The organism is Rhizobium sp. LARHSG275, from assembly GCF_052871115.1.
The window spans coordinates 1-57,671 of sequence record NZ_JBIXJN010000023.1 but is presented as its reverse complement, the minus strand read 5'-3'; the positions used below and the strand labels follow the sequence as shown (position 1 = coordinate 57,671).

The 57,671-nt window shown below is 61.7% G+C and carries 48 protein-coding genes and 2 pseudogenes (1 of these 50 running past the window's edge); 27 read left to right on the top strand and 23 right to left on the bottom strand.

The window, feature by feature from the left end; all coding sequences use genetic code 11:
- The 10 genes from ACIPSK_RS26875 to ACIPSK_RS26830 form a co-directional block, all read left to right on the top strand.
- A protein-coding gene (locus ACIPSK_RS26875) for a circularly permuted type 2 ATP-grasp protein (RefSeq protein ID WP_162116956.1) crosses the window boundary here: on the top strand, window positions 1-1,465 show its 3' portion. 953 nt of this gene lie to the left of the window's left edge; only the last 1,465 of its 2,418 coding nucleotides appear in the window; its start codon lies beyond the left edge, outside the window; the stop codon is at window positions 1,463-1,465.
- Window positions 1,462-2,349, top strand: a complete 888-nt coding sequence (locus tag ACIPSK_RS26870) for a transglutaminase family protein (protein ID WP_162116955.1) — start codon at window positions 1,462-1,464, stop codon at window positions 2,347-2,349. The genes ACIPSK_RS26875 and ACIPSK_RS26870 overlap by 4 nt, the downstream gene beginning before the upstream one ends.
- A gap of 117 nt (window positions 2,350-2,466) precedes the next feature.
- Window positions 2,467-3,687 (top strand): TadE/TadG family type IV pilus assembly protein, encoded by a 1,221-nt coding sequence (locus ACIPSK_RS26865; RefSeq protein WP_162116954.1) that lies wholly within the window; start codon window positions 2,467-2,469, stop codon window positions 3,685-3,687.
- A 275-nt stretch (window positions 3,688-3,962) separates the two neighbouring features.
- Window positions 3,963-6,425, top strand: coding sequence for a glycogen/starch/alpha-glucan phosphorylase (locus ACIPSK_RS26860; RefSeq protein WP_017967889.1), 2,463 nt, complete (start codon window positions 3,963-3,965; stop codon window positions 6,423-6,425).
- Window positions 6,422-8,629 (top strand): 1,4-alpha-glucan branching protein GlgB, encoded by a 2,208-nt coding sequence (gene glgB / locus ACIPSK_RS26855; protein WP_017967890.1) that lies wholly within the window; start codon window positions 6,422-6,424, stop codon window positions 8,627-8,629. The genes ACIPSK_RS26860 and glgB overlap by 4 nt, the downstream gene beginning before the upstream one ends.
- Window positions 8,630-8,648: 19 nt before the next feature.
- Complete coding sequence (gene glgC, locus ACIPSK_RS26850) at window positions 8,649-9,911, top strand: glucose-1-phosphate adenylyltransferase (RefSeq protein WP_017967891.1); 1,263 nt, start codon at window positions 8,649-8,651, stop codon at window positions 9,909-9,911.
- Between the two features lie 3 nt (window positions 9,912-9,914).
- Entirely contained in the window at window positions 9,915-11,357 is a 1,443-nt protein-coding gene (gene glgA, locus ACIPSK_RS26845) for a glycogen synthase GlgA (protein ID WP_162116953.1), read from the top strand.
- A 6-nt stretch (window positions 11,358-11,363) separates the two neighbouring features.
- Window positions 11,364-12,995 (top strand): alpha-D-glucose phosphate-specific phosphoglucomutase, encoded by a 1,632-nt coding sequence (locus ACIPSK_RS26840; protein ID WP_017967893.1) that lies wholly within the window; start codon window positions 11,364-11,366, stop codon window positions 12,993-12,995.
- Window positions 12,996-13,007: 12 nt separating this feature from the next.
- Window positions 13,008-14,987: a glycogen debranching protein GlgX gene (gene glgX, locus ACIPSK_RS26835; protein WP_162116952.1), complete on the top strand. Its 1,980-nt coding sequence runs from the start codon at window positions 13,008-13,010 to the stop codon at window positions 14,985-14,987.
- Window positions 14,988-15,077: 90 nt separating this feature from the next.
- Window positions 15,078-15,566, top strand: a complete 489-nt coding sequence (locus tag ACIPSK_RS26830; protein ID WP_162116951.1) for a MaoC family dehydratase — start codon at window positions 15,078-15,080, stop codon at window positions 15,564-15,566.
- Between the two features lie 15 nt (window positions 15,567-15,581).
- Here the strand turns inward: ACIPSK_RS26830 and ACIPSK_RS26825 are convergent, their stop codons facing one another.
- The 5 genes from ACIPSK_RS26825 to ACIPSK_RS26805 all read right to left on the bottom strand — a co-directional run bounded on the left by ACIPSK_RS26825 (window position 15,582) and on the right by ACIPSK_RS26805 (window position 21,260).
- Window positions 15,582-15,980 (bottom strand): VOC family protein, encoded by a 399-nt coding sequence (locus ACIPSK_RS26825; protein WP_162116950.1) that lies wholly within the window; start codon window positions 15,978-15,980, stop codon window positions 15,582-15,584.
- 44 nt (window positions 15,981-16,024) lie between these two features.
- Entirely contained in the window at window positions 16,025-16,573 is a 549-nt protein-coding gene (locus ACIPSK_RS26820) for a sarcosine oxidase subunit gamma (RefSeq protein WP_162116949.1), read from the bottom strand.
- Window positions 16,566-19,559 (bottom strand): sarcosine oxidase subunit alpha, encoded by a 2,994-nt coding sequence (locus tag ACIPSK_RS26815; protein ID WP_162116948.1) that lies wholly within the window; start codon window positions 19,557-19,559, stop codon window positions 16,566-16,568. Before ACIPSK_RS26815 ends, ACIPSK_RS26820 begins: the two co-directional genes overlap by 8 nt.
- A complete protein-coding gene (locus ACIPSK_RS26810) occupies window positions 19,556-19,897 on the bottom strand; it encodes a sarcosine oxidase subunit delta (protein ID WP_017967899.1) in 342 nt (113 codons plus the stop codon). Before ACIPSK_RS26810 ends, ACIPSK_RS26815 begins: the two co-directional genes overlap by 4 nt.
- Window positions 19,898-20,006: 109 nt before the next feature.
- The gene (locus ACIPSK_RS26805; protein WP_018072777.1) at window positions 20,007-21,260 is read right to left on the bottom strand and encodes a sarcosine oxidase subunit beta family protein; all 1,254 of its coding nucleotides are present in this window, start codon (window positions 21,258-21,260) and stop codon (window positions 20,007-20,009) included.
- 253 nt (window positions 21,261-21,513) lie between these two features.
- Here ACIPSK_RS26805 and ACIPSK_RS26800 point away from each other — a divergent pair, with 253 nt between their 5' ends.
- On the top strand, window positions 21,514-22,497 hold the full coding sequence (locus ACIPSK_RS26800) for a FecR family protein (RefSeq protein WP_017967901.1): 984 nt from the start codon (window positions 21,514-21,516) through the stop codon (window positions 22,495-22,497).
- Window positions 22,498-22,502: 5 nt separating this feature from the next.
- Here the strand turns inward: ACIPSK_RS26800 and ACIPSK_RS26795 are convergent, their stop codons facing one another.
- Window positions 22,503-24,674 (bottom strand): CHASE2 domain-containing protein, encoded by a 2,172-nt coding sequence (locus ACIPSK_RS26795; RefSeq protein ID WP_162116947.1) that lies wholly within the window; start codon window positions 24,672-24,674, stop codon window positions 22,503-22,505.
- A gap of 254 nt (window positions 24,675-24,928) precedes the next feature.
- Here ACIPSK_RS26795 and ACIPSK_RS26790 point away from each other — a divergent pair.
- The 5 genes and pseudogenes from ACIPSK_RS26790 to ACIPSK_RS26770 form a co-directional block, all read left to right on the top strand.
- Window positions 24,929-25,955, top strand: a pseudogene (locus ACIPSK_RS26790) (adenylate/guanylate cyclase domain-containing protein); the annotation flags it as partial.
- 177 nt (window positions 25,956-26,132) lie between these two features.
- Window positions 26,133-26,348, top strand: a complete 216-nt coding sequence (gene rpsU, locus ACIPSK_RS26785; RefSeq protein ID WP_003542939.1) for a 30S ribosomal protein S21 — start codon at window positions 26,133-26,135, stop codon at window positions 26,346-26,348.
- A 135-nt stretch (window positions 26,349-26,483) separates the two neighbouring features.
- The gene (locus tag ACIPSK_RS26780) at window positions 26,484-27,353 is read left to right on the top strand and encodes a tetratricopeptide repeat protein (RefSeq protein ID WP_162116946.1); all 870 of its coding nucleotides are present in this window, start codon (window positions 26,484-26,486) and stop codon (window positions 27,351-27,353) included.
- 448 nt (window positions 27,354-27,801) lie between these two features.
- Window positions 27,802-29,457, top strand: coding sequence for a sensor histidine kinase (locus ACIPSK_RS26775; RefSeq protein WP_162116945.1), 1,656 nt, complete (start codon window positions 27,802-27,804; stop codon window positions 29,455-29,457).
- A 62-nt stretch (window positions 29,458-29,519) separates the two neighbouring features.
- Window positions 29,520-30,002 (top strand): DUF992 domain-containing protein, encoded by a 483-nt coding sequence (locus ACIPSK_RS26770; protein ID WP_162116944.1) that lies wholly within the window; start codon window positions 29,520-29,522, stop codon window positions 30,000-30,002.
- A 66-nt stretch (window positions 30,003-30,068) separates the two neighbouring features.
- Here ACIPSK_RS26770 and ACIPSK_RS26765 read toward each other — a convergent pair whose 3' ends face one another.
- From ACIPSK_RS26765 to ACIPSK_RS26740, 6 genes are all read right to left on the bottom strand, one after another.
- Window positions 30,069-31,463, bottom strand: a complete 1,395-nt coding sequence (locus ACIPSK_RS26765) for an NAD(P)(+) transhydrogenase (Re/Si-specific) subunit beta (protein ID WP_017967907.1) — start codon at window positions 31,461-31,463, stop codon at window positions 30,069-30,071.
- A gap of 6 nt (window positions 31,464-31,469) precedes the next feature.
- Window positions 31,470-31,868 carry a proton-translocating transhydrogenase family protein gene (locus ACIPSK_RS26760; protein ID WP_017967908.1) on the bottom strand — a complete coding sequence of 133 codons (399 nt, stop codon included), beginning with the start codon at window positions 31,866-31,868 and terminating at the stop codon, window positions 31,470-31,472.
- Window positions 31,868-33,016, bottom strand: a complete 1,149-nt coding sequence (locus ACIPSK_RS26755; RefSeq protein WP_162116943.1) for a Re/Si-specific NAD(P)(+) transhydrogenase subunit alpha — start codon at window positions 33,014-33,016, stop codon at window positions 31,868-31,870. The genes ACIPSK_RS26760 and ACIPSK_RS26755 overlap by 1 nt, the downstream gene beginning before the upstream one ends.
- 155 nt (window positions 33,017-33,171) lie before the next feature.
- Window positions 33,172-33,396 (bottom strand): aa3-type cytochrome c oxidase subunit IV, encoded by a 225-nt coding sequence (locus ACIPSK_RS26750; RefSeq protein ID WP_003552834.1) that lies wholly within the window; start codon window positions 33,394-33,396, stop codon window positions 33,172-33,174.
- Window positions 33,397-33,619: 223 nt separating this feature from the next.
- Window positions 33,620-34,372 carry an N-acyl amino acid synthase FeeM domain-containing protein gene (locus tag ACIPSK_RS26745; RefSeq protein ID WP_017967911.1) on the bottom strand — a complete coding sequence of 251 codons (753 nt, stop codon included), beginning with the start codon at window positions 34,370-34,372 and terminating at the stop codon, window positions 33,620-33,622.
- A gap of 145 nt (window positions 34,373-34,517) precedes the next feature.
- Window positions 34,518-36,821: a putative bifunctional diguanylate cyclase/phosphodiesterase gene (locus ACIPSK_RS26740; RefSeq protein WP_162116942.1), complete on the bottom strand. Its 2,304-nt coding sequence runs from the start codon at window positions 36,819-36,821 to the stop codon at window positions 34,518-34,520.
- Between the two features lie 329 nt (window positions 36,822-37,150).
- Between ACIPSK_RS26740 and ACIPSK_RS26735 the strand changes: the two genes are divergently transcribed.
- On the top strand, window positions 37,151-37,690 hold the full coding sequence (locus ACIPSK_RS26735; protein WP_162116941.1) for a TRAP transporter small permease subunit: 540 nt from the start codon (window positions 37,151-37,153) through the stop codon (window positions 37,688-37,690).
- A 21-nt stretch (window positions 37,691-37,711) separates the two neighbouring features.
- Entirely contained in the window at window positions 37,712-39,205 is a 1,494-nt protein-coding gene (locus tag ACIPSK_RS26730; protein ID WP_162116940.1) for a TRAP transporter large permease, read from the top strand.
- A gap of 79 nt (window positions 39,206-39,284) precedes the next feature.
- Here the strand turns inward: ACIPSK_RS26730 and ACIPSK_RS26725 are convergent, their stop codons facing one another.
- Complete coding sequence (locus tag ACIPSK_RS26725) at window positions 39,285-40,391, bottom strand: TRAP transporter substrate-binding protein (protein ID WP_162116939.1); 1,107 nt, start codon at window positions 40,389-40,391, stop codon at window positions 39,285-39,287.
- Between the two features lie 293 nt (window positions 40,392-40,684).
- On the opposite strand from ACIPSK_RS26725, the gene ACIPSK_RS26720 reads away from it, so the two are divergent.
- A complete protein-coding gene (locus ACIPSK_RS26720; RefSeq protein ID WP_017967916.1) occupies window positions 40,685-41,464 on the top strand; it encodes a gamma-glutamyl-gamma-aminobutyrate hydrolase family protein in 780 nt (259 codons plus the stop codon).
- A gap of 64 nt (window positions 41,465-41,528) precedes the next feature.
- Here ACIPSK_RS26720 and ACIPSK_RS26715 read toward each other — a convergent pair whose 3' ends face one another.
- From ACIPSK_RS26715 to ACIPSK_RS26705, 3 genes are all read right to left on the bottom strand, one after another.
- The gene (locus tag ACIPSK_RS26715) at window positions 41,529-42,485 is read right to left on the bottom strand and encodes a 2-hydroxyacid dehydrogenase (protein ID WP_446533056.1); all 957 of its coding nucleotides are present in this window, start codon (window positions 42,483-42,485) and stop codon (window positions 41,529-41,531) included.
- A 28-nt stretch (window positions 42,486-42,513) separates the two neighbouring features.
- Window positions 42,514-43,536 (bottom strand): substrate-binding domain-containing protein, encoded by a 1,023-nt coding sequence (locus ACIPSK_RS26710; protein ID WP_162116936.1) that lies wholly within the window; start codon window positions 43,534-43,536, stop codon window positions 42,514-42,516.
- Window positions 43,537-43,652: 116 nt separating this feature from the next.
- Window positions 43,653-44,165, bottom strand: a complete 513-nt coding sequence (locus ACIPSK_RS26705; protein ID WP_017967919.1) for a MarR family winged helix-turn-helix transcriptional regulator — start codon at window positions 44,163-44,165, stop codon at window positions 43,653-43,655.
- 85 nt (window positions 44,166-44,250) lie between these two features.
- On the opposite strand from ACIPSK_RS26705, the gene ACIPSK_RS26700 reads away from it, so the two are divergent.
- The 5 genes from ACIPSK_RS26700 to cysE all read left to right on the top strand — a co-directional run bounded on the left by ACIPSK_RS26700 (window position 44,251) and on the right by cysE (window position 48,713).
- On the top strand, window positions 44,251-45,039 hold the full coding sequence (locus ACIPSK_RS26700; RefSeq protein ID WP_162116935.1) for a creatininase family protein: 789 nt from the start codon (window positions 44,251-44,253) through the stop codon (window positions 45,037-45,039).
- Window positions 45,040-45,186: 147 nt separating this feature from the next.
- Entirely contained in the window at window positions 45,187-46,296 is a 1,110-nt protein-coding gene (locus ACIPSK_RS26695) for a CobW family GTP-binding protein (protein ID WP_162116934.1), read from the top strand.
- The gene (locus ACIPSK_RS26690; RefSeq protein WP_018072749.1) at window positions 46,296-47,285 is read left to right on the top strand and encodes a WD40 repeat domain-containing protein; all 990 of its coding nucleotides are present in this window, start codon (window positions 46,296-46,298) and stop codon (window positions 47,283-47,285) included. Before ACIPSK_RS26695 ends, ACIPSK_RS26690 begins: the two co-directional genes overlap by 1 nt.
- Window positions 47,286-47,300: 15 nt before the next feature.
- Window positions 47,301-47,798: a GNAT family N-acetyltransferase gene (locus ACIPSK_RS26685; protein ID WP_162116933.1), complete on the top strand. Its 498-nt coding sequence runs from the start codon at window positions 47,301-47,303 to the stop codon at window positions 47,796-47,798.
- 96 nt (window positions 47,799-47,894) lie between these two features.
- Window positions 47,895-48,713 (top strand): serine O-acetyltransferase, encoded by an 819-nt coding sequence (gene cysE / locus ACIPSK_RS26680; RefSeq protein WP_162116932.1) that lies wholly within the window; start codon window positions 47,895-47,897, stop codon window positions 48,711-48,713.
- Window positions 48,714-48,747: 34 nt separating this feature from the next.
- Here cysE and ACIPSK_RS26675 read toward each other — a convergent pair.
- The 4 genes and pseudogenes from ACIPSK_RS26675 to odc2 form a co-directional block, all read right to left on the bottom strand.
- Window positions 48,748-49,102: pseudogene (locus ACIPSK_RS26675) on the bottom strand (GGDEF domain-containing protein); the annotation flags it as partial.
- Window positions 49,103-49,206: 104 nt separating this feature from the next.
- Entirely contained in the window at window positions 49,207-50,235 is a 1,029-nt protein-coding gene (locus ACIPSK_RS26670) for a serine hydrolase domain-containing protein (RefSeq protein ID WP_162117025.1), read from the bottom strand.
- 261 nt (window positions 50,236-50,496) lie between these two features.
- The gene (locus ACIPSK_RS26665) at window positions 50,497-51,087 is read right to left on the bottom strand and encodes a GNAT family N-acetyltransferase (protein ID WP_162116931.1); all 591 of its coding nucleotides are present in this window, start codon (window positions 51,085-51,087) and stop codon (window positions 50,497-50,499) included.
- 94 nt (window positions 51,088-51,181) lie between these two features.
- On the bottom strand, window positions 51,182-52,315 hold the full coding sequence (odc2, locus tag ACIPSK_RS26660; RefSeq protein ID WP_017967927.1) for an ornithine/lysine decarboxylase: 1,134 nt from the start codon (window positions 52,313-52,315) through the stop codon (window positions 51,182-51,184).
- Between the two features lie 528 nt (window positions 52,316-52,843).
- On the opposite strand from odc2, the gene ACIPSK_RS26655 reads away from it, so the two are divergent.
- From ACIPSK_RS26655 to ACIPSK_RS26645, 3 genes are all read left to right on the top strand, one after another.
- Window positions 52,844-53,737 carry a LysR family transcriptional regulator gene (locus ACIPSK_RS26655; protein WP_017967928.1) on the top strand — a complete coding sequence of 298 codons (894 nt, stop codon included), beginning with the start codon at window positions 52,844-52,846 and terminating at the stop codon, window positions 53,735-53,737.
- Window positions 53,738-53,876: 139 nt separating this feature from the next.
- On the top strand, window positions 53,877-54,518 hold the full coding sequence (locus tag ACIPSK_RS26650) for a DUF1007 family protein (protein ID WP_162116930.1): 642 nt from the start codon (window positions 53,877-53,879) through the stop codon (window positions 54,516-54,518).
- Window positions 54,512-55,588 (top strand): nickel/cobalt transporter, encoded by a 1,077-nt coding sequence (locus tag ACIPSK_RS26645; RefSeq protein WP_017967930.1) that lies wholly within the window; start codon window positions 54,512-54,514, stop codon window positions 55,586-55,588. Before ACIPSK_RS26650 ends, ACIPSK_RS26645 begins: the two co-directional genes overlap by 7 nt.
- A 59-nt stretch (window positions 55,589-55,647) precedes the next feature.
- Here ACIPSK_RS26645 and ACIPSK_RS26640 read toward each other — a convergent pair whose 3' ends face one another.
- The 3 genes from ACIPSK_RS26640 to ACIPSK_RS26630 all read right to left on the bottom strand — a co-directional run bounded on the left by ACIPSK_RS26640 (window position 55,648) and on the right by ACIPSK_RS26630 (window position 57,330).
- Entirely contained in the window at window positions 55,648-55,854 is a 207-nt protein-coding gene (locus ACIPSK_RS26640; protein ID WP_017967931.1) for a hypothetical protein, read from the bottom strand.
- Window positions 55,851-56,546, bottom strand: coding sequence for a GNAT family N-acetyltransferase (locus ACIPSK_RS26635; protein WP_162116929.1), 696 nt, complete (start codon window positions 56,544-56,546; stop codon window positions 55,851-55,853). The genes ACIPSK_RS26640 and ACIPSK_RS26635 overlap by 4 nt, the downstream gene beginning before the upstream one ends.
- 64 nt (window positions 56,547-56,610) lie before the next feature.
- Window positions 56,611-57,330 carry a tellurite resistance TerB family protein gene (locus ACIPSK_RS26630; RefSeq protein WP_162116928.1) on the bottom strand — a complete coding sequence of 240 codons (720 nt, stop codon included), beginning with the start codon at window positions 57,328-57,330 and terminating at the stop codon, window positions 56,611-56,613.
- Between the last annotated feature and the right edge of the window lie 341 nt (window positions 57,331-57,671).

The window sequence follows — 57,671 nt, the reverse complement described above, 5'->3', positions numbered from 1 at the left end:
CCTCGTGGAAGCGCTGCGCGCCGAAAGCCTCACCATCGTCAATGCGCTCGGCACCGGTATTCTTGAAACCCGGGCGCTTCTCGCCTTCATGCCGACCATCTGTCACCATCTGCTTGGCGAGGATCTGCATTTGCCCTCGATCGCTACCTGGTGGTGCGGCCAGGAGGAAGAGCGCGAGCACGTGGCAAAAAACATCGAAAAGATGGTCATCGGCCCTGCCTATTCCCGTGCCCCCTTCTTCGACGATAACGGCGAATCCGTGCTCGGCTCATCGCTGCGCGCGGCCGCCAAGGATTCGATCACCGACTGGCTGAGTTCGGACGGCCCGAAGCTCGTCGGCCAGGAGGTCGTCACGCTGTCGACCACACCCGCCTGGGTGGATGGCAAGCTCGTGCCGCGGCCGATGTCGCTGCGCGTCTTCGCCGCGCGCACCGCAAATGGCTGGCAGATCATGCCCGGCGGTTTTGCCCGCATCGGCTCCGGCGCCGATGTCGCGGCGATCGCCATGCAGTCCGGCGGTGCGGCCGCCGATGTCTGGATCGTCAGCGACAAACCGGTCGAGCGCCACACGCTGCTGCCCGCCGAAGGCAGCTTCACCCGCAACATGCCGGGCAGCCTGCCGAGCCGGGCGGCCGACAACCTGTTCTGGCTCGGCCGCTACATCGAACGCGCCGAAGGGGCACTACGCATCTTGCGCGCCTGGCATGCGCGTTACGCCGAAGCTGCCGATCCGAGCCAGCCGCTGCTCGCCGATGTCTCCGACTATCTCACGGCCGTCGATATCGATACTGCCGACGCCGTGCCGGAAACGCTGCTGCGCAACATCGACAGCGCCGTCTATTCGGCCAGCAACATCCGCGACCGTTTCTCCCCGGACGGCTGGCTGGCGCTCAACGATCTCGCCAAGACCGCCCACCGCTTCCACGTCACCGTCGCTGCCGGCGACGATGCCAGCCACGCGATGACGATCCTCTTGCGGAAGCTTGCAGGCTTCGCCGGTCTCATGCATGAAAACATGTACCGCTTCACCGGCTGGCGGTTCCTTTCGCTCGGCCGTTATATCGAGCGCGGCCTGCACATGACGCGCTTGCTCGGCCATATGTCGGGCCCGGAAGCGCCTGACGGCGCGCTCGATATGCTGCTGGAGATCGGCGACAGCGTCATGACCCATCGCCGCCGCTATAACGTCAACACCGCGCGGCTGACCGTCACCGACCTTTTGGCGCTCGACCCGCTCAACCCGCGTTCGGTTCTCTTCCAGGTGAACGAGATCCATCACGAGGTCGAACAACTGCCGAATGCCATGATCAACGGCCAGATGTCGCCCTTCTACCGCGAGGCGATGCGGCTCCACTCCGGCCTGGCGGTGATGACGCCTGAGGGCATGGGCGTCGAAGTCTATCAGCGACTGGAACGCGAATTGGAGCAGCTCTCCGATCTGCTCGCCCAAACCTATCTCGGGTGACGGCCGTGCTCTACGATCTCTCCCTCCACATGGGTTACAGCTACGACGCGCCGGCCTCCGGCGCCCGCCACATCATGCGCCTGATGCCGCTGTCGCTGGCCAATCGGCAGCGGCTGATCGCCGGCTCGATCACCATTTCGCCGTCGCCGGACGAGCAGTCGCATTTCGTCGATTTCTTCCATCACCCCACCACCTCCTTCCTGCTGCGCGCGCCGCACGAGACGCTCGACATTCGCATGCAGGCCCGGGTGCAGGTGGAAAGCCAGCCGATCGCCGCCGATTTCTCGCCGCTGCTTGCCGACCTGCCGGAGGAAATATCAGGCATGTGGTCGCTGGCGCCGGATTCGCCGCACCATTTCCTCGGTGACAGCCCGCGCCTCACCGAAGCGCGCGAGATCGCCGACTATGCGCGAGGCTGCGCCACGCCTGATCTGACGGCCATGCAGATCGCTCATGCGCTCTGCGCCCGCATCAACAAGGATTTCACCTACGACCCGGAGGCGACGACGGTGGACACCACGCCGCTCGAGGCGTTCAAGTTGAAGCGCGGCGTCTGCCAGGATTTCACCCATGTGATGATCCAGGCTCTCAGAAGCCTCGGCATTCCAGCCGGCTACGTCTCCGGCTTCTTGCGCACCATCCCGCCACCCGGCAAGGAACGGCTGGAAGGGGCGGACGCCATGCATGCCTGGGTGCGCATCTGGTGCGGCGAGACGATCGGCTGGATCGAACTGGACCCGACCAACAACATTCCCGCCGGCACGGACCACATCGTCGTCGCCTACGGCCGGGACTATTCCGATGTCGTCCCCGTCATCGGCGTCTTGAAGAGCTATGGCGGCCACCGCGCCGTCCAGGCGGTCGACGTCATTCCGTTGAAATAATCCCAAAACTGGAAAAATCCGACGATTCGTTAAAATTGTATTGGCGTTGTAAGGACGGCGGAAAGGAGAGCGTGCCCAATATCACCTCGACAGGGCCTCCATACACGGGTGAACATGATGAGCACCTCCTTTTTGCATCCCTGCCTGCGTCGCATGCTTGGCGACCGTGGCGGTAATTTCGGTATGATGACGGCGATCCTGCTGCCCGTCCTTTTTGGGGCGGCCGGCATGGCGATCCAGGTGGGCGATATGCTGCTGTCGAAACAGCAGTTGCAGGAAGCCGCCGATTCGGCGGCGCTCGCAACCGCCACCGCGCTGGCGAACGGCACGATCTCAACCGCTGAGGCCGAAACGTTTGCGCGGAATTTCGTTGCGGGGCAGATGGCGAATTACCTGCAGAGCGGCACCGATATCAAGAGCTCAACGGGCGTGAATGTCCAAACAACGACATCGGGCAAATCGACATCCTACCAAGTAACGGTTTCGCCGAGTTACGACCTCACGGTCAATCCACTGATGCAGGCGGTTGGCTTCAAGACACAGCATCTCTCGACCTCTGGCACGACGGTCGGCGGGCATTCACAGACCCAAGGCTCGATCTCTATGTTCCTCGCCCTCGATAAATCGGGGTCAATGGGAGATCCTACCGCCACCCTCATGACGGAATCATACACCTACAAATGCAACCCTCACCTCAACAAAAACGGTAAGACAATCTACGATACCTGCACCGGCACGCGTACGCGTTATTACACAAAAATAGAAGCACTGAAGCTCGCCGCTGGCAATCTTTTTGACCAACTCAATAGCGCGGATCCCAATGCCGAATATGCTCGCACAGGCGCGGTATCCTACGATATCATTGAATACCCAGCCAGCAGTCTGGCTTGGGGAACTACCGCTGTCACGAACTATGTCAACGCGCTTCAGTCGGGCGGTGGCACGAATTCAAGCGGCGCAGTGAATACGGCTTACACGTCTCTCACCGCCAAGAACGCCGCGGGCAATGACGCCGAAGACGCCGCCCACCAGCAGAAAACCGGGCAAGTGCCGAAGAAGTACATCGTCTTCATGACCGACGGCGACAATAACAACGATAGCAGCGGCGGCCGTTCCTACGATACCGCGACGAAGAAGACATGCGACACAGCGAAGTCCAAGGGCATCGAAATCTATACGATCGCCTTCATGGCACCCGCGGGCGGACAGGCGCTGCTGCATTATTGCGCCTCCGATGACTCCCATTATTTCCAGGCGGAAAAGATGGAAGACCTGCTTGCTGCGTTCCAGGCGATCGGAGCGAAGGCTTCCGCGCAGCTGACGCGTCTGACGAACTGACGATCGGTCCCCTCGAAAAGCCGAACAAAAAGCCGCTCCGGAACAAACAGGAGCGGCTTTTCGTTATCGCTATCCCACCCATCTGATCGGGAAAAGCGATTGAAATCAACCCCTCGACCCCCGTGAATGTGAAGGTTTCGCAAATTTTTCGTTTGTCCAAATCCTTTGTTGCAAGTGCTTAGTAACGATGCATAAACTGTCGGCTGCGCAAGCGACAAATTGATTGAATCAGGCATAACATCCTGAAACAAAATTAAAATTGGCGAGACCTGACGATGAACACTGTTTCCAAGCCGATCATCCCTTCCCCCGCCCCTCGCAGTTCAAGGCCGGAAATTCTCGCTGAAGAAATCATTGAACGTCTGACCTACCGCATCGGCAAGGATGCCAAGGTGGCAAAGCCGCATGACTGGCTGACGGCGACGATCCTGGTGGTGCGCGACCGCATCATCGACAGGTGGATGGCGTCCACCCGCGAGGTTTATGCGACCGGCGCCAAGCGCGTCTATTATCTTTCACTCGAATTCCTGATCGGCCGCCTGATGCGCGACGCCGTCTCCAACCTTGGCCTGATGGAGGAGGTGCGCGATGCGCTCGCTTCGCTCGGCGTCGATGTCAACGTCATCGCCGGCCTGGAGCCGGATGCCGCACTCGGCAACGGCGGCCTCGGCCGCCTGGCTGCCTGCTTCATGGAGAGCATGGCGACGGTCGACGTTCCGGCCTATGGCTACGGCATCCGCTATGTCCACGGGCTCTTTCGCCAGCAGCTGGCCGACGGCTGGCAGGTCGAACTGCCGGAAAATTGGCTCGCCCATGGCAATCCCTGGGAATTCGAGCGCCGCGAAAGCTCCTATGAAATCGGCTTCGGCGGCGCCGTCGAATTCATCACCACCCATGACGACCAGCCACGCTACGTCTGGAAACCAGCCGAGCGCGTCATTGCCGCCGCCTTCGATACGCCGGCCGTCGGCTGGCGCGGCAAGCGCGTCAACACGCTGCGCCTCTGGTCGGCGCAACCGATCGATCCGATCCTGCTCGATGCCTTCAACGCCGGCGACCACATCGGCGCGCTCCGGGAAAGCAACAAGGCCGAAAGCCTGACCCGGGTTCTCTATCCTGCCGACGCCACCCCGGCCGGCCAAGAGCTGCGCCTGCGCCAGGAATTCTTCTTCTCGTCGGCCTCGCTGCAGGACATACTGCGCCGCCATCTGCAGCAATATGACGACTTCACCTCGCTGCCGGACAAGGTGGCGATCCAGCTGAACGACACTCACCCCGCCGTCTCGGTCGCCGAACTCGTGCGCCTGCTCTGTGACGTACACGGGATGGATTTCGACCAGGCCTGGGAAATCACCCGCCATACCTTTTCCTACACCAACCACACGCTTCTGCCCGAAGCGCTGGAAAGCTGGGCGGTGCCGCTGTTCGAGCGCCTGCTGCCGCGTCACATGCAGATCATCTATGCGATCAATGCCAAGATCCTGATCGACGCTCGCAAGGGCAAGAATTTCTCCGATGCGGAAATCCGCTCGATCTCGCTGATCGATGAAAGTGGCGATCGCCGCGTGCGCATGGGCAACCTCGCTTTTGTCGGCTCGCATTCGATCAACGGCGTCTCGGCCCTGCACACCGACCTGATGAAGGTCACGGTCTTCGCCGACCTACACAAGCTCTATCCCAACCGCATCAACAACAAGACCAACGGCATCACGCCGCGCCGCTGGCTGCAGCAGTGCAATCCCGGTCTCACCGGCCTGATCCGCGAAGCGATCGGCGACGAATTCCTCGATGATGCCGAGAAGCTGCGTGCGCTCGACGCGCATTCCTCCGATCCGGCTTTCCAGCAGAAATTCGCGGCGGTAAAGCGCGCCAACAAGGTGGCGCTCTCCAACCTCGTCGCCAGCCGCATGGGCGTGAAGCTCGATCCGTCGGCAATGTTCGATATCCAGATCAAGCGCATCCACGAATACAAGCGCCAGCTGCTGAACATCATCGAGGCCGTCGCGCTCTACGACCAGATCCGCTCGCATCCCGAGCTCGACTGGGTGCCGCGCGTGAAACTCTTCGCCGGCAAGGCGGCGCCGAGTTACTACAATGCCAAGCTCATCATCAAGCTGATCAACGACGTCTCCCGCACGATCAACAACGACCCGTCGGTGCGCGGCCTGCTGAAGATCGTCTTCGTCCCGAACTACAATGTCTCGCTCGCCGAAGTCATGGTTCCGGCCGCCGACCTTTCCGAGCAGATCTCGACCGCCGGCATGGAAGCATCCGGCACCGGCAACATGAAGTTCGGCCTGAACGGTGCGCTGACGATCGGCACGCTCGATGGCGCCAATGTCGAGATGCGCGACAATGTCGGCGAGGACAACATCGTCATCTTCGGCCTCAAGGCCGACGAAGTGTCGAAGGTCCGCAGCGATGGCCACAATCCCCGCGCCATCATCGAAGGATCGCGCGAACTCGCTCAGGCGCTCGCCGCCATCAGCTCCGGCGTCTTCTCGCCCGATGACCGCAACCGTTACACGGCGCTGATCGACGGCATCTATTCGCACGATTGGTTCATGGTCGCCGCCGATTTCGACGCCTATGCCCAGGCCCAGCGCGAAGTCGACCAGATCTGGACCAACCAGTCCGCCTGGTACACCAAGACGATCAACAATACGGCGCGGATGGGCTGGTTCTCTTCCGACCGTACGATCAGGCAATATGCAGACGAAATCTGGAGAGCCGGATGAAAACGCCGAAAACCATCCCTGAAGTAAAGCTTTCCTGGGAAATTTCGGCAGATGAAATCACGGCGATCCTTGCCGGCTCGCATTCCAATCCCTTTGCCGTCCTAGGTGTGCACCAGGCCGGCGACGTTTTCGTCGCCCGGTGCTTCATCCCGGGCGCGGAGGAGGTGACCGCCATGACGCTCGACGGCGGCGTCATCGGCGAACTGAAACAGCTCCATGCCGACGGCGTCTTCGCCGGCCCGGTTTCCCTTACCAAACTCCAGCCGGTGCGTTACCGCGCCCGGCGCGGCGATGCCGAATGGGCTGTCACCGATCCCTACAGTTTCGGTCCGGTGCTCGGACCGATGGATGATTATTTCGCCCGCGAAGGCTCGCATCTGCGGCTGTTCGACAAGATGGGCGCCCACCTTATCAAGCATGACGGCGCCCAGGGCATCCATTTCGCCGTCTGGGCGCCGAATGCGCAGCGCGTCTCCGTCGTCGGTGATTTCAATAATTGGGACGGCCGTCGCCACGTGATGCGTTTCCGCGCCGACAGCGGCATCTGGGAAATCTTTGCCCCTGATGTACCGATCGGCGTTGCCTACAAGTTCGAGATCCGCGGCAAGGACGGCGTATTGCTGCCGCTAAAGGCCGATCCCTTCGCGCGCCGCAGCGAGCTCCGGCCGAAGACAGCCTCTATCACCGCCGCCGAGCTGGAGCAGGAGTGGGAAGACGAAGCCCATCTGAAACACTGGCGCGAGACCGACAAGCGCCGGCAGCCGATCTCGATCTACGAGGTGCATGCCGCCTCCTGGCAGCGCCGGCAGGACGGCACGATGCTGTCCTGGGACGAGCTCGCCTCCAGCCTCATCCCCTATTGCGCCGACATGGGCTTCACCCATATCGAATTCCTGCCGATCACCGAGCATCCCTACGATCCCTCCTGGGGTTACCAGACGACCGGCCTTTACGCGCCGACCGCGCGCTTCGGCGAGCCCGAGGGTTTTGCCCGTTTCGTCAACGGCTGCCACAAGGTCGGCATCGGCGTCATCCTCGACTGGGTGCCGGCGCATTTCCCGACCGACGAGCACGGCCTCGGCTGGTTCGACGGCACGGCTCTCTACGAGCACGAGGACCCGCGCAAGGGCTTCCATCCCGACTGGAGCACGGCGATCTACAATTTCGGCCGCACCGAGGTCGTTTCCTATCTCGTCAACAACGCGCTCTACTGGGCCGAAAAATTCCATCTCGACGGTCTGCGTGTCGATGCCGTCGCCTCGATGCTCTACCTTGATTATTCCCGCAAGCACGGCGAGTGGATCCCGAACGAATACGGCGGCAACGAGAACCTCGAAGCGGTCCGTTTTCTGCAGGATCTCAACATCCGCATCTATGGCAAAAATTCCAACGTGATGACCATCGCCGAGGAATCGACCTCCTGGCCGAAAGTCTCGCAGCCCGTTCATGAAGGCGGCCTCGGCTTTGGCTTCAAGTGGAACATGGGCTTCATGCACGACACGCTGAGCTACATGAGCCGCGATCCTATCTATCGCGGGCACCATCACAACGAGCTCACCTTCGGCCTGCTCTACGCCTATTCGGAAAATTTCGTCCTGCCGCTCTCGCATGACGAGGTTGTCCATGGAAAAGGCTCGCTGATCGCCAAGATGCCGGGCGACGACTGGCAGAAATTCGCCAATCTGCGCGCCTACTACGCTTATATGTGGGGCTATCCGGGCAAGAAGCTGCTGTTTATGGGCCAGGAATTCGCCCAATGGAGCGAGTGGAGCGAAGAGAAGGCACTCGACTGGAACCTGCTTCAGTATCGCATGCACGAGGGCATGCGGCGCCTGGTCCGCGATCTTAATTTCACCTATCGCAGCAAGCCGGCGCTGCATGCGCGTGACTGCGAGGGCGAAGGTTTCGAATGGCTGGTCGCCGACGACCACCAGAATTCCGTCTTTGCCTGGCTGCGCAAGGCGCCAGGCCAGAAGCCGGTCGCCGTCATCACCAATTTCACCCCCGTCTACCGCGAGAATTACTCGATCCGCCTGCCGTCCGCAGGGCGCTGGCGGGAAATCCTGAACACCGATGCCGACATCTACGGCGGCAGCGGCAAGGGCAATGGCGGGCGCGTGCAGGCCGTCGATGCCGGCGGCAACATCACCTGCTCGATTACCTTGCCGCCCTTGGCGACAATCATGCTTGAACCTGAAAATTAGTGACTGGTGGGAGGAGAAAATGGTAGAAAAGCGCGTTCAGCCACTTGCCCGCGATGCAATGGCTTATGTTCTGGCGGGCGGCAGGGGAAGCCGTCTCAAGGAACTCACCGACCGGCGTGCCAAGCCGGCCGTTTATTTCGGCGGCAAGGCCCGCATCATCGATTTCGCCCTGTCGAATGCCCTGAATTCCGGCATCCGCCGCATTGGCGTTGCCACGCAATACAAGGCGCATTCGCTGATCCGCCACATGCAGCGCGGCTGGAACTTCTTCCGCCCCGAGCGCAACGAAAGCTTCGATATTCTGCCGGCCAGCCAACGCGTCTCCGAGACGCAATGGTATGAAGGCACGGCCGACGCCGTCTATCAGAACATCGACATCATCCAGGATTACGGCGTCGAATACATGGTCATTCTTGCCGGCGACCACGTCTACAAGATGGACTATGAATGGATGCTGCAGCAGCACGTCGATTCCGGCGCCGACGTCACCATCGGCTGCCTGGAAGTGCCGCGCATGGAAGCGGTGGGCTTCGGCGTCATGCATGTCAACGACAAGGACGAGATCATCGCCTTCGTCGAGAAACCGGCCGATCCGCCGCCCATTCCCGACAAGCCGGATTTCGCCCTCGCCTCGATGGGCATCTACGTCTTCCACACCAAGTTCCTGCTCGATGCGCTGCGCCGCGACGCCGCCGACCCGACGTCGAGCCGCGACTTCGGCAAGGACATCATCCCCTATATCGTCAACAACGGTAAGGCGGTCGCCCACCGCTTCGCCAAGTCCTGCGTCCGTTCCGATTTCGAGCACGAGCCCTACTGGCGCGACGTCGGCACGATCGACGCCTATTGGCAGGCCAATATCGACCTGACGGCGATCGTTCCAGAGCTCGACATTTACGACAAGTCCTGGCCGATCTGGACCTATGCCGAGATCACCCCACCGGCCAAATTCGTCCATGACGACGAAGATCGCCGCGGCTCGGCCACCTCCTCCGTTGTGTCTGGCGACTGCATCATCTCGGGCGCCATGCTCAACAACAGCCTGCTCTTCACCGGTGTCAGGGCGAACTCCTTCTCCAAGATGGAAGGAGCGGTCATTCTGCCGAACGTGAAGATCGGACGGCGCGCGCAGCTCAAGAATGTCGTGATCGACCATGGTGTCATCATTCCGGAAGGCCTGGTTGTCGGCGAGGATGCCGAGCTCGATGCCAAGCGCTTCCGGCGGACGGAAAGCGGCATCTGCCTGATCACGCAACCGATGATCGACAAGCTGGATATCTGACTTATGAAAGTTCTTTCGGTTTCGTCCGAAGTCTTCCCTTTGATCAAGACAGGGGGTCTGGCCGATGTGTCCGGCGCCCTGCCGATTACTCTGAAAGCTTTCGGGGTCGAGACCAAGACCCTTTTGCCCGGCTATCCCGCCGTCATGAAGGTCATTCGCGACCCCGTCGTCAGGCTCGAATTCCCCGACCTGCTCGGTGAGCGGGCGACCGTGCTCGAGGTTGAGCACGAGGGCCTCGATCTGCTCATCCTCGATGCGCCGGCCTATTACGACAGGCCGGGCGGACCCTATCTCGATCCGCTCGGCAAGGACTATCCCGACAACTGGCGCCGTTTCGCCGCCCTGTCGCTTGCCGCCTCCGAGATCGCCGCCGGTCTGCTGCCCGGCTGGCGGCCGGATCTCGTCCACACCCACGACTGGCAGGCGGCGCTGACCTCGGTCTATATGCGTTACTACCCGACGCCGGAATTGCCGAGCGTTCTGACCATCCACAACATCGCCTTCCAGGGCCAGTTCGGTTCCGAGATCTTCCCCGGCCTGCGCCTGCCCGCCCATGCTTTCGCCACCGAAAGCATCGAATATTACGGCACTGTCGGCTTCCTCAAGGGCGGGCTTAAGACCGCCCATGCGATTACGACAGTCAGCCCCACCTATGCCGATGAGATCCTGACGTCGGAATTCGGCATGGGGCTCGAAGGCGTCATCGCCAGCCGCATCGACGACCTGCACGGCATCGTCAACGGCATCGACACCGATATCTGGAACCCGGCGACCGACCCTGTCGTTCACACCCATTACGGCTCGACGACGCTGAAGAACCGTGAGGAGAACCGTCGCTCGATTGCCGAATTCTTCGGTCTCGACAACGACGACGCCCCGATCTTCTGCGTCATCAGCCGTCTCACCTGGCAGAAGGGCATGGATATCGTCGCCAACGTCGCCGACGAGATCGTCGCCATGGGCGGCAAGCTCGTCGTGCTCGGCTCCGGCGAAGCCGCACTTGAAGGCGCGCTGCTCGCCTCCGCCAGCCGTCACCCCGGTCGCATCGGCGTCTCGATCGGCTATAACGAGCCGATGTCGCACCTGATGCAGGCCGGCTGCGATGCGATCATCATCCCCTCGCGTTTTGAGCCCTGCGGCCTCACCCAGCTTTACGGCCTACGTTACGGCTGCGTGCCGATCGTCGCCCGCACCGGCGGGTTGAACGACACCGTGATCGACGCCAATCATGCCGCACTTGCGGCGAAAGTGGCAACCGGCATACAATTTGCCCCCGTGACAGAAACGGGCATGCTACAGGCAATCCGCCGTGCGATGCATTTTTACCAGGACCGAAAACTCTGGACCCAATTGCAAAAGCAGGGCATGAAATCGGATGTCTCCTGGGAGAAGAGCGCCGAACGCTACGCTGCCCTCTATTCAAGCCTCGTCTCGAAAGGCATGTGACCTAAAATGATCAAGTCCGTCCCCACCACGCCCTATCTGGACCAGAAGCCCGGCACGTCGGGCCTGCGCAAGAAGGTTCCGGTTTTCCAGCAGCCGAACTATGCGGAGAACTTCATCCAGTCGATCTTCGATTCGCTGGAAGGCTATCAGGGCAAGTGCCTGGTCATCGGCGGCGACGGACGCTACTACAATCGCGAGGTCATCCAGAAGGCGGTCAAGATGGCCGCCGCCAATGGCTTCGGCAAGGTCATGGTCGGCAAGGGCGGCATCCTGTCGACGCCGGCCGCCTCCCACATCATTCGCAAATACAAGGCTTTCGGCGGCATCATCCTCTCCGCCAGCCACAATCCCGGCGGCCCGACCGAAGACTTCGGCATCAAATACAACATCAACAACGGCGGCCCGGCGCCGGAAAAGATCACCGACGCGATCTATGCGCGCTCCAAGACGATCGACAGCTACAAGATCGCCGATTTCGCCGACGTCAATCTCGACCGCATCGGCAAGGACGAGCTTCCCGGCGGCACGATCCTCTCGGTGATCGACCCGGTCGAGGACTATGCCGCGCTGATGGAAGAGCTGTTCGATTTCGGCGCCATCCGCAACCTGATCAGCCTCGGCTTCCGCATTGCTTTCGATGGGATGAGCGCCGTCACCGGCCCCTATGCCAAGGAAATCTTCGAAAATCGTCTTGGCGCTCCCTCGGGCTCGGTGCGTAACTTCATGCCGCTTCCGGATTTCGGCGGCCATCATCCGGACCCGAACCCGGTTCACTGCAAGGAACTCTTCGATGAGATGATGGGCGATGACGCGCCCGATTTCGGCGCCGCCTCCGACGGCGACGGCGACCGCAACCTGATCATCGGCCGGGGCATCTTCGTCACACCTTCCGATAGCCTGGCGATCCTTGCCGCAAACGCCAATCTCGCTCCCGGCTATTCCGGCGGCCTCGCCGGCATCGCCCGCTCGATGCCGACATCCGGTGCGGCCGACCGCGTCGCCGAAAAGCGCGGCATCGGCATGTATGAAACGCCGACCGGCTGGAAGTTCTTCGGCAACCTGCTCGACGCCGGCATGGCGACGATCTGCGGCGAGGAAAGCTCCGGCACGGGTTCCAATCACGTCCGCGAAAAGGATGGCCTCTGGGCCGTGCTTCTATGGCTGAACATTCTTGCCGTGCGCGGCGAGAGCGTCGCCGATATCGTCACCCAGCACTGGCAGACCTATGGCCGCAATTATTATTCGCGACATGATTACGAAGGCCTCGACACCGATGCGGCGAACGGCCTGGTGGACAATCTTCGCAGCCAACTGTCCACCCTGCCCGGCAAGAGCTTCGGCAACCTGAAGGTCGAGAAGGCCGACGACTTCGCCTATCACGATCCGATCGACAAGTCGGTGAGCGAACATCAAGGTATCCGTGTGCTCTTCGAGGGCGGCTCCCGCGTCGTCTTCCGCTTGTCCGGCACCGGCACGTCTGGCGCAACCTTGCGTGTCTATATTGAGCGTTACGAGCCGGATTCGACTCGCCATAACATCGAAACGCAGGAAGCGCTCGCCGATTTGATCGCGGCCGCCGAAAGCATTGCCAGCATTCGGGAACGCACGGGACGCGATGCGCCAACCGTGATCACCTGATCCGGGGGAAACATGCGGGGAAGCAGTTCGGCGCGAGCCGGCGCGATCGTCTTCGAGACCGGCGTCGAATTTGCCGTGTGGTCGCATCATGCCGCACAGATCGAACTCTGCCTCTTCGAGGGTGACGGCAACAGGGAATTCGCGCGCCTGCCAATGGCGCGCGACAGTAACTACTTCCATCATCTGTTTGTCGACGGACTGAAGCAGGGCGCGCGCTACGGCTATCGCGCCGATGGTATCTATGCACCTGATAACGGCCTCTGGTACGATCCTTCCAAACTGCTGATCGATCCCTACGCCAAGGAGATCGATAGGCCGTTCCGCTACGATCCACGCCTCGGCATCTATGGCGAGGACAGCCAGGATCTGATGCCGAAGGCGATCGTCACCACCGATACCCCAGCCGCGATCAGCAAGCCGCTCTTCAAGCCGGGCGGTTTTATCTATGAGGTGGCGGTGCGGCCCTTCACCATTCTCCATCCCGATGTGCCGGAGGCCCAGCGCGGCACGGTCGCAGCGCTTGCCCATCCCTCCGTCGTCGCGCACCTGAAGCGGATCGGTGTTGATGCCGTTGAACTGATGCCGATCACTGCCTGGATCGACGAACGCCACCTGCCGCCACTCGGCCTCACCAACGGCTGGGGCTACAATCCCGTTGCCTTCATGGCGCTCGATCCCCGGCTCGCCCCCGGCGGCATGACGGAGTTGCGCGAGACAGTCGCGACCCTCCATACCGAAGGTATCGCCGTCATCCTCGACCTCGTCTTCAACCATACCGGCGAGAGCGACCGTTACGGCGCGACACTGTCGCTGCGCGGCCTCGACAACCTGCATTATTATCGCCACGCCCAGAATTGGCCGAGCGAACTCGTCAACGACACAGGCACCGGCAACACGATCGCCTGCGATCATCCCGAGGTCCGCCGTCTCGTCATCGACAGCCTGCGCCATTTTGTGCTCAATGCCGGGGTCGACGGTTTTCGCTTCGATCTGGCCCCAGTGCTCGGCCGCACCGCGACAGGCTTCGAGCGCGACGGGGGAACACTGGCCGCGATCCTCTCAGACGATGTGCTTGCCGACCGCATCATGATCGCCGAGCCCTGGGATATCGGCCCGGGCGGTTATCAACTCGGCAATTTCCCAGCGCCATTCGTTGAATGGAACGACCGGGTTCGCGACGATCTGCGCTGCTACTGGCGCGGCGACGATTGGAAGACCGGCGCGCTGGCAACCGCACTCGCCGGCTCCTCCGACATCTTCTCCCGCAACGACGGCAAGGAAACGCGCAGTGTCAATTTCCTCGCCGCCCATGACGGCTTCACGCTGATCGATCTCGTCTCCTACGCCGGAAAGCATAACGACGCCAACGGCGAACACAATCGCGACGGTCATAACGAGAACCACTCCTGGAACAATGGCGTCGAGGGGGAAACCGTCTATCCGACGATCCGCAAGCGTCGCCGCGACGATGTGATGGCGCTGATATCAACCCTCTTTGCCACCCGCGGCAGCCTCATGCTGACAGCGGGCGACGAGGGCGGCCGCAGCCAGCGCGGCAACAACAACGCCTATTGCCAGGACAACGAGATCACCTGGCTGGACTGGGAGGCGTTGGACGGGGATCTCATCGGCCACACCGCCTTCGTTGCAGAGCTGCGCCGCCGCTTCACCGTCTTCTCCGAAACGGGTTTCCTGTCAGGAAACGGCGATATCGAATGGATTTCGCTCTCCGGCGAACCGATGACCGTCGCCGAATGGGAGACGCCGTCGCTGTCCGTCCTCGGCATGCTGCTGACGACCGGGGACCGCTCCGCACGCGGCAGGCAGACCCGGCTTGGCGTGCTTTTCAACCGCTCGCAGAGCCGCCAATTTTTCACGCTGCCTTCCCGGGGCGAACCGGGCTGGCGCCAGTTGACGCGGGATGGAACGAAGAAAGCCGGCAATGGTGCAGCCGTCGAGCCACGCTCCGTCGCCTTTTTCGTAGAAAATTGACCGCCTGCCCTCGCTTGCGCAAATCCTTGTCGCAATCGTCACAAATGCACGATAAGGCTTTGCCGCGGCGGCTTGTTTCACGAGGAATTCATGGTCACGGAAATTTCACTCTCCGACGTGCGGGGATTGATCGGCATGGAAACGGGCCTATCGGATTGGATCACCGTCGACCAGTCGATGATCGACGCTTTCGCGGCGGCGACTGACGACCATCAATTCATCCACGTTGATCCCGCGCGCGCGGCCGCCGACAGCCCCTTCGGCGGCACCATCGCCCACGGCTTCCTGACACTGTCTCTGCTGTCGACGATGAACTACAACTGCCTGCCGAAAGTGCGCGAGCAGACCATGGGCATCAACTACGGCTTCGAGCGCGTCCGCTTCATGACGCCGGTGAAGAGTGGCGCCCGCGTCCGCGGCCGCTTCCTGCTCTCCGACGCCCGCTTCCGCGGCGCCGGCATGCTGATGACCACTTATGATGTCACAATCGAGATCGAAAACGAGAAGAAGCCGGCGTTGACGGCAAAATGGATCACCATCATCCAATTCGACCCGAAGGACCGTCCCGAGGACGTTTGAGCAAAACTGCTTTTGCTACTCGGGGGAATTGAACACGGCTTCGAGAGCATGCCCGTCGGGATCGATGACGAACGCCGCATAATAGTGCTCCCCGTAATGGGATCGCAGACCGGGAGGGCCATTGTCACCGCCGCCACGCGCGATTGCTGCCGCATAAAACCGATCGACCGCCTGGCGGCTCGGAGCGGCAAACGCCAGATGAAAGCCCGGACCGGGCGGCCGCTGGCCATCCGGCCGATGCTTGATCGCCAATTTGTCCCCGCCGCCGGGATTGCCGTAGCCGATTGCCTGCCCTGTTTCCCCCGGCCTGATATCATCCCAGACCCTGATATAACCGAGCGCCGCAAGGGCGGCATCGTAAAACGCCGCCGACCGTTCGATGTCGGAAACGCCGAGGGAGGCATGGTGCAGCATTTGCTTACCCCGTGAATGAGCGCACGCACACGATTTGATGAGACTCAGTGCCCCGCGTCTTCAGCCGCCTCGTTCAGCAGCCCGAAGACATAATCCGAAAACGACCGCCAGCACTCCACCCGGAACGTGTCTTCTTCCGTACGGAAAAGCACGATCTCCGCCTTGCCGAGGATCGTGCGCGATGCGGCTCCGACCGGGAAGGAAGCAAGCGACAGATCCTGCGGGCAACCGGCCGATAGCGTCGCCTCCGCACCCGGTCCCGAGACGATGATCCCGACATTGCGGTGGGACACGTCGGTCGCCGAATGCAGCGCACCGGCACCGGAAAATGCCGCCATCAGGTCGGCGCCATCCTCGTCGATCACCAGCCATTCGTCCGGCCCGAGCCAGAGCGCCGATCGGGCGCCAGCCCGGCCGGATGTTTTCGGGGCGGTCGGCAGAGACAGGCCGAGAGCAGCGGAAAGTACTGCAAGCGATTCCGCGGGCGCACGCAGCGCCACCCGGCTGGCAGTGGGTGCGGTCGTCAGCCGCACCGTTGCGGAGCCACCGAAACGGCCGGCAAGCGCCGGCTTGCGAATTGCGACATCAGCCATGGATGCGGCCACCTTCCTTGTCAAAGAATACCAGATCCGTCACTTCAACGGCGATCGTCCGGTCCGGCATCGGTACAAAAAGTGTCTCGCCCATCCGCGCCCGGCCGCCGGCGACCAGCGCGAAGGCGATCGACCTGTCGCAATTGTCCGACCAATAGGCTGATGTGACGTGGCCGAGCATGGTCATCGGCTTCGGCTCGTTCGGGCTCGCGACGATCTGCGCGCCTTCTTCCAGCACCAGCTTCGGGTCCTTGGTGACGAGACCGACGAGCTGCTTGCGCCCGTCCTTGACAAGATCCGGCCGCTTCAACCCGCGAATGCCGACGAAATCCGTCTTTTTCTTCGAAACCGCCCAGGAAAGTCCGGCGTCATCGGGGGTCACGGTCCCATCCGTATCCTGCCCGACGATGATGTAGCCCTTCTCGGCGCGAAGAACGTGCATCGTCTCCGTGCCGTAGACGCATGCGCCGAGCGGCGCGGCATTGGCCCAGACCGCTTCGAGCACCGACTGGCCGTAATCGGCCGGCACGTTGATTTCGAAGCCGGTTTCGCCAGTGAAAGAGACGCGGAAGAGCCGTGCGGACACCCCGCAGACCGTGCACTCGGCAACGCTCATATGCGGGAAGGCCTCGTTCGAAAGATCGAGCCCTTCGACCAGCGGCGCGACGATCTCGCGCGCCTTCGGGCCCTGCACGGCGATGACAGCCCATTGTTCGGTTACCGAGGTCAACCAGACCTTCAGATGCGGGAATTCCGTCTGCAGGTAATCTTCCATGTGGTGGAGAACGCGCGGCGCGCCGCCGGTCGTCGTCGTCACATGGAAACGGTCGTCCGCCAGGCGTCCGACAACGCCGTCGTCATAAACGAAGCCGTCTTCGCGGGTCATGATGCCGTAGCGGGCCTTGCCGGGCTTCAGCGTGTCCCAGGCATTGGTGTAGATGAGATTGAGGAATTCCGCTGCATCCGGCCCCACCACCTCGATCTTGCCGAGCGTCGATGCATCGAAGATACCGGCCGCCTCGCGTGCCGTCCGGCATTCGCGAGAGACCGCCTGGTGCATGGTCTCGCCGGCCTGCGGATAGAACCAGGCACGCTTCCAGTTGCCGACATCCTCGAAGACCGCCCCATGAGCTTCCTCCCAGTCGTGCAGTGGCGTCTTGCGTGTTGGATCGAACAGCTCTCCGCGCGAATGGCCGACCAGCGTACCATAGGTGACCGGCGTATAGGGCGCACGGAAAGTGGTGAGCCCGACCTGCGGGATTTCCTTGCCGAGCATCTCGGCGGCAATCGCCAGGCCATGCATGTTGGAGAGCTTGCCCTGGTCCGAGGCCATGCCGTTGGTCGTGAAACGCTTGATATGCTCGATCGAATGCATGCCCTCGCGCACGGCAAGGCGGATATCCTTGGCACAGACGTCGTGCTGGAAATCGATGAAGGCCTTGGCGTTGGTTTTCGGTCCCGCGCCTTCGGCAGCGCCGATCATGCCGCCCGTCCAGTCATAGGCTTGCTCGGCCGAAATTGCGATCTTCTCGCCGCTGCTTTTGCCGGAGGCCTGCGCCATCAGTTCGCCGGCGGCAAGCGATTCCTCGATCGTCCGCTGCAGGTCGTCGGTGCCGTTGCAGGCGCCGACCGAAAGGCAGTCCTGGGCATAGGAGCCGGGGAGGAAACGCTGGCTTTCGGCATCGAAGGCCACTTTGCCGCGCGACTGCGAGAACAAATGCACGGACGGCGTCCAGCCGGCCGAAACCAAGAGCGCATCGACCGCGATCTTGCGCGGCGAACCGCCGCCGTTGCGCGCTACCGTCATCGATGAGATCCGTAGCCGCCCCGACGTATTGACGACCGATTGGCCGGCCAGAACATCGATGCCGAGCGCACGCGCCTCTTCCAGCACCGCTGCTCCCGGCGCCTGCCTGCTGTCGACGATGGCGGCGATCGAAACACCCGATCGTTTCAGATCGAACGCCGCCTCGTAGGCCGAGTCATGCGCCGTGTAGATGCCGATCTTGGTACCGACGGCGACGCCGTAATGATTGAGATACATCCGTCCTGCCGAGGCCAGCATGATGCCCGGCCGGTCGTTGTTCGGAAATACCATGTGCCGTTCGATCGCGCCGGTGGCGAGGATCACCCGCTTGGCCCGAACCTGCCACAACCGCTCGCGCGGCAGATCGCGGGAAGGCTTGGCGATATGATCGGTGACGCGCTCGGCAAGACCGACGAAATTGTGGTTGTAGTAACCGAAGGCGGTCGTGCGGACCAGCACTTCGACATTGTCCATCGCCTTCAGCCGCGCCACGGCCGTCTGCGCCCAGCGATGACCGTCCTGTCCGTCGATCGTTACGCCGGCATCGTAGCGCAATGCCCCGCCGGCTTCCGCCTGCTCGTCGCAAAGGATCACCCGGGCACCGGTCTCGGCCGCGGCCAGCGCTGCCGAAAGCCCCGCGACGCCGGAGCCGACCACCAGCACATCGCAATGGGCATAGCGGCTGGCATAATGGTCCGGATCCTCCTCCGTCGGTGCGACGCCGAGGCCGGCGGCGCGGCGGATGAGTGGTTCGTAGACGTGTTTCCAGGCGGCGCGTGGCCACATGAAGGTCTTGTAGTAGAAACCGGCGGCGAAGAACGGCGACATCAGATTGTTGACAGCGCCGACATCGAAGGCAAGCGAGGGCCAGCGGTTCTGCGAGCTGACGATCATGCCGTCGAAGACTTCCTGCACGGTGGCGCGTACGTTCGGCTGCTTGCGCGCCGTATCGCGGGAAACGTCGATCAGCGCATTCGGCTCCTCGGCTCCCGCCGACAGAATACCGCGAGCCCGGTGATATTTGAACGAACGGCCGATGAGATGCACGCCATTGGCAATCAGCGCCGAGGCGACGGTATCCCCTTCGAGCGCCGTATAGCTCTTGCCGTCGAAGCTGAAGCGCGCAGTTTTGGCCGGCGTCAGGCGTCCCTTGCCGGCGATACGGTTGACGCCGCTCATTGCGCCTCTCCTTCCAGGGCTTCATAAGTCTCGACAGGCGCGTGCTTCTCGGCAGCAGCGCCGACCACAGGCTTCGGCTCACCGGCCTTATAGGTCATGAGGAACTTGTCGCTTACCGTGTCGCGGACTGCATTGAAGAAACGTCCGCAGCCATGGATGTGCCGCCAGCGTTCGAATATCAGCCCCTTCGGATTGTCGCGCAGAAAGAAATAGGCTTCGAATTCCGCGTCCGAGATCGAGGCAATATCTGCGGGCCGCGCAATATGCGCGTCACCCGCGCCGCGGAATTCGAGCTCGGAGCGCTCTTCCTGGCAGTAAGGGCAATGGATCAGCAGCATGTAGGATTTCCTTCTCCTCCACTTCTCCCCAGCGGGGAGAAGGTGCCTGAAAGACGGATGAGGGGGTGAGCGACGAATGGAGCGAGCGTTAGCGCGAAAACACCCATCGTCAGTGCGCCACCGCCGCCGCAGCGGCCTCGTCGATCAGGCGGCCGCTGCGGAAACGTTCCAGCGTCAGGCCGGCGTTGAACTTATGCGGTTCGTCGCGGGCGATCAGATGGGCGAAGAGATTGGCCGAACCCGGCGTCGCCTTGAAGCCGCCGGTACCCCAGCCGCAATTGACGTAGAGCCCGGGAACCGGCGTCTTCGACTGGATCGCCGAACGATCCGGCGTATTGTCGACGATGCCGCCCCATTGCCGCATCATCTTGACGCGCCGGAACATCGGGAAGAGCTCGCAGATGGCGTCGAGCGTGTGCGTGATGATCTGCAGCCCGCCGGTCTGGGAATAGGAATTGTATTGGTCGGTGCCGGCGCCGATGACGAGCTCTCCCTTGTCGGATTGGGAGATATAGGCATGCACCGTGTTCGACATGACAACACAGGGAAAGATCGGCTTCAGCGGTTCGGAAACCAGCGCCTGCAGCGGGCTCGATTGCAGCGGCACGCGCACGCCAGCCATCTGCATGACGGTGGTCGTATGGCCGGCCGCCGACACCGCCACTTTCCTGGCGCCGATGAAGCCACGCGAGGTCTCGACCCCGGTTACCCGTCCATCTGCGCCGCGCCGGATACCGGTCACTTCGCAATTCTGAATGATGTGCACACCGCGGTCTGAGGCGGCCCGCGCATAACCCCAGGCAACAGCGTCGTGCCGCGCCGTACCGCCGCGCCGCTGCAGTGCCGCCCCGTTGATCGGGTAGCGTGCGCTGGCCGAGATATCGAGCGGCGGACAATAGGCCTTCGCCTGCTCCGGCGTCAGCCATTCATTGTCGATGCCGTAGAGCCGGTTGGCATGAATATGCCGCTTGAAGGACTGCTGGTCGTGAATATTGTGCGAGAGCATCATCACGCCACGCGGCGAATACATCACATTGTAGTTGAGCTCCTGGGAAAGCCCCTCCCAGAGCTTCATCGAATGCTCGTAGATGTGCATGCTCTCTTCGTAGAGATAGTTCGAGCGGATGATGGTGGTGTTGCGCCCGGTATTGCCGCCGCCGAGCCAGCCCTTCTCGATCACCGCCACATTGGTGATGCCGTGCTCCTTGGCGAGATAATAGGCAGCACCCAGCCCGTGGCCGCCGGCGCCGATGATGACGACGTCGTATTCGGCGCGCGGCTCCGGTGACGTCCACTGCTTCTCCCAGCCCTTGTGGCCGCGAAGGGCCTCCCGTGCCACGGCAAAAACCGAATATTTCCGCATCCGCCTTCTTCTCCTTCGGGAAAGGGCTTGTTCTTCGCGCTCATACAAATCGCAAATCCAAATGCGGCACAACGGTTCTTTTGCGACGCGCGAGAGCTTTGGTTTCGACACGCTGAAGAGAATGCCGCTTCAGGCGAATGACGCAAGCGGCAGCATTTCTGCTTGTCCATCGACCGGTGGCCTAACCCAAGAGGGTTAGAAGACAAGCAATTACTAAAATGTTAACAATCACATGTTGTGGGGTATGTGTATCATGTGGGGTTGGCGCTCAGTATCAGTCGCGACGCTTTGCATCGCGTTAAGCAGCGCATGGCCGGCACCCGCCGCCGAGCCGGTCGGCCAGGCTGTCGTCATCAAGACAGAGGTGACGGGACAGAGCGGTCCTATCGAGGTCGACACCAGCGTTCATCGCAACGAGCGCATCAAGACATCGCAATCGGGGCTTGGCCAGTTCCTATTTCGTGACGGCACAAAGCTCGCCGTCGGCTGGGGTTCGTCGGTCGTCATCGACAAATATGTCTTCGATGATTCCCAATCGGTCAAGAAACTGACCATCAGGGCGGCAAAGGGCACATTTCGCTGGGTCAGCGGCAGTTCCAACTCCTCGGCCTACCAGATCCTGACGCCGGCCGGCACGATTGGCGTACGCGGCACCGCTTTCGATTTCTACGTCGGCCCTGACGGCACGACCGCCGTCGTGCTGCTGAATGGTGCTGCCCGTTTCTGCGGTCCGGGCGGCTGCCGGCAGTTGCAGCAGCGCTGCGATTGCGTGGTGGCCAAGCCGAACGGCAATATGTCGGCGGCGCGCCGGGTCGATCCGAGCATCTTCGCGACGCTCGGAAATGAGCGCGCCTTGCCCTTCCTCTCCGGCAATCAGCGGCTTGCGGGCGGCATCGGCATGCTCGGCGGCTGCAATATGGCCTCCGTCGCGCCGGAAAGAAAGGACAGAAAAAGGCCCCCGCCTCCGGCTTCGCCCGCGCCGCAGAGGCAGGATCCGCCGCAGAAACAGGCCGAGCCGCAGAAGGAACGGCCGACCAAGCCTGACACGCCGCATCACGACGAACCGGATAAACCCGACAAGCATGATGGCCGCGGTCGGCATGAACATCACGATCAGCACGATGATCACGACTATAACGATCAAGGGCATCATCGCGATCGTGATCACGATAGAGATCGCGATCGTGATGGGGACACAAACCACGACAGGGCCCGGAATTTCAATCGCAACCGCTGATGCCGTCAATCGGCGACGCTCTTCTCGAAACCATCCGCCACCTCGCGGAAGTGATCGCTTCTGCTGGATATCCGCCGGTAGAATTCCGCCAGCCCGCCGATCACTTTCGCCGCCCTGAGCTTTGCCGTGCCGATAAGCTTGCGCGTGTTTTTCGAATGCGAATGCAGCGCCTGCGTCAGCTGCTCGTGAACGACCGCAAGCGCGGCGAACTCCGCAGAGGCTGCAACGCGTTCGTCGCCGACGACGGCGAGAATCTGCGTTCGGCTGCTCTTCCCCTTGAGCGGAATGGCGCCGGCCTCGATCAGCGCCATTCCCGGCACCGATCTCGCCGTGCTGTCTGATATCAGAATATCGAAACCGACCTCTTTGCAGCATGATTCCAGCCGCGCCGCAATGTTGACGGCATCGCCGACGGCCGAATAGTTGAAGCGCGTCTTGGCGCCCATATTGCCGACGCAGGCAAGGCCGGTATGGATGCCGATGCCGATCCCGACCTCTTGTCCGGATCCGAAGCCGAAAGCGTCGCCTGCGTTTAGTTCGGCCAGCGTTTCGCGCATGGCAAGCGCTGCGCGAACGGCCTTGGTTTCATGATCCGCCACATCGACGGGTGCATTCCAGAACGCCATGATCGAATCGCCGATAAACTTGTCGAGCGTGCCTTCATTGGCCACTACATGGCGGCTCAGCGCATCGAGCAACGTATTCAGGAATGCGACCACGGCAGTCGGCGCCAGCCGCTCGCTGATCTCGGTGAAGCTCCTGACATCGACGAACATGACCGTCAGCTCGCGATCGTCTCCGCCGAGGCGCAACGCGTCGCGGGAATGCTCGATGCGATGGAGCAGCGACGGGGAAAGATAATGCCCGAAGGCACGCCGCACCTCGCGCCGCTCTCTATCGATCACCAGGATCCGGAACGAGGTCGATGCGAAATGGGTGATCGACCCGCTGATGATCGGAGCCAGCGGATCGAGGAGAAGCCCCGCATAAAGAAACGAAAGCCAAGACGCCACCAGCGCCATGGCCGTGATCAGCAGGCCGCAGGCCAGCGCGACGGCGGGACTGACGAAGGTCGTCACCCCGACGAGCAGGCATCCAAGCACGGCGATCATCAGGATTTCCAGACCGTCCGCCCAGTCGGGCCGCGAGAGAAAGCGGCCGGAGAGGATCTGCTCGACGGCCTGTGCATGCAGCGAAACGCCTGGAACGTTCTCGCCGAGCGCGGTGACGCGGATGTCCTGCAGGCCGGCCGCCGATGTCCCGACGAAGACGATGCTGCCGTCGATGGCGGCGGCGACATCTGGAGAGACCCCTTCGGCCGCAAGCACCTGCCTGGCGGATATATAACGCTCCGCCCGGTCGGGGGTGACATAGAGCCAGAGCTCGCCCGCCGCGGTTAGCGGCACGACGAAATCCCCGATCTTTACCGATGTCATGATGCCGGCGCGATCGGGCGCGCCTGATAGCACATAAGTCGATGCCCCTTGTGCGACACGCAGCGCCTCGATCGCGAGATTCGGATAGAGCTGCTCGCCGTCGGTCAGGAACAGAGGGACCGCCCGTACCACCGGCGAGGGATTGCCGGGATTGAGGCTGATGTGGCCGAGTCCCGCCGCGTTGGTCTCCAATTGCGGCCGCAGCGGCGTCGAGGCACCGAGATAGGGCGGAGCCGAAACGGGGCTTTCGCCTGTAAAGGCAAAGCCCGCCTTCACCGGCGGCCGGTAATTGCCTTCATTGGAAAGGCCGAAGCCGAGTATGACGGGTTTTTCGGCAATCGATCGAGCGAATATCTCGTCGTTGTCGGGCAGTTTCTCGGCCAGCGCAGGGTCTATCCCCGCGACCTCGCGGACAACATTGCGCGGTGACAGCCGGTCCGGCTCGGCAAAAAGAATATCGAAGGCGATGGCCGACGCGCCCATCTCCGAAAGCCGGTTCACCAGCAAGGCCATCCGGTCGCGCGGCCAGGGCCATTGGCCGAATTCGTGCAGCGAGGCCTCGTCGATGTCGATCACGCGGACCGGCATTGGCTCGAAGGTTCTGGGAACAAGCCGCTGGTACTCGTCGAAGGTCACGCCGCGGATCAACTTGAAGATCCCGGGATCACTTGCTCGAAGGATCGTCAGCGCAGTCACGATCGCCAGGCCGAGAACGACACCGATTTGCTGCGCGCGCGTCATGATCTCACCGGGTGTCCCCTCCCACGGCCGGCAGGGCGATCCGCACCTGCCGGCAGACAAGCTACGCCGCTTTCCTCCCAAACGCCATTCGCAGATGCATCCCGGGCGCTCTCTTTTCAGCCTCCCGCATTTCGTTTTCCGGGGACCGGCAGGCAACCGTCTTCAATACGGCCACGCCTCCGGATTTCGCCGAGCATTTGCCTGGATGAAAAGGCTTCAACCTTGCCCGGCGCGCGGTGAAATGCTCTTGTGACGATCGAAAATCGTGCGACGTGCGCGGCATTCAGGAAGTCATCATCAGGCAGCCCTACGCGAGCAACGTCTTCGCCTTCAAATACCTGCTCTGCTATTTTCTTTTCGTCGCCGTCATCGGCATCAGCTTCATTGTGCTCCAGCGGCAGCAGACGCGCGATCCACAGCGCCAACCAAGATCTGGAAGCGGCGAACGAATTCCTCGCCAGCGTTTCGATGAAGATTTCGCGCTATCTCTCGCCGCAGATCTACAAGAGCATCTTCTCCGGCCAGAAGGACGTGGTGGTCCATACAGAGCGCAAGCGCCTGACGATTTTCTTCTCCGACATCAAGGACTTTACGGCGACGACCGAGCGCCTGCAACCGGAAGCCCTGACGGAGATGCTCAACGAATATCTGACCGAGATGTCGAACATTGCCCTGGAGCATGGCGGCACGGTGGACAAGTTCATCGGCGACGCGATGCTGGTCTTCTTCGGCGATCCCGACACCAGAGGCCCCGAAGAGGATGCGAAAGCATGTCTGCGCATGGCCGTCGACATGCAGCGCCGTCTCGGCGAACTCAAGGACAGATGGCGCAGAAACGGCACCGAAGAGCCTTTCGTCGTCCGCATGGGGGTAAACAGCGGCTATTGCAACGTCGGCAATTTCGGCAGCAACGACCGCATGGACTACACGATCATCGGGGCGGAGGCCAATCTCGCAGCCCGGCTGCAATCGATCGCCCAGGGAGGAGAGATCGTCATCAGCTACGAAACCTACGCGCTGGTGAACGAAATCGTCGACGCCCATCCCCTGCCGCCGATCACGATGAAGGGCATACAGCGCGAGATCGTGCCCTATGCGGTGGATGGGTTGACGCTCGGTGCGGACCACAAAAGCCGAGTTCTCAGCGAGCACCTCTCGGGCCTTGACCTGCATTTGGATATGAGCCGGCTGGAGCCTTCCGATCGCCTCCGGGTCAGGACGGCTCTCAAGGAGGCGATCGCCGCGCTGGACGAAACCCTGCCCGAAACCGCCGGATCGTGACCGGATATCGGGCAAGCATGATTTTTCCGTGCGCCTCCCATATCCATCTGGACTTGCCGTGCCCAATCTGCTATCCCGCATCACCAATCGCAAGGCTGCGGCCGCGCGAACGTTATTGTTTTGCCTCTGGCCGCTGCGCCGCCTCCGGCATCAACCAACCAAAGGAACGTGATTCTCGTGCAGGTACTTGTCCGCGATAACAATGTTGATCAGGCTCTCCGCGCTCTCAAGAAGAAGATGCAGCGCGAAGGCATTTTCCGCGAAATGAAGATGCGCGACTACTACGAGAAGCCGTCGCAGAAGCGTGCTCGCGAAAAGGCCGAGGCTGTTCGCCGTGTTCGCAAGCTGGCCCGTAAGCGCGCTCAGCGCGAGGGTCTGGTTGCAGCGCGCTGAGCATTTCCGTCGTTTTTTCGACGTTTTCAGATGCATTGTGGCGGGGGCGATGGGTTCGCCGCCGCCTTTTTTAGTTTGCCGCTGAAGATCGCATATCCGCGCACCGGATATGCCGCATGGGGAAAGCGAGCCCGAATGGCTGTCAACACCTTTAATCCGTCCCGCGCTTTGCGCTTGCAGAAAACGGCATTCCTGCCCGCTTTGGCGCTGGCGGCAATATTCGGCCTCGCCGGCTGCGAGACGACCAATACCTCGGATGCCGTGATCAGCATCGATAAGGCGCAGGGTTCGGAAGAGAACATCGCCTCGCTGACGGCTGTCATCAACGCCAATCCGAGGGATCCCGAAGGTTACAACGTCCGTGGTTCCGCCTACGGCCGCGCCGGCCAGTTCCGCCCGGCGCTGAACGATTTCAATACGGCGCTGCAGATCAATCCGCGGTTTTTCCAGGCTTACGCCAATCGCGCCCTCGTCTATCGCAATATGGGCCAACAGGCCCAGGCGATTGCCGACTACAATGCCGCCCTGCAGATCAATCCGAGCTACGACGTTGCCTATATCGGCCGCGGCAATGTCTACCGCATGGCCGGCCAAGACGACCAGGCCTTCAACGATTTCGACAAGGCGATACAGCTCGGCACCACCGATGGCCGCGCCTATCACAATCGTGGCCTGATCTATCAGAAGCGCAATCAGCAGGATAAGGCGATCGACGATTTCTCGAAAGCGATCTCGCTCGCGCCGAATTCGCCAGAGCCCTATAATGGCCGCGGCATTTCCTATATCGCGCTGAACGACGATGACAACGCCTTTGCCGATTTCAACCATGCGATCGAGCTCAACGGCAACATCGCCGAATCCTGGGCCAACCAGGCGCTCGTCTACGAACGCCGCGGCGACAAGGCGAAGGCGGCCCGCTCCTATCGCCACGCGGTCGGCCTCGATGCCAAATACCAGCCGGCTCGCGACGGGCTTGCCCGCGTCGGCGTGGCCCCAGCCGGCTAAAGACATAATTGAGCGGCCCGAAGCATCGCGCGGACCGCAACCGCCATTTACCGGTCGCACCACCCATCGGACACCGGCAAAGGCCCTGATGATTCAAGCGAATCTTCCGGCTTTGGATATCATCGAGGTGATATCGTGCCACGCCAGGCGGTGGAAGCGACGTGGCGCAAAGTCAGTCGCACCGCCTTGCCGAGAGAAGCCGAAAAAGCGTCTGTCGTCGTCGATGGCCGGTCATAGTATGTTGCAACCTGCTCTTGCTCCCCCTAACATGGACCTGCTTCGATAGCCCGCTATCGGACGTTTGAACACGTGTTGGGGGCGGTTTGCGAGAGATGTGGATCTTTGCTGTCCTGGCCGCAAGCGAAAAACGTTGCGGGCCACGCGCATTACAGCGCTGCGCGTCTTTTCAGACGCGCAAAGGACATTGCGACATTTTGAATTGCGGCAGATGAAGATCGTCGCGCTGTTCTTTCCGAAAGCCTCGATCGGAACCTACCTCGTCGCCATGGCGGTGGCGATCGCAGTGCCGATCTTCGCCTTCGTGGCGCTGCTTCTGCTGCAGCTGGAGGATAATCAGCGTTCGACGCTGAAGCGCGAGACGGCCCAGGATGCGCTTGCCCTTTCGCGCATCATCGACCGGCAGCTTCAGGACATGGCAACGACCCTGCGGCTGCTTTCGAGTTCGCCGGAGCTTGAAAACGGCAATCTCGCCTCCTTCCACGAGCGCACCGAAACAGCCCTTAGAGACAACACGCTTTTCGTCATCGCCGTCGACCGCACCGGCCAGCAGCTACTGAACACGCGCCAGGCGTTCGGCACGCCGCTCGGCAAGACGGCGAATATGACAGCCCTCGAAGCGGCCATGGCTTCCGGTCGCATCGAGGCATCAGACGTCTTTCGCGGCCGGACCAGCGGCGAATGGGTCTACAACGTCACCCTGCCACGTAAGAATGATCCGGTTGCGGCCCTCATCATCACGCAGGACGCCAAAGATCTGGGCAAGCTCGTGACCACCGAAGGCCTTGCGCCCGGCTGGTCGGCGGCCGTCATCGATGAGAGCGGCCACGTCGTTGCAGCCACCGGCCCTGCCAATCTCGAATCCGGCACGCCCTTCGATCCACGCATTCTGCCGGCGCTCACCGCGCCCCGCGGCGTCTTCCAAGACGAGAAGATCCTGCCGCACATGCTGCTCGGTTATGCCCAAATTCCCGGTTGGTCGTGGAAGACGGTGATCTGGGGACCGATCGCCCAGGCGTCGATCCTCAGCACCTGGCGTTTCCTCATCATCGGTGGCGTGGCACTGGTGCTTGTCGCCGTCCTGGCTGCCTATGCCGTCGCACGGCAGGTGCGCACTACCATCCGCGATATCGCCGACATGGCGAACCGCATGGGTGAAGGCCATATCGTCTCACCGGTCGAGACCAGCGTCATCGAGGCGAACCAGGTGGCGATTGCTCTTTCGAATGCCTCTTTCGACCGTAGCCAGACCGAAGACCGGCTGCGTTTCGTCATGCACGAGCTCGTCCACCGCACCAAGAATCTTCTGACACTTGCCCAGGCAATGATGCGCCAGCTCGCCAAGCAGTCGGACAGCGTCGAGACCTTCCGCGCCGCCGTCGCCGACCGCCTCGAAGGGTTGGTTCGGTCGATCGAGCTGCTGACCAGCGAACAATGGGGAGGCGTCTCACTGCGGCGGGTCGTCGACATTCATTTGCACGCCTTCCCGCAATCGCGCGAGCAGATCGACATCAGCGGCGAAGACTTCGTGCTGAAACCGGATGCCGTGCAGAATCTCGGTCTCGCCTTGCATGAACTCGCCACCAATTCGGTGAAGTACGGTGCGCTCTCCGTACCGCAAGGCCGTGTCCGCTTCGAATGGCGCGACGTCAAGGAGGAAGACAAGCCGGAGGCCCTGCTCCGCTTCACCTGGGAAGAGCGCGGCGGCCCACCGGTCACCGAGCAGCCATCGCGCTCGGGCTTCGGCACCACCGTTATCAAAGCCCATGCCGCCTCCGCCTTTCGCGGCACGGTTGAGATCGACTTCCGGCCCGAGGGCCTATTATGGGTGCTGACGGCGCAGCGCGCCATGCTGGAGCGGGAATAAAAGTCCCGGAACAATCGCTACCTCCACCCGTTTCGGACAGGTCGTTCCAAAGGAGAAAGACCATGTTCAAGCAAACGATGATCGCCGCCGCGGCATTGACGGCCGCTGCCTGGGCGAGCCCGGCGGGCGCGGAAAACTATGTCACGCTTGGCCGTCTTGTCTGCGGATCCGATGGCGGCCAGGGTCTGATCGTCACCTCGCAGAAGAACCTCATCTGCACCTATACGCCGGCGGCCGGCGGCGCCAAGGCGGTCTATGCCGGCAAAATCGAGAAATTCGGCCTCGATATCGGCCAGACCGGCAAGAGCGTCATGATCTGGCAGGTGCTGGCAAAGACCGGCACGGATATTCCGCAATTCGCCCTTGCCGGCGAATATTACGGGATCGGCGCCGACGCAAGCATCGGTGCAGGCGCCGGCGCCAAGGTCATCGCCGGCGGCACCGACAGGGCCTTCATGCTGCAGCCGTTGAACGTCCAGGCTCAGGAAGGTCTGAACCTGGCGATCGGCGTCGAGAAGATGACACTCGTGCCCGTCGAGACCTGATGAAAGCGGCCGGCCAGCCAAGCATAAATCAAACAGCCACCCAAAGGGCGGCTGTTTCTGCGTCGATCAATGCGCGAGCGCCTTGTTGATATCCTCGGTCATCTTCTTCGCATCACCGAGCAGCATCATCGTACCATCCTTGTAGAACAGCGTATTGTCGATGCCGGCATAACCGGAACCGAGCGAGCGCTTGACGAAGAGGCAGGTCTTTGCCCGGTCGACGTCGAGGATCGGCATGCCGTAGATCGGCGAGGTCTTGTCGTCGCGCGCCGCCGGATTGGTGACGTCATTGGCGCCGATGACATAGGCAACGTCGGCCTGGGCGAATTCCGAGTTGATATCCTCGAGCTCGAAAACCTCGTCATAGGGAACATTCGCTTCGGCCAGCAACACGTTCATGTGGCCGGGCATCCGGCCTGCGACCGGATGGATCGCATATTTCACCTCGACGCCGTTCTTCTTCAGATTGTCGGCAAGTTCGCGCAGCGCATGCTGGGCCTGGGCGACCGCCATGCCGTATCCCGGCACGATGATGACCTTCGATGCGTTGGCCATCAGATAAGCCGCATCCTCGGCCGAGCCGAGCTTGACCGTCCTGTCCGATGTGTCGGGTCCGCCGGACGCCGTCTCGCCGCCGAAACCGCCGAGGATGACGGAGACGAAGGAACGGTTCATGCCCTTGCACATGATGTAGGAAAGGATCGCGCCGGAGGAGCCGACGAGCGCGCCGGTGATGATCAGCGCCAGATTGCCGAGCGTGAAGCCGATGCCGGCCGCGGCCCAGCCTGAATAGGAGTTCAGCATCGAGACGACGACGGGCATATCGGCCCCGCCGATCGGCACGATCAGCAGAACGCCGAGCGCCAGCGACAAGGCCACAACGGCCCAGAAGTCGAAATGGCTTTCGGTGGCGGCAAGCCCGATGATGAAGAGCACGATCAGCACCAGCAGGCTCGCATTGATCATATGCCGGTAAGGCAGCAGGATCGGCTTGCCGGACATGCGTCCGTCGAGCTTTAGGAAGGCGATGATCGAACCGGTGAAGGTCAGCGCTCCGATCGCCACGCCGAGCGCCATCTCGATGCGCGCCTCGGTGTGAATATGGCCGATCTCGCCAATGCCGAAGGAGGCAGGCGTATAGAGCGCGGAAGCCGCGACCAACACGGCGGCAAGGCCGACCAGCGAATGGAAACCGGCGACGAGCTGCGGCATCGAGGTCATGGGGATGGTGCGGGCGACATAGGCGCCGACGCTGCCGCCGATGGCAAGGCCAAGGACGATCAGCACGAAGCCGCCGAAATTCGGGGTCGCCAGCACCAGCGTCGTCAGGATCGCGATCCCCATGCCGATCATGCCGTAGAGATTGCCCTTGCGGCTGGTGGCTGGATGCGACAGGCCGCGCAGCGCCAGGATGAAGAGCACGCCGGAGACGAGGTAGAGGAAGGCTGCGATATTGGTCATCAGTCCTTACCGGTCCTTCTTGCGGTACATCGAAAGCATCCGCTGCGTGACGAGGAAACCGCCGAAGATGTTCACCGACACGAGTACGAGGGCGACGAAACCGAAGCCGGTCGCAAGCCCGCTGGTCGAAATGCCGACCGCCAGAAGCGCGCCGACGACGATGACGGAGGAGATCGCATTGGTGACGGCCATCAGCGGCGTATGCAGCGCCGGCGTCACCGACCACACGACGTAATAGCCGACGAAGATCGACAATACGAAGATGGCAAGCTGGAAAACGAAGGGATCGATCGCCCCGCCGGTCGCAGCGCTTGCCGCTTCCGGCGCCTGGGCCGCCGCCGTGATCACGGCGGTCACCGCCTGATCGAGCTGCTCCAGCGCTTTGTCCATTGCTTCACTGGCCATCAGAGGTCTCCCTTCTTCGCGCCGCCGAAGGCGGGATGAACGACGTCGCCGGCATAGGTCAGCATCGTCGCCTTGACGAGCTCGTCGTCGAGATTGACGACGACGCTCCGGGTTTCCTTGTTGACCATGGTTTCGAGGAAGGTGACGAGGTTCTTGGCGTAGAGCGCCGAGGCGCTGGCCGCAACCCGGCCCGGCATGTTGGCGAAACCGATGACCCTGACGCCTTCGACATCGGCGATCTCGCCGGGGACGACGCCCTCGATATTGCCGCCGCGTTCGACTGCGAGATCGACGGCGACCGCCCCTGATTTCATCGAGGCGAGCATGGCCTGCGAAACGAGCCGCGGCGCCGCACGACCGGGGATCAGCGCGGTGGTGATGACGATATCCTGCTTGGCTATGTGTTCGGCAACCAGAGCCGCCTGTTTCGCCTGATAGTCGGCGGACATTTCCTTGGCATAACCGCCGGTCGTTTCCGCCGCCTTGAACTCCTCGTCCTCGATGGCGATGAACTTGGCGCCGAGCGAGGCGATCTGCTCCTTGGCCGCGGGGCGAACATCGGTGGCCGAGACCGCCGCGCCGAGACGCCGTGCGGTCGCGATCGCCTGAAGACCTGCGACGCCAGCGCCCATGACGAAGACCTTGGCGGCCGGCACGGTACCAGCCGCCGTCATCATCATCGGCATGGCGCGGTCATAGACCGCTGCAGCCTCGATGACGGCCTGGTAACCGGCGAGATTGGCCTGGGACGACAGCACGTCCATGGACTGGGCGCGGGTAATGCGCGGCATCAGTTCCATCGCGAAGGCCGAAAGCCCGGCACTTGCCAGTGCCGCGATCGCTTCGTCATTGCCGTAGGGATCCATGATGGCGATGATCACGGCGCCGCTTTTATAGCCGGAGATTTCCGATCCGTTGGGCCGGCGCACTTTCAACACCACATCGGCGGAGGCTGCATCCGCAAAACTGCCGATCCTGGCGCCCGCGGCCTCGAACTCCCCGTCTGGAATGCGCGAAGCCGCACCGGCACCGGCTTCGACGACGACGTCGAAGCCGAAGTTCTTCATCTTCTTCACGGTCTCGGCGGAGGCGGCGACACGCGTCTCCTCGCCCGTGATTTCCCTTGCAACGAAAACGATATTGCCCAACTGCCCCTCCTCCGGGTCAGCCAGACCGCCACAGGCTCACCTGCGCGGGCCAAGCACCTCATTCACAAAGCTTCGGAGAAGTCTCCCCTCCCCTCAGAGCGCCGTGCGTCCTTTCGGACGCACAAAGAACGCTCTGACCCTCTGATTCTACGCGATCAGCGGAACAGGAAGATGCCGGCGGCGAGAAGAATGATGAAGACGAAGAGGCCACCGAGAAGGCCGGCGCCGCCGAAGAAACCGGCGGTCATCGCAAGCAGGAGGACGATGAGGAGCATCGAGCCGTATTTCGCGCTGGCGATGAACATGTCGTAGGTCTTTTCATGTTCTTTGTAATCCATTGGCGCGCCGGTCTCGACCGGTCCGGTATGATGTTCGGCCATAAATATCGTCTCCCTGATATGCCTCTGCGCTGCCTAATTTCCCTCTAGGCGAGGGAAATCCCTGCCTGCAGGGATTACACAATGACAGGCGAAAGCGCAATGCATGAGAATGCCGCAGGCGCACGTGGCAACCGTCACCTCAAAGCCCCGGAACGGGCCCTGAAGGACGGCTGATTTTGCCTGCTTCCGTCGCCACGTCGTCTCCCCCTCGGGGCAAGGCAGATCACAGCGGCAGATCGGTGCCGAGTTCGCCTGGCGGCACGAAACGCGCCGTCGGAATGATGGTGAGCGGCGGCAGCGTATCGTTGGGATTGCGTGAAAACATCATGCGCTGCTCGCTGGCGCTGGAGATGAAAAAGGGATAGCGCGTCAACAGCTTGCGCCCGACCTCGATCACATTCGTCGCCATCAGCGTCACGTCGACCCCGTAACTCTCCGCCAGTCGGCCGGGCACGATGGTATCGGCATAGAAGACCCGCTTGTAGAAGGCGGCATGCGGGGGCCGGACGGACTGAATAACGCGGTCCGCCCGGAAATGCGCTGCCGCAACGATGGCGGGTCTCAACGTCAGATAGGGAACCCATGGCATCTCGGCGGTGAACTCCGGATCGGCCGCGAACCGCGCCGGGTCGATCAAGGTTAGCCCGGCGTCCAAAAGCTCATCCATCGCCTCGGGAAAGGCTTCTCCGGACCGGCTGATACGATGCTCCGGCGTCACATAGTGAATTCGAATCGTACTGACCAGTTCGCCATAATAGTAGAGGCCGAAGATATAGGCATGGCTGTCGAAGTCGACATCGTCCAATAGGCCTTCCGGGGCAAGCGACAGCGCGTCACGGGCCTTGTAGGCCTTGTAGCGCAGCCGCTCCACTTCCTCCATGTCTTCACCGCTTTCGACACGGCGATATTCGACGTGATCCAGAATTTCCAGTATTTTCCTGCTGAAATCGCCACGCGTAAAAAGTGTGTCTGACATTCTCTCGATCCGCTCGTTAACGGATCATTAATCATATGCCAGCGACACATAGGCAAGAAAATCTACGAGTTTGCGTTGAATTTAAACTATTAAGGTTAACGGGGCGCAAGATTTTCGGTTGGATAACCAGTCACTTGCAGGCGGCTCAAGCGACCTTGTTGCGGCGGCGCTGGACGGTGCGGCGGCCGATGCCCTCTTGCAGCAGCCTGATATTCTGGGAAGGGACCGGCTGCGAGAAAACGTAACCCTGCACCAGATCGGCACTACGGTGCTTGTTGAGCAGCGTCAGCTGCTCCTCGGTCTCCACACCCTCGATGACGATCTTCAGGCCCAGTTCGCGGGCGAGATTGACCGTGCCGCGCAAGAGCTTGAGGCGGCGCCCATCCTCGACGATGTTGCGCACGAAGGAGCGGTCGATCTTGACGATATCGAGCGGCAGCGTGTCGAGATAGCTGAGGCTGGAGAAGCCGGTGCCGAAATCGTCGATGGCGATGGTGATGCCCCGGGATCTGAGCTCCGCCAGGATGGCGCGCACGGCCGCCGGCTCGTCGATCAGGCAGCTCTCGGTGACTTCAAGATGCAGCCGCGCCGCGTCGAGGCCGGAATGGGCAAGCGCTTCGGCGACCACAAAGAGAATATCGGCATCGCGCAGGTCCCGCGCCGAGAGGTTGACCGAGACGGCGATATGCTCCGGCCAGTTCATGCATTCGCTGCACGCTTTGAACAGGACGAAACGGGTAATGTCGGAGATGATGCCCATATCCTCGGCGAGCCGGATGAAGACGTCGGGCGGGATCGAGCCCCTCTCCGGATGCACCCAGCGCGCCAAGGCCTCGGCGCACTCGATCCGCGAGCCGTCGGCCCGGAACATCGGCTGGAAGGCGAGATGCAGCGCCTGCGCCGAAACCGCCTCGCGCAGATCCGCCTTCAGCCTCTGCTGCTCGATATAGCGGCCATCCATCTCCCGCTCGAAGCCTGATATGCCGCCCTTGAAGCGCGACTTGCTTTCGAACAGCGCCAGATCCGCTTTGACGCTCCATTCATCCATCGCAAACGCGGTACTTTCGAGAATCGCGTAACCGGCGCTGAGCGAAACGAGGAAGGTCAGTTCGTCGACCGCGTAATTGCCCTGGATTGCAGCGTGCACGCGGCGGATTTCGACGTCGAGCGAAGCCTGCTCCTTCGCATGTGGGAAGAACAGGATGAACTGGTCTCCCATCAACCGGCCGAGGATGGCGTTGCCGGAGGCCTGCTTGATGCGGGCGGCGATGGCGCAGAGCAGGTGGTCGCCCGTAACGTGGCCGCGCATGTCGTTGACATGTTTGAATTCGTCGATATCGAGAACCATGAAGCCGAGCGGCCCGGACTTCCTTTGATGTTTGGCGAGATACTCCTGCACCAGCTGCCCGAAATATTGGCGGTTCGGCAGGCCGGTCAGCGCATCGAAGCGGACCATGTGCATGATCTTCTGCTCTGCCTTCACCCGGCTCGACACGTCCTCGAAGATCAGCACAGCGCCGCCGTCGGCCCTTCGGCTGGCGGAGAATTCGAGCGACAGGCCCTCGGGAAAATGAATGAGCGTGCGCGACAGATTACCCTCTGCCACCTGGGTGAGCTGGCGCAGAATGAGCTCCGGCTGCGAGGCGTCCATGAAGCTGTAGCGCGCGCCATAGCGCAGCACGGCGCCGAGGTCCCGATCCTTCAGCCGCTCCGGCGCGCCGATCTTCAGAAGTTCGCAGGCCTTGCGATTGACCACCTGGATGCGGTTCTCGGCATCGACCATGACCAGGCCGTGCGGCATGTTGTTGAGCGCCGTATCGAACCGGTCGGCGATGATGGTGATTTCCCGGCGTGCGATGACGTTCTCATAGAGGAACTCGCGCACGCCATTGGCCATGGCCCGCGTCGTCAGCCAGAAAGGAATGAGGAAGATCGACAGCACGCCGCGATAGAAGTCCATCGCCAGCAGGCTGCAGACGATCATCGGCAGGCAGCAGAAGAAGGTCTGGAGGTCGACTGCGAAGCGCGAGCCGTAGTTGCGGCCGACGACGGAAACCATGGTCGCCATGGTGACGGAAATGCAGGCAAGCTCCGCAAAGGAATCGTGGACGACGAAGATGGCGTAGCCGCTGGCGATGCCAAGGAGCGCGGTGGTGCAGGCTCCACTGGCAACGAGAATCCGCTCCCAACGCTCGATTCCGGCGTGCGACAGGCTCTGCTTGTCGACACGATCGAACTGCCGGAAGATGGCCATGCGAGCGCCGAAGACCAGAAGGAAGGCGACCGACAGCAGGATGTAGATGGAGTACTGCGTCTTGGCAGCCACTGCAAGGCACGTCGCGACATGGACGATCACGCCAACAAGCAGCGTCATGCGGTTCCCGGAAAGGGAACTCACAAACGACAGATACACATCAATAGGGACCCTGTTCGGGTTATCTGGCTTCATCCACACTTTCCCTGTGCGCGGGAATTCTAAGCCCAACCCTTTAAAAATTGATTTCAATGGAATCAAACATTTGGTCAAATTTTCTAAAACCATAGCGTGAACCGCACAGCCTACGCGCGTTAATGCAGCCTACCGGCGAGATTATTGAAATAATTTATCCACGCTTGGGTTGTTGAAATAGTTGACGGCTCTACGGACCGGCCGATGCGTCTAAGACCATACTCCAACGCGAGGCATTTATCCTTCCAATTTCAAAGGCCGTGGTCTACATCGATTGCAAGAGGGAAAAACTGTCGGAAAACCGGCAGGACAAGAACAAGGGGAGGCGAATGTCGGTATTTCTGGCCGCCAGTCGGCTGATCGACTCGATCAGTCAGTTCATGGGCAAACTTGCCGAATATATGGTGCTGTTCTGCTGTCTGATCAGCGCCGGAAACGCCCTCGTCCGCTACGCCTTCAACTACAGTTCGAACGGCTGGCTGGAGATCCAGTGGTATCTCTTCGCCTTCGTCGTCATGCTCGGCGCCTCGCATGCGCTGCGCAACAACGAGCATGTCCGCGTCGACCTGATCTATGGTTCGGTTTCCGATAAGGCGAAGATCTGGATCGACATCGTCGGCCTCATCCTCTTCCTCCTTCCCGCATGCGTCTATCTCACCTGGCTGTGCTGGCCCTTCTTCGCGCTCTCCTTCCACCAGGGGGAAATATCGGGCAATGCTGGTGGGCTGATCCGCTGGCCCGTCAAGCTCATCCTCGTCGCCGGCTTCGCGTTGCTCTCCCTTCAAGGCCTCTCGGAACTGGTCAAGCGGATCGCAGCGCTCACCGGCCATATCAGCATCGACACGAAATACGAAAAGCCGCTGCAGTAACGCGGGCTCGGAGAAACGGATTTGTTTGATTTCGGCATCATCCCGCCGGCCATGTTCCTGGGCATGGTCATCTTCATGCTCTACGGCTTTCCGGTCGCCTTTTCGCTCGCCGCCGTTGGCCTGTTCTTCGCCATCATCGGCATCGCCACCGGCCATTTCGGCGAGGTCTTCCTGCAGGCTCTGCCGCTGCGCTTCTTCGGCATTCTTTCCAACGACCTCCTGCTCGCCATTCCCTTCTTCACCTTCATGGGTGCAGTGCTGGAGCGCTGCGGGCTGGCCGAAGACCTGCTCGAAGGCACCGGTAAGCTCTTCGGCGGCATACCCGGCGGCCTTGCCTATGCCGTCATCCTCGTCGGCGCCGTGCTCGGCGCGATCACCGGCACGGTGGCCGCCTCCGTCATCACCATGGGGGTGATCTCGCTGCCGATCATGCTGCGCTATGGCTATAATCCGCGCCTTGCCACCGGCGTCATCGCCGCCTCGGGCACGATCACCCAAGTCATCCCGCCCTCGCTCGTGCTCGTCGTTCTTGCCGACCAGCTCGGCAGGTCGGTCGGTGACATGTATCTCGGCGCGATCGGCCCCTCGATTCTGCAGGTGGCGATCTTCGTGCTCTTCATCCTGGTGATGTCGATCGTCCGGCCGAAATCGATGCCGCCGCTGCCGAAGGAGGTGCGTGGCGATTTCAATTGGGCGCTGCTCGTGAAGGTGCTGATGGGCATGGTGCCTTCGATCGTGCTGATCTTCCTCGTGCTCGGCACGATCTTCATGGGCCTCGCGACACCGACGGAGGCAGGAGCGCTCGGCGTCGTCGGCGCCATGCTGCTCGCCGCCATGAACCGTCGCCTCACCTGGCCGCTGATCCGCGAGGCCATGGCATCGACCACGCACATCACATCCATGGTGGTGATGATCCTGATCGGCTCCACCTGTTTCAGCCTGGTTTTCCAGGGCATGGATGGCTCGCGCTGGATCGAGCACATGCTGACGGGCATACCAGGCGGCCCGGTCGGCTTCCTGATCTTCGTCAACATCTTCATCTTCGTGCTCGCCTTCTTCCTTGATTTTTTCGAGATCGCCTTCATTGTCATCCCGATGCTCGCACCCGTCGCCTCCAGCCTCGGCATCGACCTGATCTGGTTCGGCGTGCTGATCTGCGTCAACATGCAGACGAGCTTCATGCACCCGCCTTTCGGCTTCGCGCTCTTCTACCTGCGTTCGATCGCCAGCAAGGACGTCAAGACCTCGGATATCTACATGGGCGCGCTTCCCTGGGTCGGCATGCAGCTGATCCTGGTGGCGATCGTGATCTTCTGGCCGCAATCGGTAACCTATTGGCTGGATCACGGCCCGAAGGTCGACCCGAACTCGATCAAGATCGAAATCCCGGGCTTCGGCGGCCAGCTCGGCCTGCCGCCGATGGGCGGCGGCGGCAATGGCTCACCGCAGATCCCCGGCCTGAGCCTGCCGCCCCTGAACGGCCTGCCGGGAGCACCGCCGCCACCGGCCAAATAGTCCAGCAAAAAGCAAAACCCCGGACGGAAATCCGGGGTTTTGGTATTACACGCGTCTAAAGCGTCGACGGCGGAAAGCCTTAAAGCTTTCCGGCCCGCTGCTGGATCATCATGAACGTATCGAAGGTGTATTCCGAAAGCTGCATCCAGAGATAGGCGTCCCGTTTGAAGGCGGCCTGGTCGTCGTAGATCTTCTTGAAATACTGGTTCGTGCCCGAGATTTCGCTATAGATGCCCGTCGCCGCCTGGAAGCAGGCCTCCATGATCTCCTGGCTGAACGGGCGCAACGTCGCGCCTTCCGCCACAAGCTGCTTCAGTGCGGTCGGGTTCTTCGTGTCGTACTTCGCCAGCATGTTGGTGTTGGCGAAAGCGCAGGCGTCGGTCAGCGCTGCCTGATAATGCTTGGGCAGGCTGCTCCACTTTTCGAGATTGAAGAACCCATGCACCGTCGGGCCACCTTCCCACCAGCCCGGATAATAGTAGTACTTCGCCACCTTGTGGAAGCCGAGCTTCAGGTCGTCATAGGGACCGACGAATTCCGCCGCATCGATCGTGCCTTTTTCCAGCGCCGGATAGATGTCGCCGCCAGCGATCTGCTGCGGGATGACGCCGACCTTCTCCATGACGCGACCGGCGAGGCCGGCAATGCGCATCTTGACGCCCTTGAGGTCATCGAGCGTGTTGATTTCCTTGCGGAACCAGCCGCCCATCTGCGCACCGGTGTTGCCGGCCGGCAGCGCATACATGCCCTGTGTGGCATAAAACTCGTTCATCAGCTTATTGCCGTTGCCTTCATAGTACCAGGCATTGGTCAGTCGGCTGTTCAGCCCGAACGGAATGGCCGTTCCGATGGCATAGGTCGGGTCCTTGCCGACGAAATAATAGGAGGTGGTGTGGGCTGCTTCGACCGTACCGGCGGCGACGGCATCGACGGCCTGCAGGCCGGGGACGATTTCACCGGCAGCGAAGGGCTGGATCGTGAAATTGCCGTCTGTCGCGGCGGCAACATGCTTGGCAATATCCTCGGCGCCGCCATAGATCGTATCCAAGCTCTTCGGAAACGACGACGTCATGCGCCACGCGATCTTCGGATTCTCTTGCGCGATCGCAGGCGCTGCCAATGCCGTTGCGGCGACCGCACCGACGCTGGCGGTTCCCGCCTTCTTGAAAAACGAACGACGATCCATCAAAAACCTCCCAAATAGATGACACTGCGCGGCCAATCTCACCCCTACCCGCAGCAAGGGCAAAGCTAAGCATGGCGCAAGCCGCGGTTCAAGCTTTAGTCTATTAGCCTTTGGCATCAAGACGGCAATAAGGCAACGCGCACGTATCCATCAGAATCAGCGGCTTAGCGGTAAACCGGAAAGGCGGGGTGCCTCTTCCGTCGCAATTTGGCCGCCTGATACAGCCAAGCGTTGACTTGGCGGCCGTTCAGGCGGAAGAAACGACGAGAAGAAAGATTTTGACCGGGGCTGATATGACGAAACCGATCGTTGCCATTCCTGCCGATATCCGCAGCTTCGACGGCGCGACCTGGCATGCCGTACAGCATCAATATCTGCGCGCCGCATTGAACGCATCCGGGGTCATGGCCTTCATGATCCCCGCTTTCGAGGAAGGCTACGATACCGACGCGATTCTCGATCGCGTCGACGGGCTGCTGGTTTCCGGTTCGGCCAGCAACGTGCATCCCTCGCACTACGGTGCTGAGGCGAATGACAAGGACGGCCCCTTCGATCCCGCCCGCGACGCCACCAGCCTGCCGCTCATCCGCCGCGCCATCGACCGCGCCATCCCGCTCCTCGCCATCTGCCGCGGCATCCAGGAGCTGAATGTCGCCCTCGGCGGCTCGCTGGCAAGCGAGATCCAGGAGCAGCCCGGCAACTGGGACCATCGCCGGCCGGAAGGTGTCGATCGGGACGGCATGTACGCCATTCGCCAGACTGTCCATGTCAAGGAAGGCTCCTGCATCGCAGGCATTCTCGGCCCGGGCGAGATCCGCGTGAATTCACTGCATCGCCAGGCAATCGCCAGGACCGCCCCGGGCCTGCAGGTGGAAGCGATCGCCGAGGATGGCACGGTGGAGGCCGTTTCCGTCATCGACGCCAAGGCCTTTGCCGTCGGCGTGCAATGGCATCCGGAATATTGGGCTGAAACCGACAAGTCTTCGAACCAGTTGTTCGCCGCCTTCGGCGACGCCGTCCGCAGCTATGCCGCGGCCAAGCTACCGTTCATGTCAGCACAGGCGATCGCATGACGGCGCGGCGCCCGCGAAGCGCTATGCCTGTTACTCGGTAACTACCGTCCGCCGCGCCAACCACCTAAACCTTCTGCGGCGTCTCCGGCACCGGCGTCAGCGCCGCACCCTTCTCGAACCAGGCGATGAGATTGTCGGCGACGAGATCGGCCATCGCGTTGCGTGTCGGCACGGACGCGGAGGCGACGTGCGGCAGCAGTACGGCATTGGTCGGCTCAAACAGGTCGGCCGGCACCGCGGGCTCTTCATAGAAGACGTCCAGACCGGCAGCACCGAGCGCGCCCGAAGCAAGCGCGGCACTGAGCGCCTCCTCGTCCACCGTCCAGCCGCGGCCGACATTGACGAGGATGCCGTCAGGGCCGAGTGCTGCCAGAATATCGGCATCGATCGTCTTGTGCGTCTGCGCCGTCTTCGGAACGATGGCGATCAGCGTATCCACCGCTTCCGCCAGCCCCTTCAACGTCGCGTGATAATCGTAGGACACATCGGCATGGCGTGAACGCGTGTGATAACTGATCTTCACCTTGAACGGCTCCAGCCGCTTGGCGATTTCGAGCCCGATGCGGCCAAGGCCATAAAGCCCGACATGCCGGCCCTTGAGCGAGAAGCGCGACAGCGGATAGGCCGTGCCCGGCTTCCAATTGCCCGCGCGCAGCCAGGCTTCGGCCCGCGGCAATTCGCGGACCGTATTCAGCAACAGGCCGATCGCCGTATCGGCGACCTCGTCATTCAGCACATCAGGCGTATTGGTGACGACGATGCCTTTCTCGGCGGCGTGTTTCACATCGATGCCGTCATAACCAACCCCGAAATTGGCGATCACTTCAGCATGCGGCAGCTGCTCCATCCAGGCGCCCGGGAAAGAGCCGGAAACGGCGACGCCGCGGATGCGGCCGGCGGTCTCGCTGTCCAGCGCAAGCTTCTCCTCGCGTGCGACGGCAATAATCTCAAAACGATCCTTCAACCTTTCGAGAACACGCTCGTGTATCTTCCCAGGAACGAGAATGGCGATGCGGGACATGGCTTTCCTCTTGGATGGCGGTCTTGGTTCAGGCGCGGGGCCGATGGGGACTGGTGGACTGGCGGATGCGCATTTCCGGCTTGATCAGATGCATGCCGTCAGGCTCATGGCTGCCGGCAAGACGATCGAGCAGCGCCCTGGCGGCCAGGCGCCCGACCTCGGCCTGACCGTTCCAGACGGTCGTCAGCGCCGGCGTAGCGATCGAGGCCTCCTCGAGATCGTCGTAGCCGGTGACGGAGATATCGCCCCCCGGCACGAGGCCGGCGCGCGCAATGCCGTTCATCAGGCCGATCGCCACGAGATCGTTCCAGCACACGGCTGCGGTCGGCTTCTGCGGTAGCGAAAGGAAATGCACTGCAGCCTCGAAACCGCCCTGTTTCGAGCGCGGACCGGGAATGCGCAGGTTCGGATCGACCTCGATGCCGGCCTTGCGCAGCGAATTGAGATAGCCCTGGTAGCGATCGCGGCCGGTGGATGTCTGGTCCGTGCCGCCGATCATGGCGATCGAGCGGTGGCCAAGGCCGATCAGGTGGTTGGTGGCAAGCGAGATGCCGTAGCTGTCGTCGCCGCGATAGGTCGGCAGGTCCTGCCCTTCCATCGAGCGGGCGACCAGGATCGCCGGCATGCCGTTCTCTTCCGCCAGCTGCACGTCCTCAGGCGGCGTACCGATCGCCGGCGACATGATGACGCCGTCACCGCCGAGCTGCAGCAGCGTCTCGATAAATGTGCGCTGCTTTTCGACATTGTCGTAATGGTTGGAAAGGATGAAGGTGTGGCGGCTGCGGTCGAGTTCGCTTTCGATCGCCTTCAGGATCTCGCCATAGAAGGGGTTCATGATGTCGTGCACGACGACGCCGATGATGCCGGAGCGCGAGGTACGGAGGCTGGCGGCACGGCGATTGTAGATATAGCCGAGCGCGCGCGCCTGTTCCTTGATCTTCTCCCTGGTATTGCCGGCAACGAGCGGACTGTCGCGTAAGGCAAGCGATACGGTCGCAGTTGAAATGCCGAGCGTTTCGGCGATTGTCGAAAGCTTGATCTTCTGGACCACGTGTCCTCCTCCAGGCAGCACGCAAGCGACAAGACCCCGCCGTCAAACCGGCGCGGCCCTTAAAATGTTTAATTAAAAGATTTAATCGGTGGAAGCAATTCGTCTTTCGGGAAATTTCAGTCTTCGTCCGGTTCTTCGACAGGAATGGCTTCGGCTTGCAGATTGGCATCGATCGCCTTCAGCAGGCGGACCAGATTGCGGATTTCCTTCTCGGAGAACTCTTGCGTCGCCAGCCTGTCGCAGGCCGAAGCCGCCATCTCGATCCCCTGCACGCTGCCTCGGCCGAGGTCGGTGAGATAGACCTTGGTCAGGCGTGCATCCTCGGCATCGGGCTTGCGCTCGAGAAAGCCCTGCGCCTCCATGCGGCCGATCGTGCGCGTCATCGTCGGCGCCTTGACGCCGAGCTTCTGGGCAAGGCCGCCTGCCGTCATGCCGTCACTTTCGGCAAGCGAGAGGATGACACCATCCTGGCCGGCATAGAGGCCGCTTTCAAGCAGGTTGCGCGAGAGCACCGTCCGCATGGAACGCGCCGCCTGGGTCAGAGCCGGGGAGAGATCGACCAGCGTATACTCGGTCTGGTCCTTCTTCTTGGACTTGTTCTTTTTGCCGTCCTTGTGCTTCTTTCCCATAGCCATCCCTTTGATCTTTAAGCCCCGACGCCGCTGCGATATGACATTGCCCAGGATCTCGTCATAAACAAGAGGCAACGACCGGATGATGACACCTTCGCCGCGCTTCGAGGACAGCAGTCCGGCCTTTGCACCTGACGGGCGTCATCCGATCGCCGTGTTGCCGCTCGGTGCACATGAACAGCACGGCCCCCACCTGCCCTTCGAAACCGACACTCTGATTGCCGAAGGCATCGCCGGGCGATTGAAGATAGCCTTGCCCGCCGGCCTGCCGGTCACCTTCCTGCCCGCCGAATCCATCGGCTATTCCATAGAGCATATGGATGTTGAAGGAACGAAGACGCTTGCGTTCGACGAAGCTGTAATCCGCTGGCTCGGCATCGCCGAAGGTCTGGCGAAGCAGGGCATCCGCAAATTCGTGATGCTGAACGCCCATGGCGGCAATTCGCCCGTCATATCGGTCGTCGCGACCGAGGCGCGGGTCCGCTTTGCCATGCTGGCGGTGGCGACGAGCTGGACCCGTTTCGGCGTGCCGGATGGCGCGGTCACGCCGGAGGAAAAGGCGATCGGAATCCATGGCGGCGAAATCGAGACCTCGGTGATGCTGGCGTTTCATCCCGATAAGGTCGATATGGCGAAGGCGGCGGACTTCTCCTCGCGACAGACGGAATTCGCCGAGCGTTTCAAGCATCTGCGCGCCTACGGGCCGCACGCCTTCGGCTGGAAGATGTCGGACCTTAATGCCGAAGGTGTGGCGGGCAATGCCGCGGCCGCAACGGCAGAGAAAGGTGAGGCGCTGATTGCCCATGCGGTAAATGGGCTGGTGGAATTGCTGAGCGATGTCGATGCATTCGACGTCACGCAACTCCGGTGAATACGGTCATCTGCACTGGCCAGACAATGTGATCTTATAACATTATAAAACCCTTTGAACTGCCACGCTCAAGCCATTATATGAGACCAACCGTTCAAGCAGCCGATCCCAAGCCGCTCGGCCGCACGCCTAATCCTAGAGGTTCTCATGACCGACGCGATCTCCACCCTGAAGCCTATTCCCGTTACCGTGCTCACCGGTTATCTCGGCGCCGGCAAGACGACGTTGCTCAACCGCATTCTCTCCGAAAATCACGGCAAGAAATATGCGGTCATCGTCAACGAGTTCGGCGAAATCGGTATCGACAACGACCTGATCGTCGAGTCGGACGAAGAAATCTACGAGATGAACAATGGCTGTGTCTGTTGCACGGTGCGCGGCGACCTGATCCGCGTCGTCGAAGGCCTGATGCGCCGTCCCGGCCGCTTCGACGGCATCATCGTCGAAACGACAGGCCTTGCCGATCCGGTGCCGGTCGCCCAGACCTTCTTCATGGATGACGACGTGCGCGCCAAGACCGAGCTCGACGCCGTCGTCGCCCTCGTCGATGCCAAGCACCTGCCGCTGCGCTTGAAGGACAGCCGCGAGGCCGAAGACCAGATCGCCTTCGCCGACGTCGTCATCATCAACAAGAGCGACCTCGTGACCCCGGAAGAACTTGACGTAATCGAGGATATCGTCCGCGCCATCAACCCGGCCGCCCGCGTCTATAAGACCAGCCGCTCGGGCGTCGACCTCGCCCGCGTGCTCGATCAGGGCGCCTTCAACCTGGAACGCGCGCTCGAAAACGATCCGCATTTCCTTGAGCACGGCCACGATGACCATGTCTGCGGCCCCGATTGCGATCATGACCATCATGACCATGACCATGATCATCACGGTCATCACGACCATCATCACCATGGCGCCCATAACCATGGCGCCCATAACCATGGCGCAATGTCGGCGATCCACGATGTAACGGTGCAGTCGGTGTCGCTGCGCGGCGGCGAGATGAATCCGGAGCGCTTCTTCCCGTGGATCCAGAAGATCACCCAGACGCAGGGGCCGAATATTCTGCGCCTCAAGGGCATCATCGCCTTCAAGGACGATCCCGAGCGTTACGTCGTTCAGGGCGTGCACATGATCATCGAGGGTGATCACCAGCGGCCCTGGAAGGAAGACGAGAAGCACGAGAGCCGTCTCGTCTTTATCGGCCGCGAACTCGACCGCGAGAAGCTCGAAGCCTCCTTCAAGGCCTGCGGGGCAGCCGCCTGATGCCGACAGTTGCACCGCTTGATCTCGACGGCCACGTTCTGGCCGTCGAATTTTTAGGTGATGTTCCCTTCTTCGCAAGCGCAAACGGTACATTCCACCGGCTGGATGGCGGCGACAGGGTTTCCGAAGCCCACCAGGGCATGCTCACCGCCATCCGCGACCCCTACAGCGAGAGCCTGATCTCAGGCGGCGAGGATGGCAAGGTACTGCGCATTGCCGCCGACGGCAGCGTCAGCGAAATCGCGACCGCGCCGCGCAAGTGGATTTCGCAGGTCGCAGCCGGGCCTCAGGGTGCCGTTGCCTATTCCTACGGCAAGAGTGCGCTCGTGCGCCTGGCCGATGGCACGACCAAGGAATTCCCCGAGGAGCGCACGGTCGAAGGCCTTGCCTTTGCACCGAAGGGCCTGCGCATCGCGGCGGCGCGCTACAACGGCGTGTCGCTGCATTGGATCGGCATGAACGCCAAGCCGGTCGATCTGGAATGGAAGGGTGCGCATACCGGCGTCACCTTCTCGCCGGATGGTAATTTCCTCGTCACCTCGATGCAGGAAAACGCACTGCACGGCTGGAAGCTCGACATCAAGCCCGGGACCGAGGCCCGCCATATGCGCATGACCGGCTACCCCTCCAAGGTGAAATCACTCTCCTGGTCGGTCAAGGGCAAGTGGCTCGCGTCTTCAGGCGCGCCTGCGGCAATCGTCTGGCCCTTCCAGGGCAAGGACGGGCCGATGGGCAAGGCGCCGCTGGAGCTCGGCACTCGCGCCAATATCATGGCCACCGCGGTGAAATTCCATCCGCTCGAGGACATCCTCGCCATCGGCTTCATCGACGGCATGATTCTGGCCGTGCGCATCGCCGACAGCAAGGAAGCGCTGCTGCGCCGACCTGGTAAGGGCGCGATCACGGCGATGAGCTGGAGCAAAAACGGCAAGCTGCTCGCCTTCGGCTCCGAAGCCGGCGACTGCGGCGTCATCGATATTTCGGCCTGAGCCCCGCTGCCGGCAATGGACGACGCCCTGGCGAAACCTGAAATCGTGACGCTGACGGCCGACCACATGCAAGCCGCAGCCGATATCAGACGTGTTGCCCTGTGGCAGCGGCTGCCCAGGCTGCCGAATGTGCATACGCCCGAGGAAGGGGAGCAGTACTGGCGCATGCATCTGCTGCCGAATTGCTCGATCCTCGGCGCAGCCATGGGCAACCGGCTCGTCGGTGTCATCGCCTATGGCGACAACTGGATAGAGCAGCTTTACGTTCTCCCCGATTTCCAGGGCATGGGCATCGGCTCTTCACTCCTCGGCTGCGCCAAGGAGGAGATGGACGAGATCAGGCTCTGGACGTTCCAGCGTAATGCGGGCGCTCGCGCTTTCTACGAACGGCACGGTTTTGCCGCCGAGGAGGAGACCGATGGCGCCGACAACGAAGAACGGGAGCCCGATGTGCTCTATCACTGGCGCCGGCTTCCGAAGCTGACACCGGACCTGCAATCGTCGGACGGCTAGACTGAATCAGGGCTGCCAAATACCTTGCCCAGGCGAAACATGAAACGCACGCAGGACGCGCCTTGCGCGCCGCCCTGGCTGACGGAGGAAACGGGAATGTCAAAATCGACCGGCCTCGGTTTGACCGAGCAACGGCCGCGGCCTTTGGGCGATGCATCGGTCTGGACCGTGATCCGCGCCGAGGCGGCCGAGCTCGCCGCACGCGAGCCGATATTGCAGCGGCTGCTTGCCGCTGAGGTAACGGACACTGCCGGCAATGATGAGATCATCGCCCGCGTGCTGGCCGCGCGGCTCTCCGTTGCGCAGGTGGAGACGGGTGATCTGTTTGATCTCATCCGGTCCACATTGACCGCAGACATCATGCGAAAGGTCGAGGCCGATCTCGTTGCCGTGCGCGAACGCGATCCGGCCTGCACCACATTTCTGCACGCGCTTCTCAACCTCAAGGGCTTTCATGCGCTGCAGACGCACCGCATCGCCCATGCGCTCTGGGTCGCCGGCCGTCCGGAGATCGCCAGCTGGCTCGCCAATCTCGTTTCGCTGGTCTTCGGCCCGGATATCCATCCGGCGGCGCGGATCGGCGCGTCCATCATGCTCGACCACGGTTCGGGCATCGTCATCGGCGAAACGGCTGTCATCGAGGATGAAGTTTCGATCCTGCAGAACGTCACGCTCGGCGGCACCGGCAAGGAGACCGGCGACCGCCACCCGAAGATTCGCCACGGCGTTATGATCGGCGCCGGCGCCAAGATCCTCGGCAATATCGAAATCGGCGCCTTCAGCAAAGTCGCCGCCGGCAGCGTCGTGCTGAAATCGGTGCCCGAGCATTGCACGGTCGCCGGCGTGCCAGCCGCCGTCGTACGCATCCATCGCGCCGATGAAATCCCGGCCGAGACGATGGACCAGAACATCTAGGATCGCTCCGAGATAAAGAGTTCGGCCCTTTTCGCTAAGCGGCCTGCTGATTTTCGCAGAAGGCTTCTGGCCGGTTGCGGCCTTCGCGCTTCGAACGATAGAGCGCCTCGTCTGCCTTCGGCATCAGCGTTCAAATCTCCGCCGCTTTCCGCACGCGCGGCAACGCCGGTGCTCAGCGTTGGAAAGACGGCCAGATCCGGCAGTTGCATGACGGCAGCGGCGAAAGTGAAACGGATGCGCTCGGCAATCGCCACCGCATCTTCGCAGGAAACATTTCTCAGTACCGCCAGGAATTCATCGCCACCTTGGCGGGCAAGCAGGTCGTCGGAGCGCATGATGCCTCTCGAAACGCTGGCGAAAAGCCGCAGCATGTCGTCGCCCGCGGCATGGCTTCGCTAGGAATTTAACGATCGCAGGGTTTTCCTGCTGCATAATGCAGCGATTCAAGCGTTGCAGCGTCCTCTACGCGTCTGCAAAGACACGCGGCATGTCTTCAGGCGGCCCGCACGGTGCCGATAATGTCCCCCAACAGACCGTGCAGCAAGTCCCTGTAGCCATTCCGGGCAGACGGGCCGCTCTCTTCCGAAGTCATGACGACAGTGAGATCGAGCGATGGCACGATGTAGAGCATCTGCCCGCCATAACCCCAGGCGAAATGCACCTGCTCGCCGCCGATCAGTCGCGTGAACCAGCCATAGCCATATTCATCGCCCGAGAAGCGCGAGTTTGTGCGCTGCTGCCACGACTGGGAGATCCAGTCGGCGGGGACGATCTGGCGGCCGTCGACGGTCTTGCCGCCGTTGCGGTAGAGTTCGCCGAAGGCAAGCAGCGACCGAGCGCTCATCGCCATCTGATTGCCGCCGAGATAGATGCCCTGCGGGTCACGCTCCCATGCGCCGATGTGGAAACCCTCGACCGGGCCGAGCCATTCGCGCGCCAGCGCCAGGGTCGACCGGCCGCTGACCTTGGTCAAAATGGCCGAAAGCAGATGCGTGGATGCGGTGGAATAAAGCATCTCGCCACCGGGCTGATCGACGAAAGGCTGCGAGAGCGCAAAACGCACCCAGTTGCGCGAGGACACCCAGCGGCCGTAGTTCGGCCCCGACATGCGATCGAGCCCGGCCTGCATGGAGAGAAGATTACCGACAGTGATGTCGTTGATGCGCGGGTCGGGCGTTAAAGGGAGATCGGCCTTCAGGATCGGCGCGATCTTCTGATCCGGCCCCGTCAGCAGGCCTTTGTCGATCGCGATACCGACCAGCGCCGAAATGATCGACTTCGAAGCGGATTTGATATTGGTCGATTCCGAAGGCGAATGACCATGAAACCCACGTTCGCTAAGCACACGTCCGGCGCGAGCGACAATCACCGTCTTGAGCGGCCTCATTGCGGGTTCGCTCGCCGCGCGATCGAGACGCGGGCCAAGCCCGCCGACGCCGGAAGCCGTGCTCTGAGCAGTCGCCGGCCCCGTTGCGGCAAGCGGCAGGTAGAAGAAAAGCAGAAGGGAAAGAAGGCGGATCATCTGACGCAAGATAGGATATCGCCGCAATATGTTCGCATGCCGGCGACCCATTTCACGCAATTGTGTTTCCGTGTGTCGGAGAGCTAGCGACCGCGCTGCTTCATCCGCCAGAAAGACAATCCGCAACCACACCAGACCCGCCTGCCTGCGTGGTTAAACGGCGCGAATATTACCAGCCGGGGGAAAAATTCCCAACCGGGCCGGCCGGTCAAGCCTTACAGCGCCGCGCGTCTTTTCAAGCCGACCCGGCCCAATCCCGTTCTAGGCTGCGCGGCGAACCGGCGCACTGGCCAGCAGACGTCCCGAGGGGACGATCATGCCGGCCGCGCCGTCGAGCCAGCCTTCGGTGAGCTCGAGCGCAAGAAAGCGCGAGCGTTCGAACGGACCCGGCATGACGAGATGGCGGGCCTTTTCAGCAAAGAAGCCGAAACGCTCGTAATAGGCCGCATCGCCGACGAGCAGGACGGCGCCATGCCCGCGATTCTTCGCTTCGAGGATTGCCGCGCGCATCAATGCCGCACCGACGCCCTTGCCGCCATGCTGCGAGGCAACAGCGAGCGGCCCGAGCAGCAGTGCATTGATCGGCGTGCCTTCATCATTGACGCCGGCTTCGATGTTCCAGAGCCGCACCGTACCGATGACACGGCCGTCGCGATCGCGCGCGACGAGCGCAAGACCCTCGGCCGGAACGCGGTTGCGGCGGATCTTCTCCGACGACTTCTTGCGGCGACCCGCGCCCATGACGCGGTCGAGCAGATTTTCACGAGCAACGACATCCGAGGGATTTTCGGCGTCGATGGTGAAAGTGGTGGGCGCAAAGAATGCGCGGACAGAATCAAGAACAGCGGCCATCTTGGCCTCCCGTACCCAATACCGTTATCAGCGGCGATGAAGGAAAATTGTGAATTTGCCGCCCCGGCTGGTTACGGGGCCGGCGGAAACGACCTCAGATGACGTAGGCCTTCAGCGGGTCGAAACCGTTGAAAGCGACCGCCGAATAGGTCGTCGTATAGGCGCCGGTGCCTTCGATCAGGACCTCGTCGCCGATCGAAAGGGAGATCGGCAGCGGATAGAGGTTCTTCTCGTAGAGCACGTCGGCCGAATCGCAGGTCGGACCGGCAATGACGCAGGGCTCCATCTCGTCGCCGTCGTGTTCCGTGCGGATCGGATAGCGGATGGCTTCGTCCATCGTCTCGGCGAGACCGCCGAACTTGCCGATGTCGAGGAAAACCCAGCGGGCATCGTCATTGTCCGACTTCTTCGAAATCAGCACGACTTCCGCCTTGATGACACCGGCATTGCCGACCATGCCGCGGCCCGGCTCGATGATCGTCTGCGGAATCTGGTTGCCGAAATGCGTGCGCAGCGCCTGGTAGATCGACTTGCCGTAAGCTTCTGCGGACGGTACGTCACGCAGGTACTTGGTCGGGAAGCCGCCGCCCATGTTGACCATCTGCAGGTGGATGCCCTGCTTGGCGAGCGATACGAAGACGCGCTTGGCATCGGCAAGCGCCGAATCCCAGGCGTCGACCTTGGTCATCTGCGAACCGACATGAAACGAGACGCCATAGGACTGCAGGCCAAGCTGATGGGCGTAGACGAGAACGTCGACAGCCATCTGCGGAACGCAGCCGAACTTGCGCGACAGCGGCCATTCGGCGCCTTCGCCATCCGTGAGCACGCGGCAGAAGACACGGGCGCCGGGAGCGGCGCGCGAAATCTTCTCGACTTCCTCATGGCTGTCGACGGCAAAGAGGCTGACGCCGAGCGCATGCGCGCGGGCAACGTCACGCTCCTTCTTGATCGTGTTGCCATAGGAGATACGGGCGGCGGTCGCACCAGCGTCGAGCGCCATTTCGATTTCGGCAACGGATGCACAATCGAAATTGGAGCCGAGGCCTGCGAGCAGCTTCAGCACTTCCGGGGCCGGGTTGGCCTTGACGGCATAATAGATGGCGCTGTCCGGCATGGCGTGACGGAAGGCGTGGAAATTGTCGCGAACGACGTCGAGGTCAACCACAAGGCAGGGACCATCGGGACGTCGGGTTGCGAGAAAGTCGCGGATGCGCTGGGTGGTCATATCGATTCCCTCTTCCAATTCCAGAGCTCCGGCATGAACCGGAGGACAAAGGGCATACGATAGCTCGCATTGGAACCAGCCGGTGGAGACCCCGGAACCATAGCTAGCGCTCGATGCGCGAATAGTGAACCAACGCCGCGGTGCGGTGTAAGTTCGGCTTTGTCTGCCATGGATTGGAGGGAGAATCCCAACCGCACTTCCGGCAATGATGGTGTGCCTCTTCAGTAACCCCCGCTGATGGAAAGCAGGGAGAGAACAAAAAGGCCCGCACCGTCGTTGCTTCAGGCGTCCTCGCATTTTCCGGTTGGCCGGAATAGCGACTGGAGGGGTTAATTCCAGGTACCTTACCGATTTCCTCACCAATTCGAGGGTTCGGCGGACACCCATGGGCACGTGCGACTTTGGGCTGAGTGGGAAATAAGAATATTCGCCTTCATAATCAAGCGATTTTTTGATCCTTGGGCTAAAAAAATAATTGAACAAAACAAGCCAATTTGTTCAACATTCCGAAACAGCCCGAGGGGTGCCATGGATACCTTGACCCGCATACGCGCCTTCATCGATGTCGTCGAGGCCGAAGGCTTCTCCGCCGCGGCACGGCGCACCGGCCGCTCCAAGGCGCTGCTCTCCAAATATGTGCGTGAACTGGAGGATGAACTCGGCGCGCTGCTGCTCAACCGTACAACCCGGCAGTTCTCCATGACCGAAGCCGGCCACACCTATTATCGCACCGCTTCCGATATCCTCAAGGAGATCGACAACCTCGCCGATCTCGTGCGTGAGAACAATGCACAGCTAAAGGGACGGCTGCGCATCTCGGTGCCGCGCACCTTCGTCGATGCCGAGGTCGGCCAGTCGCTGATCGATTTCGCCAAGGAGAACCCGGATCTTACGCTGGAGATTGCCGCCGACGACCGGTTCGTCGATCTGATCGAGGAAAGCTTCGACGTGGCGATCCGCATCACCAAACTCGAGGATTCCGGCATGATCGCCCGCAAGATCTCGGATTTCCGCATCCATATCTGCGCTACCCCCGATTTTCTCGAGCGTTATCCCGATCTCGATCACCCGACGGCCCTTTCCAACGTCCCTTTCATCGTCGATACCAATGCGCGCACCCAGGCGAGCATCCGCTTCCACAACCCCGACAACACCTCGTTCGCCGTCGCCGTTTCCGGACCGATAGAGGTGAACAGCCCGCATGCGACGTTACGCGCGGCACTTGCCGGCATCGGCGTAGCCTTCATCCCGGATTTCATCGCCCGCAAGCCGATCGAGAGCGGCGAACTGGTTACGCTGTTCAACGATTACATCCCCACCGACCGCGGCATCTATGCCGTCTATCCGCACCGGCGCTACCTGCCGGCCAAGGTGAGGATCTTCGTCGATTACCTGCACAACTGGTTCAAGAAGCACCCATGATGCGACAACAGGTTCCATGTTGATCCACATGGCTGAGACGATCGGACGGCGACGATCGGGGATCCACAGTGAAGCCCGTCCCAATTCCGTCCCAATTTCTGGCAAGAAGTCAGGGCCACCGAACAGAGCAGCGGAATAAATGAAACATTCGACGATACTGATCGCCGCGCTTCTTTCGCTGGCGCCGGCCGCCGCCTTTGCCCATCCGCACATCTTCGTGGAAGCGCGCCTCGAAGTCGTGGCCGGCAAGGACGGCAGTGTCGAGGAACTGCGTAATGTCTGGCGCTTCGACGAGGTCTTTTCCTCCTCCGTCGTCATGGATTTCGACAAGAACACCGACCTGAAGCTGGAGCCGAACGAACTCGCTGAGGTCGGAAAGACGGTGAAGCAATCGCTTGCCGACTACGATTACTACATGAACCTGACGATCAACGGGAAGAACATCACCGTCCAGAAGCCCGACATCATCCATGTCGACTACAAGGATGGCCAGCTGCTGATGTTCTTTGCGGTGAAGCCGGTGGAGAAGATGCCGCTCAAGGGCAGGCTCACCTTCGGCGTCTATGACCCGACGCTCTACACCTCGATCGATTTTCCCACCGACACCGAGCTGGCGATCGTCGGAGACGGCTTCAAGGCCTGCAAACATCAGGTGGTGCGGCCGGATGCCGACGAGGTGATCTCGCAAAACAAACAGTCGCTGACGGACGCTTTCTTCAACGATCCGACCGGCACCAACATGTCCAAACTCTTCGCCACCCGGCTGGAGGTTACATGCTGACGAAACGCCTGTCCCTCATCCTTTCCGCTGCAATCCTTGCGCTGGTAACGGCTGCAAGCCTCGCCCATGCGCAGTCGCCGCTCGGCATCGGCACGGCAGAGCCGAGCTTCCAACCGACCGGCGGGCCGCTCGCACCGCTTTTGCTCTATGTGAATTATGAACAGCAGACCTTCTATCGGGCACTGACCGGCGCCTTGAAGGCAATGCGCCAAGACCCATGGCAACTGGCATCGCTGATCGGCCTGTCTTTCGCCTACGGCGTCTTCCATGCCGCCGGCCCAGGCCACGGCAAGGCGGTCATCTCCTCCTACATGATCGCCAACGAGGTCGAGCTGAAGCGCGGCGTGGTGATTTCCTTCATTTCTGCCTTCATCCAGGGCGTGGTGGCGGTGGCGCTGGTCGGCGGCGCCTGGCTGGTGTTGCGCGGCACCGGCATCACGCTGACGGAGGCGACCCACGCAATGGAGATCTCAAGCTTCGTCATGGTCATCCTGTTCGGCGGCTGGCTGCTGTTTCGAAAACTGCGCTCGATGGCGGGCAATATGCCGCGCCGCCGGCTGATGGCGACGCCTGCCGGCCCGGTCAGCATGATGCTCGACTGGAAGGACAATGCCGTCGAACGCCAGGCCTATGCCTTCAACGGCAAGGCGCAGGCTGTGGAAGCCGGCCACACTTTCGTTCCCGGCATGGTCTGCGAGACTTGCGGCAATGCCCATGTGCCCGACCCGGCCCTGCTTGGCGGCGACAGATTCAGCGCCCGCGAGGCCTGGTCGGCTATCGTTGCCGTTGGTCTGCGCCCCTGCTCCGGCGCACTTCTGGTCATGACCTTCTCGCTCTTGAACGGGCTCTATCTCGGCGGCGTGCTTTCGGTCGCCGCCATGTCGCTCGGCACGGCGATCACCGTTTCCCTGCTTGCCACACTTGCCGTCACCGCCAAGAGTGCAGCCGTCCGTCTCTCCGGACGCGGCTCGACCGCCTCGATCTGGATCGGCAACGCCATCGAAATCCTCGGGGCCGTGCTCGTCATTCTGATGGGCGCCCTGCTGCTCGGGGCCTCGCTGCAGGGCTAGAGCAATTCCAGCAAAAGTGCGCAGCGGTTTTGCGTCCGGAATTGCGCAATGCTGGAGACTTACTTTCCCCGGCCGCGCTGATAGCGTGCCCGTAGCCAGAAGACCGCAAAAAACGCCATGATCAGGCAGACGCCGACGACGATCGCCAGCGTCGGCGAGAAATTGCCGATCCACAGCACGATGGTCGGCAGGAAATAGATGACGAGGGCGGCGCTGAGCAGGATGATGCCGGCGGCGGTCGCCTGCGAGCGGCTTTCCGGGCTCATACGAGCCTTTCCTTTTCGAGATCGGCGCGGATATCCTGCAGGCGACGGATCTGGTTGCCCTCGGCGTCGAAATTCTCCGGCGAAAGCCATGCTTCGAAGGCATCGTTGATCATCGGCCATTCGGCATCGATCATCGAGAACCAGGCGGTGTCGCGGTTGCGATGCTTGGAGATCATATGCTGGCGGAAGACCCCTTCGAAGCTGAAGCCGTAACGCGCGGCCGTCGTCTTGCTCGCCTCGTTGTTATTGTCGCATTTCCATTCGTAGCGGCGGTAGCCGAGATCCTCGAAGACGTGCTTGGCCATCAGGTAATGCGCCTCGGTCGACAGCGGCGACCGCTTCATCTCGGCCCCGTGCGCCACCCCTCCGATCTCGACGACGCCGTTTGCCGGGTCGGCGCGCATGTAATTCGCCATGCCGACAATCTTGCCGGTGGCGTTGTCGCGGAAGATGTGGGTGAGCCAGCCGGACTTGGTATTGACGGTTTCCAGCCAGTTGGCGAAATCGTCGATACCGGAGAAATCATCCTGTGCGAAATAGAGAAGCAGCGGGTTGATGCCCATGCCGCCGAGCCCGTCCCACAGCGGCTCAAGATGTTCCGCGCGCCGATAGGGCTCGACGGTAACGAAGCGGCCCTTCAGCGTGACCGGCTTCGGCGCCGGGCAGCCCTTGAAATTTGCAAGATCGCGCATGTTCACTCCTCTTTTCCGAAGAGTGGATAGGCCAGCCGCCCGACAAAGGCAACCGGCCTAGATGTCACTGTGACAAGGTCGTCTTGGCCGACGACACCGTCGCCTCGATATGGTCGACCAGCTGGTCGGCAAGGCCGAGGCGGCCGGCAAGCAAATCGAGATAACCGCGCTCGGCGCGCGAATCCGGCTCGATGGTGAGCCGCGAGGCGGTGTAGAGCTCGACGCGCTGTTCTTCGGTCGTCGCGGCGGCAACGAGCGCATCGATATCTGTCGGCGAAGCGAGTTCATGCTCGATGAAGGCCGCAGCTTCGCCGCTGACATCGGCAGCCTTGACCTTCTCCATGATGACGGCGCGTTCGGCATCGTCGATATGGCCGTCGGCCTTGGCGGCGGCGATCATCGCGCGGATCAGCACGAGGACGAATTCATTGCTGCCGGCGGGCGATGTCGGTCCGAAACCGGATTCGGCAGGCGGCGGCAGGAGAACCGGATTGTTTGCCGAAGGTGCATCCGAGGGGGCTGCGGGCGCCTGCCCCGCCTGGTAATTCTTGTAGGCTTGGTAGCCGAGGCCGGCGATGGCGGCAAGACCGCCGATCGCCAGTGCATTGCCGGCAATACTGCGGCCGGTCTTGGTGCCGAGGAGCACCGCAGCGATCGCACCGGTCTTCATCGGATTGGTCCTGGCCGTCTGCACGGCATCGCCCGCCCTGTCGCGGACCGAACCGCCGAGACCCGGCACCTGCGAACCCAAGAACTGGTCGAGAAGCTTCTTTGCGTCGAACATTCCTCGTCGTCTCCCTGTTTGAGGCTGGAGGAGAACATAGGTTTGCGACGGGTGAAATACAAATGCGGCATGCCGAGTTACCACCCCCTCTGCCCTGCCGGGCATCTCCCCCACAAGGAGGGAGATTGGCTGGGCGTGAGGGTTTCCTCAAACAATTGGCTCAAGCGGCGGATCGGGAGAAAGAGCTGGCCTCTTGCCGATCTCCCCCTCTTGTCTAGGGCATATACATATCTCGCAAAGCCCATCCATCGGCGACGGCTCGAAAGTATTTGAGGCCGTTGAAGAAGGTGATTGGGCCCGGCGGCTTGGCCGAGGCGTAGCCGTTCCAGCCGCCGAGCTTG

Excerpts from the sequence above, each read along its gene's own strand:
- ACIPSK_RS26820 (WP_162116949.1), bottom strand. The coding sequence starts at position 16,573 with ATGGCTGATGTCGCAATTCGCAAGCCGGCGCTTGCCGGCCGTTTCGGT.
- glgA (WP_162116953.1), top strand. The coding sequence starts at position 9,915 with ATGAAAGTTCTTTCGGTTTCGTCCGAAGTCTTCCCTTTGATCAAGACA.
- ACIPSK_RS26840 (WP_017967893.1), top strand. The coding sequence starts at position 11,364 with ATGATCAAGTCCGTCCCCACCACGCCCTATCTGGACCAGAAGCCCGGC.
- ACIPSK_RS26705 (WP_017967919.1), bottom strand. The coding sequence starts at position 44,165 with ATGGGAAAGAAGCACAAGGACGGCAAAAAGAACAAGTCCAAGAAGAAG.
- glgC (WP_017967891.1), top strand. The coding sequence starts at position 8,649 with ATGGTAGAAAAGCGCGTTCAGCCACTTGCCCGCGATGCAATGGCTTAT.
- glgB (WP_017967890.1), top strand. The coding sequence starts at position 6,422 with ATGAAAACGCCGAAAACCATCCCTGAAGTAAAGCTTTCCTGGGAAATT.
- ACIPSK_RS26690 (WP_018072749.1), top strand. The coding sequence starts at position 46,296 with ATGCCGACAGTTGCACCGCTTGATCTCGACGGCCACGTTCTGGCCGTC.
- glgX (WP_162116952.1), top strand. The coding sequence starts at position 13,008 with ATGCGGGGAAGCAGTTCGGCGCGAGCCGGCGCGATCGTCTTCGAGACC.
- ACIPSK_RS26795 (WP_162116947.1), bottom strand. The coding sequence starts at position 24,674 with ATGACGCGCGCGCAGCAAATCGGTGTCGTTCTCGGCCTGGCGATCGTG.
- odc2 (WP_017967927.1), bottom strand. The coding sequence starts at position 52,315 with ATGACCACCCAGCGCATCCGCGACTTTCTCGCAACCCGACGTCCCGAT.
- ACIPSK_RS26830 (WP_162116951.1), top strand. The coding sequence starts at position 15,078 with ATGGTCACGGAAATTTCACTCTCCGACGTGCGGGGATTGATCGGCATG.
- ACIPSK_RS26810 (WP_017967899.1), bottom strand. The coding sequence starts at position 19,897 with ATGCTGCTGATCCATTGCCCTTACTGCCAGGAAGAGCGCTCCGAGCTC.
- ACIPSK_RS26685 (WP_162116933.1), top strand. The coding sequence starts at position 47,301 with ATGGACGACGCCCTGGCGAAACCTGAAATCGTGACGCTGACGGCCGAC.
- ACIPSK_RS26815 (WP_162116948.1), bottom strand. The coding sequence starts at position 19,559 with ATGAGCGGCGTCAACCGTATCGCCGGCAAGGGACGCCTGACGCCGGCC.
- ACIPSK_RS26745 (WP_017967911.1), bottom strand. The coding sequence starts at position 34,372 with ATGTCAGACACACTTTTTACGCGTGGCGATTTCAGCAGGAAAATACTG.
- ACIPSK_RS26775 (WP_162116945.1), top strand. The coding sequence starts at position 27,802 with ATGAAGATCGTCGCGCTGTTCTTTCCGAAAGCCTCGATCGGAACCTAC.
- ACIPSK_RS26665 (WP_162116931.1), bottom strand. The coding sequence starts at position 51,087 with ATGGCCGCTGTTCTTGATTCTGTCCGCGCATTCTTTGCGCCCACCACT.
- ACIPSK_RS26735 (WP_162116941.1), top strand. The coding sequence starts at position 37,151 with ATGTCGGTATTTCTGGCCGCCAGTCGGCTGATCGACTCGATCAGTCAG.
- ACIPSK_RS26650 (WP_162116930.1), top strand. The coding sequence starts at position 53,877 with ATGAAACATTCGACGATACTGATCGCCGCGCTTCTTTCGCTGGCGCCG.
- ACIPSK_RS26770 (WP_162116944.1), top strand. The coding sequence starts at position 29,520 with ATGTTCAAGCAAACGATGATCGCCGCCGCGGCATTGACGGCCGCTGCC.
- ACIPSK_RS26725 (WP_162116939.1), bottom strand. The coding sequence starts at position 40,391 with ATGGATCGTCGTTCGTTTTTCAAGAAGGCGGGAACCGCCAGCGTCGGT.
- ACIPSK_RS26740 (WP_162116942.1), bottom strand. The coding sequence starts at position 36,821 with ATGAAGCCAGATAACCCGAACAGGGTCCCTATTGATGTGTATCTGTCG.
- ACIPSK_RS26700 (WP_162116935.1), top strand. The coding sequence starts at position 44,251 with ATGATGACACCTTCGCCGCGCTTCGAGGACAGCAGTCCGGCCTTTGCA.
- ACIPSK_RS26865 (WP_162116954.1), top strand. The coding sequence starts at position 2,467 with ATGAGCACCTCCTTTTTGCATCCCTGCCTGCGTCGCATGCTTGGCGAC.
- ACIPSK_RS26805 (WP_018072777.1), bottom strand. The coding sequence starts at position 21,260 with ATGCGGAAATATTCGGTTTTTGCCGTGGCACGGGAGGCCCTTCGCGGC.
- ACIPSK_RS26750 (WP_003552834.1), bottom strand. The coding sequence starts at position 33,396 with ATGGCCGAACATCATACCGGACCGGTCGAGACCGGCGCGCCAATGGAT.
- ACIPSK_RS26630 (WP_162116928.1), bottom strand. The coding sequence starts at position 57,330 with ATGTTCGACGCAAAGAAGCTTCTCGACCAGTTCTTGGGTTCGCAGGTG.
- cysE (WP_162116932.1), top strand. The coding sequence starts at position 47,895 with ATGTCAAAATCGACCGGCCTCGGTTTGACCGAGCAACGGCCGCGGCCT.
- ACIPSK_RS26670 (WP_162117025.1), bottom strand. The coding sequence starts at position 50,235 with ATGATCCGCCTTCTTTCCCTTCTGCTTTTCTTCTACCTGCCGCTTGCC.
- ACIPSK_RS26780 (WP_162116946.1), top strand. The coding sequence starts at position 26,484 with ATGGCTGTCAACACCTTTAATCCGTCCCGCGCTTTGCGCTTGCAGAAA.
- ACIPSK_RS26800 (WP_017967901.1), top strand. The coding sequence starts at position 21,514 with ATGTGGGGTTGGCGCTCAGTATCAGTCGCGACGCTTTGCATCGCGTTA.
- ACIPSK_RS26645 (WP_017967930.1), top strand. The coding sequence starts at position 54,512 with ATGCTGACGAAACGCCTGTCCCTCATCCTTTCCGCTGCAATCCTTGCG.
- ACIPSK_RS26760 (WP_017967908.1), bottom strand. The coding sequence starts at position 31,868 with ATGGCCAGTGAAGCAATGGACAAAGCGCTGGAGCAGCTCGATCAGGCG.
- ACIPSK_RS26825 (WP_162116950.1), bottom strand. The coding sequence starts at position 15,980 with ATGCTGCACCATGCCTCCCTCGGCGTTTCCGACATCGAACGGTCGGCG.
- ACIPSK_RS26715 (WP_446533056.1), bottom strand. The coding sequence starts at position 42,485 with ATGTCCCGCATCGCCATTCTCGTTCCTGGGAAGATACACGAGCGTGTT.
- ACIPSK_RS26765 (WP_017967907.1), bottom strand. The coding sequence starts at position 31,463 with ATGACCAATATCGCAGCCTTCCTCTACCTCGTCTCCGGCGTGCTCTTC.
- ACIPSK_RS26655 (WP_017967928.1), top strand. The coding sequence starts at position 52,844 with ATGGATACCTTGACCCGCATACGCGCCTTCATCGATGTCGTCGAGGCC.
- ACIPSK_RS26720 (WP_017967916.1), top strand. The coding sequence starts at position 40,685 with ATGACGAAACCGATCGTTGCCATTCCTGCCGATATCCGCAGCTTCGAC.
- ACIPSK_RS26860 (WP_017967889.1), top strand. The coding sequence starts at position 3,963 with ATGAACACTGTTTCCAAGCCGATCATCCCTTCCCCCGCCCCTCGCAGT.
- ACIPSK_RS26695 (WP_162116934.1), top strand. The coding sequence starts at position 45,187 with ATGACCGACGCGATCTCCACCCTGAAGCCTATTCCCGTTACCGTGCTC.
- ACIPSK_RS26635 (WP_162116929.1), bottom strand. The coding sequence starts at position 56,546 with ATGCGCGATCTTGCAAATTTCAAGGGCTGCCCGGCGCCGAAGCCGGTC.
- ACIPSK_RS26640 (WP_017967931.1), bottom strand. The coding sequence starts at position 55,854 with ATGAGCCCGGAAAGCCGCTCGCAGGCGACCGCCGCCGGCATCATCCTG.